Below are 57,671 nucleotides of genomic sequence, written 5' to 3' on the forward strand. Positions count from 1 at the left end.
GTACGTTTTATATTCATTCTCTTTCAACTCCGTTATATCAAATAAATAAATAGATTTCCCAATTGAAGTCTAAACTAATTTGAATGATTGAACAATACTATTATTACTATTACAATAATAGTTATAAACTATGATAGGATGTGGTCGTTGTGGAAATACGTCATCTTCATTATTTTATGGCGGTCTGTGAGGAGCTACATTTTACAAAAGCTGCTGAGAAACTTGGTATATCACAGCCAACATTAAGCCAGCAAATACGCATATTAGAAAATGAACTGGGTATGCCTTTGTTTGATCGGATAGGTAAAAAAATTGTTGTGACAGAGGCTGGTTCTCTTTTGTTTAGCTATGCTACAGAAATGCTTAATACATTACAAAATGTCAAAGATGCTATTAAAGATTTACAGGAGCTGCAAGGTGGGCAAATAAGTGTTGGAATTATGCCTTCAGATTTAGACTATCGGATTACACAGCTTGTTATTGATTTTCATGAAAAATTTCCAAAGGTAAAACTGAAGATACTAGCATCCATTGATATTATGCGGCAAGTTCTTGAAAATGAAGTGGACATTGGAATTGGAACGAATGTAGAGGCGGATGATCGTTTGGTCATGATTCCTTTATGTCGGGAGGAATATGTGTTAGTCGTTTCAAAAGAGCACGCATTGGCGAAGCAAACTGCAATCACAATTGCCGAATTAAAGGAGCTTCCGATGGTTATGTATCCAGAAGGTTTTCTTGGGAGAGAAGTGGTAGAAGATGCTGTAAAAACACATGGTTTTCAGCTGCATACTATTCTTGAAACAAGTTCTGTTACTTCCATTATGAATCTTGTTCGAGAAAATATTGGCGTGACAGTGCAACCTTATCCCTTGATACAACAAATGAATGATCCTAATCTATGTAGTATACGTATCTTGAATGGTGCCCCAAGCCGTAGCCTATCAATTATTTATCGAATAGATCGCTATGTCAGTCAAGCAACGACAGCTTTTATTGAACAACTCAAAGAATATTTTACGGGCTAAAGCACAAACGACTGTTAAAAAAAATTGTAGAAAAAAGTTCCTTTTTTTGAAGAGTTCACATATACTATTATAAACCGACAGTCAGTCTATATATGTAGGACAGGTGAAAGAAGTTTTTCATTTCTTCATCTTGTACCTACATTTTTTTACAGTCGTAAATGACCGACTGTCGGTCTAAAATGGTGAGAGGTGATTTTAATTGAACAGATCCGTTAAAGTAATAGGCTTTTCCCAAGATTTTTTAATGATGGTTGTTGGTCAGATTATTTCTATTTTAGGCTCAGCCCTCCTAAGATTTGCCCTATCACTTTTTGTCTTGGATTTAACGGGAAGGGCAGATCTTTTCGCTGTGCTCTTTGCTATTTCAAGCCTTCCTATTTTATTTACACCATTTGGTGGTGCTATAGCAGACCGTTTTAACCGACGCAATTTAATGGTTGTATATGATTTTATTAGTAGTTTTATTGTTCTAATTTTCTATTGTATGTTACTGACAGATAATTATTCTGTGTTAGGGATCGGCCTTGTCCTTGTGTTACTTTCCTTTATTAGTGCGATGTACGCACCTGCTGTCATGGCTAGTATTCCATTATTGGTTGAAGAACAGAAGCTTGAACAAGCCAATGGAATCATTAACGGGGTTCAAGCATTAGCTGGTGTGACTGCACCAGTACTAGGGGGCATCTTATATGGGGTGCTTGGTCTGAAAATTCTTGTCATCATGAGTGGATTATTTTTTTTCTTAACAGCTATTTTAGAAATGTTTATAACGATACCATTTGAGCAGCGTGATTATCATGGACAATTAGTACGTACATTGATCAGTGATATGAAAGGAGGGTTTAGCTATGTCATAAGGCAAAGATTTATTTTAAAATGCATATTACTAGCCGCTTTATTGAATTTATTTTTTACACCTCTATTCATTGTGGGTGTGCCAATAATCCTTCGTGTCACAATGGAAACTGGTCATACATTGTATGGAATTGGAATGGGCAGCATAGATTTGGCAACCATTTTAGGCGCATTAGCAATGGGCTATTTTGCCACAAAGCTTCGCATACACAGCCTATACATTTGGATGTTTGTGACAGCTTTATTCGTAATCCCTATGGCTATTGCTGTCTTGCCTCCGTCGCTACAAATGGGTCTTTATCCTTCATACATTCTATTTATAGGGTGTGCTGTTGTGATCGCGATGATCATGACGGTGATTTCCATCTACGTCATGACACTTGTCCAAAAGGAAACGCCAAATGAAAAAATGGGGAAGGTTATGGCCATTATGATGGCAGTATCACAATGTATGGCTCCTCTTGGGCAAATAGGATATGGCTTCCTATTTGAGGACTTTCGTAGCCATATTTATATACCAATCCTCATGATATGTGTGGTTGTCCTATTGTTAGCGTTCCTGACCAATAGATTATGGCGATTAGAGGCTAAACGATGAAAAAAACCACCATTAGTTTTATCAAGACCTAAATTGTAAAAGTCGTAAAATATAAATGGTGATACATATTAGTCATATATAATATGTATCACCATTTTCTTCTTGCTCAACAATCGCGCCTGATTATGGAACATCATAAGCACCTGTTTTGTAATACTAACGCAGTTTAATTTAAGTACAAACATTCACAATCTTTAAGATGTTATCATGTGTGATTGACTAATAGATACCAATACTATTTTCACTGTAAAAATTTCCGATAGTTAGATAAAAATCCATCTATTGTAACTGTTTATATAAATTCAGAATTGTTAAACTATTATTAAATACCAAGGATACACTTGAAACTTAATTCTTTCAGGAGGGATACAAATGGAGCAAAAGTTACATTTAATTCCGTATCAAGTGAATGAAGTGGTCGAAGTGGTCGAAATGGTGCCAAAAGGTATTGAACTTATTGCAGCACCAAAAATTTGGGAGCATTCTAAAGGGAAGGGAATCACTGTTGCGATATTGGACACAGGCTGCGACGTGACCCATCCTGATTTGGGTGGGCGTATTATCGGCGGACGGAATTTCACTCGTGATGATGATGGACAACCTGATGTATACACCGATTATAATGGCCATGGAACCCATGTGGCTGGCACAATTGCTGCAATCAGTAACGGCACAGGAGTAGTTGGTGTTGCACCTGAAGCAAGTTTATTGATTTTAAAAGTGCTTGATAAAAGTGGATCAGGGCAATACGACTGGATCATAAATGGTATTAACTATGCAGTTGAACAAAGGGTGGATATCATCTCCATGAGCCTCGGAGGTTCTGTCGATGTACCTGAGTTACACCAAGCTATTCAAAATGCAATCACTAATCAAATTCTAGTAGTTTGTGCTGCTGGTAATGAGGGAGATGGACAGAGTTCTTCAAATGAATTGGCCTATCCTGCCTGCTACAATGAAGTCATCAGCGTCGGATCCATTAACCTGCAACGCAGTTCTTCTGAATTTTCAAATTCGAATAATGAAATCGACATAGTAGCCCCTGGTGAAGAAATCCTTTCAACGTATTTAAACGGAACTTATGCAAAACTAAGCGGAACTTCGATGGCAACACCGCATATATCCGGTGCACTTGCACTCATAAAAGAGAGTGCCAACAGAAACTTTGAGCGAAATCTGACCGAGGCTGAGCTGTATGCACAATTAATAAAGAGAACGATTCCTTTAGGAAACTCGCCAAAACTCGAAGGCAACGGATTGCTGTACTTAACAACAGAGGAATACTTATCGGATGTGTTCAACCAAAAATTATCTGCACAGGCGTTGAAAATATAATGGAAAAACTAGATTTGTTATACAGTGAATGGGAAACGGCCAAGTCAGACTTTTTAAACTATAAGGAAAATCGACCCTATTATGATGAAAAGAAAGATAAGGAAGTCAGAAATCAATACTATCAGAGCATTTCATTCACGGATGCTAATCTTTTAGACAGCCTTCATACATTGCTTGAAAAAACACATACAGATCAGTTAAACTACAGCCCGCACCGTTATGTGTACCCTTGGGTTGATTTGCAGGAAAACGGTTCATTAAAAAGCCTTTATTCTGGAAATAGAATGGATCCACTTTCTGTCATAGATGAGGACGTTCGGCTCCATGAAATGCAGGCAAAAGGGTTAATCAGCATCTTTTCGGATGATTTATTAAACTGTGAACATGTAGTGCCTCAATCATGGTTCGATAAAAAAGAACCGATGAGAGGAGACTTGCATCATCTATTCGCCTGCGAAACGACCTGCAATAGCAGTCGCAGCAACTACCCTTACTACGATTTCCACGATTACGTCCCTGAAGGATTAATTTTAGGAATCAAAGATGGCTGCGGCAAAGCTGAAGGAAGTAAATTCGAACCAGAATACGGGAAAGGAATCGTTGCTAGAGCAACACTCTATTTCCTAATTCGGTATCCAAACACTATAAAAAAAGAACTAGAGAATGTCTCTTTATTGTTAAAATGGCATCAATCTTTCCCAGTATCTATCTATGAAAAGCATCGCAACTTAGCCATCCATGAACTTCAAGGCAATCGGAACCCATTTATTGATTTTCCAGAGATTGCAGAAAATTTCGTAACAAATTAAAAAACACTAATTCCCTTATAAAAGTACAAGGGAATTAGTGTTCGCTTTTTTATATTAAACGCAACTAATGGTATAATTGCTACATGTTAAATCCACTCTTCGTTCACAAGCATATTTTTTTGCCCTGACTTATAAATTGATAACAAGCCCCAAACCGTTGTTTGGGGACTTTTCTTTGTTTACCGTCTTTTTTATAAACATCTTGAGCCAAAATACCTCGAAAACCCTAATAAGAAGAATCCCTTTTGAAAAAAGATTGATGAAAACGGATGCTTCCTCTGTGAAGTATTGTTTAATTTTTATAAAAAAGTTTGAGCATTTTCTGTGATCTAATCTTCAACAATACCAATTCCTTTTCCTCTCTTAAAATGCAGGTATCGATTTAGTAGCCTTCTAAAATTTTGACAAAGATGATTTATGAAATTGATTCAGTTAATTTTAAACATAATAAAAAAGCACTCTCTCAAGAATGCTTTATAAGTCGGGGTATATTGTTGTATTGTTAAACTTTATATCTATCTCAAAATATTGCTGATACCTGTTGAAATAAACTTTCTTTAATCAGCTTGATTTTTACGATGAAGCTCAGTAAGATCTTTTATATAATATAATGAATAGTCATCTCTAATATCCACTTCAAAAAAGTAATAATTTTTAGTTTCTATATCTTTAACTTCTATTTCAAACAACCCCATTCCTCTCAGGTAATTGATTTCTTCAGATTTTAAATTTTCTCTACCAATGCCATAGTTAATTTCAATATAGTTTTCCACATAGTTGTATACGATAGCGTTTCGAGATTTAGAATTAAAATAACTGTAATTAACAAAAATAACTACTATACAAAATAATAGATTAAAGATAATTATTTTTTTTTCATTTTCCTCTCCTTCCGCCATATTAAGTATCAAGATTATATTTATTAATAATTACAATTTGTCAAACTATAAGTATTAGGGCTTTTTCCTGTTTTGTCTAAATACTTTAAATATTTCATAGCTGGCATTACTGGAAATCCCTTTTGATTAAGCAATATGTACCTCTTATTGTTGTTCTCAAAGATAACCTCTTGGACCTTAATAGCACTTAACCTCCAAAGTTATTAAATATTACTTGGTCTAAAGCCTTCACTAACTGTAGGCTACATACATTGCCGCCAAAAAAGGTTCATTATATACATATTAAACTATATTTTCAATATCTAAATAACAAATCTAATATGGATAAAAAAGAGAATATACGCTCTTATATTGAACATAATATCCTCTTATTAGTTTAGTCTATTTAATTACTTGGTGGTTTTCGTTGGAAGGAACCTGTTAATTAAAATCTTCTTGTTCTACGACGCTGTAGCCTATTGCTATTAGACTGAGTTGAAAATGATGGCATGAGCAATGGAGGTCGCTGCTGTGCATTTTTTCCTACATGAACAGTAATAGATTCCTCTTCAATTATAGGATCTTCACTCTTTTCCTCATGTAAGCGAGCTTCTGTAGAATTTAATAATGGTGCGGGAGAATCGTTATGATGGGTAGTACTTGTCGTGGTGTTAGTAGCATTTGTCGTACTAGTTGTATTTGCTGTAGCAGTCTTTTCTTGATGTTGGGTAGCGTGTTCAACTGCTGCATGTGGTTGTTGGACTGCGTGGACATCCTTCATGACAAGAATAGGACGCATCATATCGTGGTCCTCATGCTCAAGGAAGTGACAATGCCACATATAATGACCAATATGATCTTTCCAGTGCATAATAATTTTAGTGACCTTACCAGCATCTGCTTTCACGGTATCCTTCCAACCTTGCTCATAGTCTCGTGGTTCTTCAGGAGGCCCTGTGAATTCTACGATGCCTTCATTTTGATAGCGTTCAAGGTCAAAAGGTCTTCGTTCCAAAATTTTAAATTGGATAAGGTGTAAGTGAATAGGATGTATGAAAGGTGTAGCATTAATAAAGTTCCATATTTCCACACTATCCAAAGATGGTTTTTCTGTTGCTGGATCATGGTACATACGATCATTTAATAATAACATTGGTCGGCCATATTCATCGGTTGTAGCTGTCAGTGGCAATTGTCTTTCAATATGTGCATGGTGTGGATGAAGATCCATGGAAACAGCAAGTCTTTCTGGAATTTCACTTGTATCCTCACATTTTAAAGGAAGTGTAACTCTAAATAGCATAATGACATTTGTGTGTTCATCACTGAAATCGGTATCAGCATTCATTAAGGTGATTTCCTGTCCCTCGCAGCTTGAAAAATCGATAATGATATCTGTACGCTCAGCGGGTAGAAGCTCAACATATTGAATGGTCTTGGGTGCGTTTAAAAATCCGCCGTCTGTACCAATTTGAACCATTGGCTGATCATTTGAAAGTCCGATGACATAGCCCCTACGATTGGAGCCATTGAGAAAGCGAAATCTATATTTACGGGGCTCCACTTCTAAATAGGGCCATAGTTTTCCGTTGACAACGATTGTATTGCCAACAAAGCCAGGTGTGATGGAGGGATGGACAGGAACAGGGAATGGTGGTTCATCTGGATAAAACAAGGAGCCATCCTCATTAAATGATTTATCTTGAATTAAAATCGGATATTCATAGTCTCCGCAAGGTAAATTAGAACGTTCCTCAAGTGCATCTCTTAATAAATAAAAGCCTGCTAAGCCTGCATATACATTTAGACGTGTTAAAGCCATTGCATGGTCATGGTACCACATAGTAGTACCTGGCTGGTGATTAGTATATTCATGTATTTCTTTAGTAAATTTTGGTCCAGTATGGCGGTAGTCTCTTGTGTACCACGCCTCTGGATGACCATCACTTTCCCAATCCACATTGGCTCCATGTAGGTGAGTGACGGTTCTTACCTCTTGTGAATCGTTGGCAGCGTGGAGCGTAAAGTCTATTGGCAGAAAGTGCTGTAAGGGTAGCTGGTTTTTATATTTCACATAGATGGTTTTATCTTTTGTAGCTTCAATGGTCGGCCCCGGATAAAGCCCATTGTAACCCCAAATTAAAGATTTTGGAAAATGCTTATGGAAACGGTGCTCGCCTTCCATCATGACCAATTCATAATAATCATTTTTTTGTTGCCCTCGACAATATTTAGGTTTAGCTACGACAGGTTTTGGAAGTTCATCTACAAATTTTGGAATAGTTGCTGGATCAGAGGGGTTTATTTGCATACTCACAACATCACGTCCCTTTTCAATACTTTAAATTTGCTCATTATCTCATCATATGGGTGAAAACAATAGGTAACGAGGACAATAATGGAGAAAAATGTGTAAAAACATAAAAATTTTAGCTGCGGTGCATTTTCTTATTATTTAGGTGGAAGGTGAACCGATATAAGATTATATATTGTTATGCCTAGAGATTTTTGAAACGCAGGTAATAGTTGGTATGTTGCTGAAAAACATACCAAGCAAATAAATATGCCTTATAATTGAGAAAGTAGAAGTGAAATTGGATGATATAGGGGTTTGGAGAAGTGGTGAGACGGTGGAATTAACATTAGAAGAATTAAATAAAACGATCATGGAAATGCGCGCAAAGGGGTACTTAACAGAGGCATTAAAACTAGCAGATCAAGGTCTTTTAATAGCTTTAGAGAACAATAATTATACGTATATATTGGATTTATACTTTCAAAAAATATTAGTTCATCATTCATTAGGCGATACCTTAAGTATGGTTAGCCTTATACATGATTATGAGGCCATTTGTCAAAAATATGGTTCTAGTAAAGATTTAATGCATTACCATTTAGTGATGTCATTAATCTATGACTTGGTTGACATACGTGAAAAAACAGTGGAGATGACGAAAAAAGCCATTGTCTACGCACAGGAGTTACAGGACCCGATTATGCTTGTTCGTTGTCATAATAATTTATGCTATTTAGAGGTAGAGAAGGGCTGTACGACAGAGGCACTTCAAGCAGGGCTATTGGCGAGGGAGTATAATAGGTCGTTAACGGAATCAATGCCTGATTTAGCAAAATTGCACGATATACGGATTAATAATAATTTAGCAGATGTTTATATTTTAGAAGGGGATTTTAAAACGGGGAAGGCATTGCTTGACGATTCATTAACGTCTGACATTATTGATCACCATAAGCGTGAAAAAGTAGCGGCTTTGTTTGGCTATGGTTTTTTATATGAAAAGCAACAAAAGCTTGATGAAGCAGTATCCTATTACAAACAGGCTATAGAACTTGCCAAATCCTATGGAGATAAGCCGAATACAAAAAAAGTAATGCGATTATTATTAAACGTATTGTATCAATTGGATTGGCGAGATGAAATCTTTGAATTACAGCGTGAATACATTGATCTCACAGAGAAAATGAGTGTTGCTAATTTACTACAACAAGTAATGAATTTGGAATTTAAGCGGCAGAAGGAAAAGCTGGAGAAAAAAGCCCACTATGATCCTTTAACAGGCGTATTAAATCGTCATTTTTTAGATTTTGAGCTACAGGAGTGGTTAAATACAGCCAAACTTACGCAATGCTATGTGTGCATTACTGTGCTAGATATTGATTATTTTAAACTATTCAATGACATGCATGGTCATTTGTTTGGCGATATGATTTTACAGCTATTAGCAAATGGTTTAGAGGAGTTTTTACAGGACGAAGATGTGAAAATAATTCGTTACGGTGGAGATGAATTTATCATTTGTATGAGACATCAACAAAAGGATTATATTAAATCACTTGTCAAAAATACACATGCTTTTTTACTTACATTGAAGCTGGAGCAAGAACAAGAAAGCTACCCTGTAAAGGTAAGTATGGGTGCTTGTATCAACGATCAGAAAAATTATCATTACAAGGAGCTTTTTGAACAGGCAGATAGCTGTTTATACCAGGCGAAAGCTAATGGCCGTGCCAGCTGTGTTTTTTACGAGCTATCATAGGCATACTCATTCCTATTCATTGTTGAATAGGAATTTTTATGTTGTTGTAGTAGTTGCTTTTGCACCAAAAGTGAAACAGAAGAGAAAAAAGATGCTCTCTAATAAAGGAGATGTTCGGAACTTTGCAAATGGCACAAATTTTTAAAGAGGAGCTCTTTAAACAAGCCTGAAAAAATGTAGAATGAAATTTACTGCGCCAATCATTTAAAAACGTTGTTCTAGCAACGTACAATATATGAAATTAAGAAACACGACAGCACAAATTTGTTGTATAATGTTGTGGTATGCGGAAAGAAAGCAGGTTGACAAAATGGAAAGCAAAATGATTAGTTACGCAATTATAGACACACGCAAACATCGGCTATGTGTTATGCGAAATATGCTTGATGTGAAACATAGGGTGAATAGATGAAAAACTGGTTGATTTTCATTTCTGTTTTTATTGTTTCGTTGTCACTTGTCATTAGCATTTTAGTACTCTGGAAAGCCGAGGCTCCATTCCGTTCAATTGAAGAGCAGGCTGAACAGCTGGCACTTGATGCCAAAGCCCTCGCAATTGTATCGGAGTCCTACACATATAATGGCAAACATTCGTATGTTACTGTGTTCGGGGTAGACGAATACGGTGATAAAAAAGCTGTCTTTGTTCCGACGAATCTGGACGAGGATTCCATTCAGGAAGTGTTATTAGAAGATGGTATTACGGAAAAGCAAGCATTATCGGTTTTTAAAAATGAAGGAAATGTCCAAAAAGTCCTCCATATGAAATTAGGCTATGAGGAGCCTGGCGCTGTTTGGGAAATTACATATCTAAACGACCATGATCAGCTCAACTATGTCTATATTTTGTTTAAGGATGGCGACTGGTGGAAGCGCATTACGAATTTATAAGAGGAGTAGATCCCGGATGAAAAATTTATTAGCAACACGTGTAAAAACTTTAACACCATCTTCAACATTAGCTATTACTGCAAAAGCAAAAGCATTGAAAGAGCAAGGTATTGATGTTATTGGTCTTGGGGCTGGTGAACCAGACTTTAATACACCTCAAAACATTTTAAATGCAGCCATTGATTCAATGGAAAAAGGGTATACAAAATATACACCTGCTGGCGGACTACCAGTTCTGAAAAAAGCGATTATTGATAAGCTTCAACGCGACAATAACCTTGCCTATCAACCAAACGAAGTAATTGTTGGTGTAGGGGCAAAGCATATTTTATATACGCTATTCCAAGTGATTTTAAACGAGGGCGATGAGGTTATTATTCCAATACCTTATTGGGTGTCTTATCCAGAACAAGTGAAATTAGCTGGCGGTGTACCTGTATATGTTGAAGGTACACGTGAACAAAGCTATAAAATTACAGCGGATCAACTAAGAGCGGCTGTGACTGATAAAACGAAAGCAGTTATTATCAATTCACCTAGCAATCCATCAGGCATGATTTATTCTCGTGAAGAGCTAGCAGAACTTGCTGCTGTTGCAGAAGAAAAAGATATTTTAATCGTGTCAGATGAAATTTATGAGAAGCTTGTATACAATGGTATTGAGCATTTTTCAATTGCACAACTTTCTGATGCAGTGAAAGCACGTACAATCGTTGTAAACGGTGTGGCAAAATCTCACTCTATGACAGGCTGGCGTATTGGGTATGCTGCAGGTGACGCAGACATTATTAAAGCAATGACTGACCTTGCATCACACTCAACATCTAATGCGACAACAACTGCACAATATGCAACTGTGGAGGCGTATAATGGACCACAGGACGCAGTAGAAGAAATGCGACAAGCATTTGAATCTCGTCTTGAGAAAATTTATCCACAGTTAAGTGCAATTCCTGGCTTCCATGTATTAAAACCACAGGGTGCATTCTACTTATTACCAGATGTAGCAGAAGCTATGGCTCATACTGGCTATGATTCAGTAGATGCATTTGCTGCGGATATTTTAACAGAAGCAAACGTAGCAGTGATTCCAGGCTCTGGCTTCGGCGCGCCAACTACAATGCGATTATCTTATGCTACATCTTTAGACTTATTAGAAGAGGCAGTCCGCCGTATTGATTCATTTGTTAAATCAAAATGGCAAGACTAATCCTTCTAGTCGACTTTGGAGGATTTCTATGAAAAAAATTATGATTAAAGATATGCCTCAGCATATCGGTGAAACAGTCAAAATTGGCGCTTGGTTAGCTAACAAACGTTCAAGCGGAAAAATCGCTTTCTTACAACTACGTGATGGCTCTGGCTTCGTGCAGGGCGTTGTAGTGAAAGAAGAAGTAGGCGAAGAAATTTTTGCAACGGCAAAAGGGATAACGCAAGAAACTTCTATGTATGTTATTGGTGAGGTTAAAGCAGACGAACGTTCAAGCTTTGGCTGTGAACTTGCTGTAACAGGAATTGAAGTACTACATGCAGCAACAGATTTCCCAATTACACCAAAAGAACATGGCCCAGAATTTTTAATGGATAACCGTCATTTATGGCTACGTTCTCGTAAACAGCATGCCATAATGAAAATTCGTAACGAAATTATTCGTGCAACATACGAATTTTTCAACAACAATGGTTTTACAAAAATGGATCCACCAATTTTAACAGGATCTTCGCCTGAAGGTACTTCAGAGCTATTCCATACTAAATATTTTGATGAAGATGCGTATCTATCTCAATCTGGTCAACTTTACATGGAAGCGGCTGCAATGGCATTAGGGAAAGTATTCTCATTCGGTCCAACATTCCGTGCTGAAAAATCTAAAACACGTCGTCATTTAATCGAGTTCTGGATGATCGAGCCGGAGATGGCATTCGTGGAATTTGAAGAGAATTTAGAAGTACAAGAGCAATATGTAGCGCATATCGTACAGTCTGTTCTGGCAAACTGCAAATTAGATTTAGAGCGATTAGGCCGTGATACATCGAAGCTTGAAAACATCCAAGCGCCATTCCCTCGTATTTCTTATGATGATGCTATTAAGCTTCTACACGAACAAGGCTTTGACGATATTGAGTGGGGCGATGATTTTGGTGCGCCACACGAAACAGCAATTGCCAATTCGTTTGACAAACCAGTATTTATTACGTGTTACCCTGTAGGTATTAAACCATTCTATATGCAACCACACCCAGACCGTGATGATGTTGTATTATGTGCTGATTTAATTGCACCAGAGGGTTACGGTGAAATTATTGGTGGTTCTGAGCGTATCCATGACTATGATTTATTAAAATCTCGCCTAGAGGAACATAACCTATCATTAGATGCCTATGCATGGTATTTAGAACTTCGTAAACAAGGTTCTGTTCCGCATTCAGGCTTCGGACTTGGATTAGAGCGAACTGTAGCATGGATTTCTGGCACAGAGCATATTCGTGAAACAATTCCATTCCCACGTTTACTGAACCGCTTATATCCATAAGCTAATCAATTTAAAAGTCGCGTAGTGAACTATCTACGCGGCTTTTCTACTTACTTAAAGAAGGAGTCTGGAGAAACATGAACGTAAATAATCATCGACTCCGTACATGGACTGAGCAGAGAATGATTCCAATTCCTCAGCTTTTTTTTCAGTTTTATAAGGAGTTAAATATGGAGGATGAGGAGGCGCTCCTTGTCATGCACTTACTAGCCTTTCATATGGAAGGGAATGATTTCCCAACACCTAATGATCTAAAGAATCGTCTCACGATGCCTGACAATGATATTACGAAGCATTTACAACGATTAATGCAAAAAGGCTTCCTCGAAATTACGAGAGATGTGGATACGAGTGGTCGTTTATATGAAAAATATTCTGTATATCCACTTTGGGAGCGAATTGTGCAGATAATCGATATGAAAGAGCAGCAAACGTCTGCAGCGACACTTCGTCAGGAAGAAGGAGAGATTTTTCGTCTATTTGAAGAGGAAATGGGACGCCTTTTATCTCCTTTAGAGCTTGAAAAAATAGGATGTTGGCTTGATGAGGACAAGCATAGTCCAGCACTCATTAAAGAGGCCCTAAAGGAGGCTGTTTTTGCTGGGAAGCTGAGTATTCGTTATATTGATCGCATTTTATTAGAGTGGAAAAAGAAAAATATAACGACACCTCAAGCTGCTCAAAAGCAAAGTGAGCAGTTCCGTGAGAAGCAGACATTTAACAGAGCACCAGCTCGAACAGTACAACAAGAATCAACACAATCGACCAATAAAGTACCATTTTACAATTGGTTAGAAGAAAGAGAATAGGGGGCATCCGGTTTGTTAACGAAAAAACAGTGGGAGCATTGTCTAGATGAAATGGATCGAATGTTTCCCGATGCACATTGTGAGCTTGTACATGACAATGCCTTTGAGCTGACTATTGCGACATTATTATCTGCCCAATGTACAGATGTACTAGTCAATAAGGTGACAAAAACATTATTTCAAAAATATAAAACGCCAGAAGATTACTTAGCTGTATCGTTAGAGGAATTGCAGCAGGATATTCGCTCTATTGGTCTCTATCGCAATAAAGCGAAGAATATTCAGGCTTTATGCCAACGTTTGTTGGATGAGTATGGTGGTGAAATACCTGCAACACGAGAAGCACTGGTAACATTGCCTGGTGTAGGACGAAAAACCGCCAATGTGGTGCTTTCAGTGGCCTTTGATATTCCAGCACTTGCAGTGGATACCCATGTCGAGCGTGTGTCCAAACGTCTTGGCCTATGTCGATGGAAAGATTCAGTACTAGAAGTAGAAGAAACGATTATGAAAAAAACGCCAATGGATAAATGGTCCAAAACACATCACCAGTTAATTTTCTTTGGGCGTTACCATTGTAAGGCTCAAAATCCAGGATGCCATACCTGTCCTTTACTCAGTGATTGTCGGGAAGGGCAAAAACGTTTGAAGAAGGGCTTGGTGAAGGAAGCATGAATAGTGAGGCCATCGCAAAAGATAAAGTAGATGCATGGTTTACCAAGTGGACAACTCTGCAATCGACGATCCATACAGCTCATGATACAAGAAGCGGCATGGCTAAGCAGTTAATGGAGGAAGCAATTGAGTTGTTTGAACAACTTGTACATGCTGCAGGGGATGAAGTGTTACCGATTAATGGCGTAGAACGACTAGCCTTTATCAAAGCGAAGCCTGGTCAATATGCATGTTATCGTCAGCTAGATGAGTTATTTAAGGAGACAAAAAAGCGGACAGCACGCTTGCGAATTCAAGCTAGTAAAAGCTAGGGTTATTGATAAGTGCAGGAAGTGGATAAAAGACATGAAGTGAAGGATAGAGCGAAAAAAGTGAAGGATAGCGCGTTAAATCTGACAGATAGCCTCTATATCCGCTCATATAAAAAACCGAGAAGCAGCATCATGTGCTTCTCGGTTTTTTCGTTTATTCTGTGCTTTGATCTTCTTCAGTTGGGTTGGTAGGTTCGGTTGGAGTCGTCGGCTGTAGATTGCCATCATTATTATTGCCAGGGTCTCCTCCGTTGCCATTATTACCTTGCCCATTACCATTATTATTATGGTTATTGCCATTACCATTATTGCCATTTTCACCATTGCCATTGTTATTACCATTGTCTTCTTGCCCAGGATCTATTGGTAAATCAATTTCTGGCTCATCTGGTTCTTTCGTTTCTAAATCTTCTTCAGACGTGCTTGTGATTTGGAAAGTAGTTGTACCAGGTTCACTACGTGTGCCGTCCATAATGGCTACGACAGAGATTGTGTAATTTCCATCCTCTAGCGTATTGCCAACGGTTAACCCTTTGCTCTCAGTTGTGCCTAGAGCAAACGTTTGACCGTCATCACGTGTAGCAGTGACTTCAAATGAAGTTGGTAATGGTTCGTCCGTTTCTGGATCTACGATAGCATCATGTTCCCAAGAAATATTAATGGACTGTGCTTCTAAATCTAAGCTTGCCGAAACATTATAAGGTGTTGATAATTCTGGTGCTTCATAGACAGTCGACACCTCTTTTGGTTCAGTTCCACGTACAAATAGCTCTGTTTGACGCAATTCACTAGGAGTGTAATCACTTGCTAATTTTAGTGGTTTAGAGCCTACTTCAATCGTTGCTTCTACAACCGAATTAGGTTTTTTAAAGCTTGCTGTTTCAACATTAGCTGAAATTTCTTGCATTATCGACTTAAATAAATTTTGTGGTAATCGACGTTCTTCCCATGTTGTAATTGGATCAAAATGTTTTTCATACCCACTCCATATCGCAATGGAATAGTTTGTTGTATAACCAGCAAACCATGAATCAGGCACACTTGTATTCGGTAAGTTATATTTATTGAAATCTTCTGCAGAGTAGTTTGTTGTACCTGTTTTACCTGCAATATCTAAGCCAGGTACATTGGCAGCAGTACCAGATGCATCTGGTTTATTGCCCACTACATCACGCAGCATATCCGTTACCATATAAGCAGTATAATCGCTCATAGCAACTTTAGATTCAGGTGTGTAGTTTTTAGATGTTTTGCCATCACGATAGACAATTTTTGAAATCGCATGTGGATCCGTGTAGACCCCGTTATTACCGAAAGCTGCATAAGAAGCTGCCATTTGGATAGGGGAGATTGTAATAGCTCCTCCACCAATTGCATCCGATTCATAAAGATCATCTGTTTTAATGCCTAAATTTCCTACAAATTCCTTGGCCTTTTCAGTGCCAACCTCTTGTAATGCTTTGACAGCAGGAACGTTTCGTGAAGCATATAAAGCTTTACGAGCAGTCATGGCACCCATATATCGGCCATCCCAGTTTGTGATAGTTTGTTTTGTACCTGTGTAATTCATTGGCTCATCGACAAGTGTTTGACCTGTAGACCAATTTAAATATTCGATAGCTGGACCATAGTCAACTAATGGTTTCATTGTAGAACCTGGTTGATTTTTTTTCAGGTCGTCTGCGTAGTTCCAGCCACGTTCAGCACCGTAATGGCGACCACCACCAACGGCTTGAATCGCACCCGTTTTTGTATCGATAACCGCAACACCAGACTGAATTTCTTCAGTAGGGAAATTACTGTCATCGTTCATGACATTTTCTACAACCTTTTGGGCATCTGGATCAAGTGTTGTGTAAACTTTAATCCCTTCTGCCATCGCCGTTCCATCGCCGTTTTCTTCCAATTCATTAATCACGACATCTAGGAAGGCATCATATTTGGAACCAGCAAATGATTGACGTGTTGCATCATCAGCAAGACCTGCTTGAACTTCCACTTTCTTTGCTTCTTCCATTTCAGCTTTAGTTATTTTTCCATGTTGATACATTAATCCTAAAACTGTGTTACGACGTTTTTTTGCAAGCTCAGGATTTTTTAATGGATTATAAGCATTAGGTCGTTGTACTAACCCTGCTAATAAGGCTTCTTCATCTAATGTTAAATCTTTTAATTCTTTCCCATAGAAATATTGTGCTGCTGTTCCGAAGCCATAAATACGACCTGACATGAGCATTTTATTGAAGTACATTTCAAAAATTTCTTCTTTTGAATATTTACGCTCTAACTGAAAGGCTAGCCATGCTTCCTGTGCTTTACGCTTTAATTTTTTCTCATTTTGTAAAAAAGAGTTTTTCACAACTTGCTGTGTTAGGGTAGATGCACCTTGAGCACCGAAGCCATCACGGAAGTTGGCAAGAATAGCACCACCTAAACGATAAAAATCCATCCCGTGATGCTCGAAAAAGCGTACATCTTCCGTTGCTAGAATAGCGTTAACCATATCTTCTGGTATATCTTCATATTTTATATATTTACGGTTTTCTGCACCGATTGTTGCGAATAGTTCACCGTTTTTATCGTAGAACTCTGAAGAAACAGGGTCCTTTAATAATTCCTCATCAAGCTCTGGTGCTGTGCTAGCATAGTAGGCAAATAACCCAGCTCCTCCTATGAAGCCTGCCACACCGATAGCTAAGATCGCTAAGAAAATACGTTTAAACCATGTCTTAGCGGATGAAGTTGGTTTATTCTTTTTCTTTTTATTTTTTTCAGCGAGAGCTTTTTGATGCTCTCCACGTGTTCGACGACGTTCAGTCATTCTTATTTCTCCTCACTTTCAAACCCGCAGCATTTCGCATCGATCAATCGTTGGATGATGGGCAAATAATCGATACGTGGATAATAAGTCGTGGGAATTTCATATGCCTCTTCTTCAATCATTGAAAAGGGTATCGATTTCCGACTGCCATTCTCCATTGCTTGCCAGGCCTTTTGTAAAACTTCATATGGCACAATAAAATAACGTTCAAAAGCAGAAAAGCGAACGATTATAAAAGCCACACCATTTTGTTCCGTCACTTGCTGCATATGGGTCATTTGATGCTCATGAATATTTTTTAAGGGGAAACTCGTTTTGGAAGCAGTTTCCTTTGCATCAAAATCAATATAATGCCCATTCCAAACACCATTGTAGTCGGTTGTGGAAGGTGTTCGAAAGTATGCTTCTCGAATAACAGCAGCACTTCTCGAAGGATACTCTACTTTGACGATTTGCACAGGAACAGGTTTCTTATGAATGATAGCAAGTCGCCTTTTTATATAATAGTCGTTTGCTTCATTAATTTCATCTTCTAGCGTCTTTCCACGATTACTAAAAGACAAATCTTTGTTTCTACTTTTTTTTTCTGTTTTCTGTACAGAAGCATTGGGGGTATACAATTTCCCGTTTGGATAACGAATTGTCATTAAGCTCACCCTTTACCATACTGCATTTCTAATCATTAGTTTACCATGTTTTTATAGCTATTCTCTACTTCCATTTATTATGTTGCCGCTACTAGAATAGTAGATAACGAAAGATAATGAAGAACAAATTGCGTCGAAAATTCGCCAGCTCCTTTATTACTCGAATCGTCAAAATAACTGATAAAATGAAACACGAAATCGGGTTGAAATCTTTTCACATTCAGACCCTTCATTCATGACGCTTTTTTAGGTTGAAGGTTCACTATTAAAAATTTATCGAAAATCTTCTTCTTTCAGCTAACTTACGCTTATTTTGTCACCCTTGAAGGTAATTCTATACATTCGAGGAATACTAAAGTTAAAGCAAAGGAGGCGTTATTTTGAACAAGTTAAAACAATTAGTTGCGCAGTTAGATCTGGTCAATCAATTACTTTTCACAAGAGTGTCCCTGGAAAACAATGCACAGAGTTTGCACTTTTTTATGCAGCTTAAAGCGGTTAGCCAGAAAGTAAGCTTAGCAGAAAAGAACTGGCAAGTAAAGAATGCTTGTTCGCCTACTAGTAGTGAAAAATGATAGACTTTGGTACACTTATCTCATAAGCAATTGAACTATCGCTATAGCATTAAAATTGATACAATTTTTACCACAAAAGTACGGTGAATGGTGTCAATGCAGTGATATTTCCGTAGTTGATTTGATGGACAAGACATACTCACCATATATATGCAATGACTACGAAATATATTTGCTTACGTGATTGATGAGAGATGAGGTGCAAAATTGTTAGTGATTCAGCAAACGGCCCAATTAATAGATGAATGTGAACATTGTGTATCAAGGTTCTGGCAAATGCGTGAAGAAGACCGGACGCCAGATTTTTTTCAAGAGGTGAAACCACACGCTGATAAAATTCACCAGCTGTTGAAGGAATGGCAGCAAGAAGCAAATAAATGGATTGAACAAAATCGACCGAAATATATGCATACTCAACAAATTGCTTCAGCGGTAGAATCGATGGAGCAATTTGTTGTGCAGTCTTTTTATAAAGAAACAAGTAAAAAACGTTTTTTAGATGCGATTCATTCTACCTCCTATACATTAAAAATCTTTGAACGATTGGTAAGGGAGGGAGAAACGGATGCTAACGAAGAAACGAACGATTAGTGAGCTTTTACAAGAGTGGAGATATGATGAAGAATTAAAAGAGCGTATTCTTCATTGGCAAACATTGGAGGGTCGACCTGCCAAATATGCACCTTTCCCGGAAAATTTACACCCTTCATTAGTGAAGGCATTGCAGGCAAGAGGCATTGAGCAACTTTACACCCATCAAAGAGAGGCTTTTGATTTGGCGCAGTGTGGTACATCGTTTACTGCGGTTACACCAACTGCATCTGGTAAATCGTATTGCTATCATCTACCAGTGTTGCAAAAAATATTGGAAGATCCAAACGCGCGTGCCATTTATTTATTTCCGACAAAGGCATTAGCGCAAGATCAAAAAAATGACCTAAATGACCTTATCGAGCTAAGTGGTGAGGAGATATTGAGTTATACGTATGATGGAGATACGGCTCCAGGCATTCGTCAAAAGGTTCGCAAGGCAGGGCACATTGTTATGACAAACCCTGATATGCTTCATTCAGGTATATTGCCACACCATACGAAATGGGTATCCCTCTTTGAAAATTTACAATATATCGTAATTGATGAGCTGCATACCTACAAAGGGGTATTTGGTTCACATGTGGCACATGTTATTCGTAGATTAAAGCGTATTTGTGAATTTTATGGCAGTAACCCTGTGTTCATTTGTACGTCTGCTACTATAAAAAATCCTAAGGAGCTTGCAGAGCTGCTGACGAATGAACCACATACGCTCATTGCTGATTCGGGTGCACCAGTTGGCAAAAAAACCTTCCTTTTTTACAACCCACCTATTATTCATAAAACGTTTGGGGTGCGTAGGAGTGCCGTTTTAGAGGTCAGTGATTTAGCTAAAAGACTTTATGTTGCTGGCATTCAATCGATCATTTTTGCTAAAAGTCGGGTGCGTGTTGAGATGATTGTGACCTATTTAAAGGAACTTACACGAAACAAGCTGCTTGATGAATCTGTGCGTGGTTATCGAGGGGGATACTTGCCATCTGAGCGCCGCGTCATTGAAAAAGGCCTGCGTGATGGCACAATCCAAACGGTAGTTAGCACTAATGCATTAGAATTAGGCGTGGATATCGGCCAATTACAAGCGTGTATTATGACCGGTTACCCGGGAAATATTGCGAGTGCTTGGCAACAAGCAGGACGTGCAGGAAGACGTCAGGATGAGGCATTGATTATTTATGTTGCCCAATCTTCCGCATTAGACCAGTATGTGGTGAATCATCCGTTGTTTTTACTAGGGAGTACGCCAGAGGAAGCGCGTATCTATCCAGAAAATATGTTGATTTTAATGGATCATTTAAAATGTGCGGCCTTCGAGCTACCTTTTTCAACAGGCGATATGTATGGAGAATATGACATCCAGGATTTATTGGATTATTTAGCGGAAGAAGGGGTTGTCTTTAAGACGAGTGATAAGTGGCATTGGATGAGTGACCGTTTCCCCGCGCACGATATAAGCTTGCGCTCAGCGTCCCAGGAAAATGTGGTCATAATTGATCTGTCCATTCCTGCCCAAACAAAGGTGATTGGTGAAATGGATCGTCATAGTGCGATGACCCTGTTACACGAAGAAGCTATATACCTGCATCAAGGTATTCAATTTCAAGTAGAGAAACTTGATTGGGAAGAAAAGAAAGCCTATGTCCGTGAAGTAGATGTAGATTATTATACAGATGCTAATTTAGCAGTTGAGATGAAGGTGCTAGAGGAGGATCGTAGTCGTCATTATGGAGGTGGTACGATTGGTTTTGGCGATGTTGGCTTAGTGGCACAGGCAACGATTTTCAAGAAAATCCGCTTCGGCACACATGACAATATCGGGTCTGGACCTATTCATCTACCGCCAGATGAAATGCATACAAGCTCGTCTTGGTTATCGTTCAACAAAGTAGATCAATGGTCCGAAGCAGAATTAACGGACGCGATGACTGGAGCAGCTTATGCGATGAATGCCTTTATTCCAATATTTATTCAGTGCGACAGTAGCGATGTAGCTGTCGTACCACAAGTAAAAGCTTCACATAATGAATTGCCAACATTTTTCATTTATGATAAGTATCCTGGTGGTATTGGTTTAAGTGAAAAGGTTTATGACTTATGGGAAGATCTTATAATCAAAACATTAGAGCATGTTTCAAGTTGTCCTTGTGAGTCTGGCTGTCCATCATGCATTGGTGCACAAGACAGTTTGCAAGAAGGGAAGAAGAGGGTAGTAGTACTACTTCGGCTATTAACTCAAAAGTAAAATATAGAAGGCTTAAGGGATGACAGTTCCCTAAGCCTTCTTCCATTTTTGTGCCGCCATGCTACGGGTTTTACTGGAGGAAAGAGTAAGAGAGGATGAGCAGAGCATATGAAAAAGAATCAGTTACATTATTTCTTTTACCCCATCATTTATTTTCTACTTAGAACAGGTTTTCAATATATTTCAAATGACGAAGTGAAATGGAAGGAAAGCTTATCCATTATGATTATTAGTATGATCGTGCTGCTCTTTGCCCTATTACTTTTTAATTGGTCTAAAACTTCCTATGATTGGAAAAAGGATAAGGATGTTTAGAATCACGAGCTAACTCCTACATATGTGTTTAGAGCAAAGAATATTTTGAATGAGCTAATGAATCGTGTTACTCTTGCTAGAGATGTCTTAACTATAAGCAGAAAATGAGTGAAATACATGTCTTACGAAAATAAAATACTCCAAATGAAAAAAATGCTTGGTAAAAAACCAGCGGCTCAACAAAAGGTGGAAGAACCCGCTTTTCAAAAGCCTGCAAAGCCAAGCTATACAGAGCAATGGCAAAAAGCAGGACTAACGGTTGTTGAAAATGACTTTGGCATTGTGTTTAAGCGTCAAGTACACTATCCATTTTCTTATCAGCATGGCCATTATCAGCTACGGTCATTTTTTGATGCCTTGAAAAAATGGCAAGGTGCCGATTTTCATCACCCTTATGCGCTTGATATAAATGAACCTGTATTATTTTTTGATACAGAAACAACCGGCTTAAAGGGTGTGGGAACGCATATTTTTCTGCTCGGTTTTTTAGAAATGGCAGAGGAAGGTTTTGAGTTGACCCAATATATTCTTGCTGACCCTGCACACGAGGCAGCTTTTTTGTTTGAATCTAAGCTATGGCAAAAAACAGCGACCGTTATTACCTATAATGGAAAAAGCTTTGATTGGCCACAGCTTGAAACACGTTGGACGCTTCACCAGAAAACGTTACCGAAATTACGATCACAACGACAAATAGATTTGTTGCATAGTTCGAAGCGTTTATGGAAAAATGATATGGAGCGCTTAAAATTAAAATCTGTGGAGGAAGAGAAACTTGGTTTTTCTCGAAAAGGAGATATTCCAGGTCATCTCGCACCTATTATTTATTTAGATGCTGTGAAAAGCGGCATACCAGATGCCCTTATGAAGGTTTTGCTTCATAACGAGTGGGATTTACTGTCCCTTATCACACTTTATAGTCATTCTACACATTTATTGTTTGAGGAAGACCATGAAGAATCCGCAAAAACCTTCACTAATATTGGGAAATGGTATGGTGATTTAAAAGAAAGCACCCAAAGTGTTAGGGTATTAGAAAAGGTGACAACTCAATTTGATGCACTAGAAGCAGGCCATGCTCAATATTATTTAGCCTTACAGCATAAAAAGAGTAAACGCTATAGTGAAGCCATTGACTCATTTGTGGCCTCTCTCCATTTTGTAGAAGCAAGAACAAAGTTACATGTCCTTGAGCAGCTAGCCATACTTTATGAGCATCAAATAAAAGATTATGAGCAGGCCCTTTACTATACGCATGAGGGCATACGTCTAATTCGAAATAATGAGCAATGGAGAGCAGAACAAAAACAAAAATGGGAAATTTCATGGGAAAAGCGATTGCACAGACTAGGAAATAAGAAATAATTTCCTGGGTAAGCGCAAGAATCGACAACTTTATCCTTACAATTGGTATTTTCAGACGATATAATGTGATGAAGTGTGCTATAATGTATTCGTGTATGTAGTGTGAGGAAGGGCGATGTGAATGGACATTAAATTAACGTCAAAAATGATCCTTGAAAAGGAATTTAAAAAGAATTTTAAAGGCTATAATGTAGAAGATGTAGATTCTTTTCTTGATGAAATTATTCAAGACTATGAAACGTTTGAAAAAGTGGTGGCCCAACTACGTGAAGAAAATAGACAATTAAAAGAGGAAATTGATAGTACACCAAAGAGACAACCAGTTGCTTCAGCAACAGCTGGTACAACTAACTTTGATATTTTAAAACGTCTATCTAATTTAGAAAAACATGTATTTGGTAGCAAGCTATACGAATAAATTTAGTCATTTATATTGTATTTAACATAAAACTCTAGTATAATCTTTCGTATCATCATGAAATTCTGGTAATCGCTGCGGCGCTAGACGTCGTAGAGGAAAGTCCATGCTCACACGGTTCTGAGATGGCCGTAGTGTTCGTGCTTACTGAAAAAATAAGGTAAGGCAGCTGTTCAGGCTGACGGCGGAAGGAAAACCTACGTCTTTGGATATGGTTGACACTTCCTGAAAGTGCCACAGTGACGAAGCTTGCTTGGAAACTTGCAAGGTGGAACGAGGTAAACCCCACGAGTGAGAAACCCAAATTATGGTAGGGGCACTCTCTAGAAGGAATTGAACGGATAGAGGGACAGAGTTTGCTCTGTAGATAGATGATTACCACCTGATCGTACGAGGCGCAAGCTGTTTGAGTACTCGGGAACAAAACATGGCTTATGGAATTTTTTGATGCTTATCTATGAATAACAAGCGCTCTCCAACTCGGTGGAGAGCTTTTATTTTGAGTTCATGAGGAAAAAGTAACCTTGTTAATCAAGTCTTGGTATGCGCGATACGTTTGAGAATAGCTAAATCAGTGCTCTCTCTATCGCTACCGCTTCTAAGTCACAATATCTAAACGGTTATCGTAACAATATAATGTATGTAGATCTTGAGTAGATAAATAAGTCGAGCCTCAGGTATCAATCCTAAAGGTGATAAGAATACGTACATCTTCTTTCCATTTCAGCCGGTGTCCTAAAATTTTGGAGTGGCGCTTTTCAAGGAAGCTTGAAAATCTAGATGCATTTTTATCTACGCGAAAGCGAAGCGTCAGCGAAAATTTACGCTGAGGCGTAATGGATTACATACCGATTGACGAAATGCCCTTCTTAGGGAGTATAGAGAGATAGGATGGAGCGGAAACATGAACGGAGTGAATAATTGGGAAAGTATGGATAAGTTGAATTTGATTTCAAAATATCCTACGACCTTAGTACTTAAAATCTTCGAAAATGTATCTGAAGGTATCATGATTACGGATGAATACAAAAAAATAGTAATGGTGAATCCCGCCTTTGAATTTGTGACAGGCTATACACGAGATGAAGTGGTTGGAAAAACGCCCGCCGTTTTGCAATCGGGTGTACATGAATTGCCTTTCTATTTAGAGATGTGGGAACAGATACGACAAGAAGGCATTTGGCAAGGTGAGATATGGAATCGACGTAAAACAGGAGATGTATATCCTGAATGGTTAACGATTGTAAGTGTAACCAACGATGAGGGGAAGGTTACAAATTACTGTGGTATTTTCACAGATTTGTCTGAAAGAAAAATAGTAGAACATGAATTAGAAAAGCGTTTACTTACGGATTCATTAACAGATGTATCCAATCGTTTTGCCTATATTGAAAGAATGGATAATCTCTTAGAATCGACTTCTGCTATTTCTCATTCAGTGCAGCACGCGGTTTATTTTTTAGATTTGGATCGCTTCAAACAAATTAATGATACATTAGGCCATGCTGTAGGAGATTCAATTTTAATAGAAGTAGCAAATCGTTTAAAAAAATTACTGAAAAACAAAGATATTATTGCAAGATATGGTGGGGATGAATTTGTCATCACCTTAACCAATGTGAAAAATGTCAAAGAAGCAGCAAAATTTGCTGAGCAAATCATTAGTAGTATAGAACAACCGATGATGTTAAATGGGCAGGAAGTATTTATTTCTACAAGTGTTGGGATTAGTGTTTATCCAGTAGACGGAAAAAACACAGAAGAACTGATTAATTGTGCAGATCGAGCCATGACTTATTCAAAAAAACATGAATTGAATGGCTATTCCTTTTATTTTGATGAACTACAAACTGATGCAAAACGAGTTTTATTGCTTGATTCAGAGTTAAGAAGAGCCATAGAAAATCGCGAATTTGAGCTGTATTTTCAACCAAAAATTTCGGTGGAAAATGAGGGGATTCAAGGTTTAGAGGCACTGGTACGTTGGAATAGCGAAAGGCTTGGCTTTGTATCACCAGCGGAGTTTATACCTTATGCTGAGGATACGGGATTAATCATTCCGTTAAGTGAGGTTATTTTAGAAAAAGCATGTGAATCAGTTATTCAAATGCAACAACAAGGTTGGAAAACACCTGTAGCCATTAATATATCGAGCATTCACTTTAAACAGCAGAATTTTTTAGATTCAATACAAACAATATTAGAACGCTATAATATGCCAGCAAACAATTTTGAAATAGAAGTAACGGAACGAACAGTTATGAATAATGCAAACGAAACTGTCAGTAAGTTAGTGCGCTTGAAACAATTAGGCTTTAAAATCTCGATCGACGATTTTGGGACGGGCTATTCGTCTTTAAGCTATTTAGTTCGTTTTCCATTAGATTGTTTAAAAATTGATCGTAGCTTTATTCAACATATTGGATCACTTGATGAGAAACAGGCAGTTGTAGATGCGATTATTCAAATGTCACATCGATTAAAAATGAAAGTTGTTGCTGAAGGTGTTGAACAGGCACAACAAGTGGATATACTACGTAAAATGAACTGTGATATTATTCAAGGCTATTATTACAGCAAACCATTACCATTAAATGAGCTCATTGAGTTTATGGAGTATTGGGAAATTGAGCATCAAGGAAGGAAATAATCTATGGCAAACTATCAATTAGTAGCTACTTCAGCAATGGGCTTAGAGGCAATAGTTGCCCAAGAAGTGAAAGCACTCGGCTATGAAACAACTGTTGACAATGGCAAAGTATATTTTGAGGGCGACGAAACAGCTATTGCACGTACCAATTTATGGCTGCGTGTAGCGGATCGAGTAAAAATTGTTGTTGGACAATTCCCAGCAAAATCGTTTGAACAATTATTTGAAAGTGTAAAAGCATTACCATGGGAGAAGTATTTACCGGTGGATGCTGCTTTTCCGGTTTCAGGGAAGTCGGTTAAATCGAAATTATTTAGTGTGCCAGATTGCCAAGCGATTACAAAAAAAGCGATTGTCGAACGCATGAAACAGCATTATAAACGACTTGGCTTTTTAGATGAATCAGGGGCGACCTACAAAATTGAGGTTTCAATTTTAAAAGATGTGGCGACACTAACGATTGATACGTCTGGCGCAGGCTTGCATAAGCGTGGCTATCGTCAGGCGCAAGGTGAGGCACCGTTAAAAGAAACATTAGCTGCAGCACTTGTACAAATTTCGAAGTGGAATCCAAATCGTCCGTTTGTTGACCCATTCTGTGGCTCGGGTACCATTGCATTAGAAGCGGCAATGTTTGGACAAAATATAGCACCGGGATATAACCGTGAATTTATTTCAGAGGATTGGCCGTGGATGAAAGCTGCCATCTGGGATACGGTTCGTGATGAAGCAGAAAGCTTAGCGAATTATGATCAGCCACTAGAAATTATTGGTTCAGATATTGATCATCGCATGGTCAGCATTGCGCAAGAAAACGCGATGGAAGCAGGTTTTGGTGAGTTAATCGCGTTTAAGCAAATGCAAGCACGTGATTTTACAACACAATTAACGGATGGTGTCATGATTGGTAACCCACCATACGGAGAACGTATCGGTGATGTGGAAGTCGTAGAGCAAGTAATCCGTGATTTAGGAAAAGTGATGAAGAATTATCCAACTTGGTCTGTATATATGCTTTCCTCCATGAAAAATTTTGAAGAATTATATGGACGCCAAGCGACGAAGAAGCGTAAGTTATTTAATGGCTTTATAGAAACAAATTATTATCAATTCTGGGGTCAAAAGTCTAAAAGAGATTAACGAATAGTAACGGAAGATAAGTTGTTTTCTTATCTTCCGTTTCGTCGCGTATAATAGCACCAGAGAGTTAGAGGGGGAACATTAATTGCGTAAATCTTTACCATTTGCATTATCAAAGGACCGTTCATTTTTTGATTCATTAGGTGATTGGATGGGTGATGTCCTTTATGATGAATTACCTGAAAAAGGCTTTGAATGCCGTGATGAGCAAATTTTTATGGCTTATCAAATAGAACAAGCACTAAAAGAAAAAAATGTTCTCTTTGCAGAGGCAGGAGTGGGAACTGGCAAAACCATTGCTTATTTACTACCAGCCATTTCCTATGCGCGTTACACTGGGAAACCAGCGCTCATTGCTTGCGCAGATGAAACATTAATCGACCAGCTCGTAAAAGAGGGGGGCGATATTTATAAGCTTCAAAAAACATTAGGACTTGAAATTGATGTTCGCTTAGCAAAATCGCGAGATCAGTATTTATGCTTAAAACGTTTTGAAGAAACGGAAAAGGTAGTAACGGATGAATGGATTGATGATATTGCCTTTTCTATTCCAGATGGTGTGTATGCACAAGGCTCAATGATCGCTGTCCATCCGTATGGTGAGCGTAGTGATTATCCGACTGTTAGTGACGAAGATTGGCAAAAGGTCAATTATAATGCCATTATGCAATGTTCGGTTTGTGAGCTTCGTAATCGCTGTGGGCAAACATTACATCGCTCACATTATCGTAAATCAACAGATCTTGTTATCTGTTCACAGGATTTTTTAATGGAGCATTTGGCCACTAAGGAATCGCGTGAGCGTGAAGGCCAGCTAGCATTATTGCCAGAGGTATCGATGATTGTGTTGGATGAAGGACATCTATTGGAATATGCTGCTCAAAAAGCAATGACATACAAAGTACAGGCAACAACCATTGTTAAACTACTTGAGCGATTGATGGTAGATGGCGTACGTGAGCGTACACTGTACGCAATGGAAAAATTACAGGATGATCATGAGCTATTCTTTGATCAGCTTCGTGATGATATCGTTGCTTCAAATGAGGATCGTAAACGTATAAACAAATCAAAAACACTGCTTGCTTACGGGAAGCAGTTAATAAAAGATGTAGAAACGTTGATGGAAGAATTCGTCTTTGAATCAGAAATGTATATGATTCCCGAATATGAATTAAATATGGCAGAAGAATACTTAGAACAATATGAGGCTTCTTTGCGTATTTTCATAGCACAGGGCGATGCAGTAGATTGGTTAGAGGAGACAGATGGCGAAGAAACGCTTGTTATTATGCCTCGTTTAATTACAGAGGTTTTAGCTGAAAAATTATTCTCTAAAAAGCTTCCAATCGTCTTTTCTTCTGCAACCTTATCTGTTAATAAAGACTTTTCATATATTGCCTATAGTTTAGGAATTCGAGATTATCAATCATTTTCAGTACCTTCTCCATTCGACTATGAAGAAGTGATGAAAATCTATTTACATGAGCTTAGTCAAGGTGATAAAACAGCGCGAGTTCAGCAATTGCTACGTGATGGCGAGCAAACATTAATATTATTTAAATCCAAGCAAGCGATGCTAAACTTTAAAGCAGAATTACCACTAATGGAACGAATGTATGTGGCTTTCGAAGGAGATCGAGAGCTTTCAGCAATCGTCCGAGACTTCCAGCAGGGATCGGTTAAAACATTATGCTCATATCATTTATGGGAAGGCTTAGATTTACCAGAGGAAGCATTAACACGTGTTATTATTTATGATTTACCGTTTCCTCCACAAGATCCACTATTTGATGCGAAGCGCACATTTGCTGAAAACCCATTTGAAGAGGTGGAGCTACCTTTCATGCAATTACGCTTGCAGCAAGGGATGGGACGCTTAATTCGGACATCAAATGATCATGGAGACATCCACATTTTGCTGAATGAGGAAGAACAAAAACAGCGTGCAGCCTTTGAAAACATATTAGCTGTTGTCCCAGAAATAAAATAATGAAAAACGAGTTTGCCATAGAGGTAAGCTCGTTTTTTAATATATTGAAATAATATTTTTCTCGATGTTAAATAATTCAATTTTAAAAAACTGTTGAATATTTCTCTTTTAAGCTATATAGTTCTTTGTAATGCAACAATATCTGGTGAAAGAAAATATTTTTTTTATTGAAAATAATTTCACAAAAGGTTTATAATAATGACAAGAATTTTTAAGAATAATCAAATTGATTGTTGATTATTTCAGATAGGGGGCTTGAACCTGTCGAACATTCAATCATTATGTAGAAAATATACAAACCTTTCGGCAACGGATATTGACAAGTTAACAGAAATAGAGGCTACACTAAAGTATTATGCTGAGTTGACTGATTGTTATATGTTCATAGATTGCATGTTGGAAAATTTACCACATGCGATTGTTGTGGCAGAGGCTTTCCCGAACAAGGAAATTGGGTTATATGAGAAATCAGTTATCGGAAAATTCGTATTTGAAAGTTTTGAACCAGCCGTATTCGCTGCGTTTAAACATAAAGAAAAATCATCCATCTCAAGAGCAATTACGCAGGAAGGTGTTACGGTAGAGCAACATGTCATTCCTATTTTTAATGAGCAACAGCAAGTAATAGCAGTGTTGATTCAGGAAAAAATGGTGAAGATGCAAACGACACCGAAAGATGATTTTCAAAATATGCCTTTCGCATTAATTGAGCATATTGTAGAACCAAACTCTCAGCCAATACCAGTTGTGTCAGATTTACTTGTAGAATCGATCATTCTGACAAATCACGAGAACAAAGTGATTTACAGTAATCCTGCTGGCTACCATTTTATTTCTGAGCTATCAGGGTTAGAAAATTTTGACAATGTTGCATTAGATAAAATATTACCGTTTTTACAGGAAGTCTATGATAAAGGCGATGATGTCTTTTTCTTAGAAATTACGATTGATCGTAAATCCTTTATTGTGAAGAAAATTCCGATTCGTAGTCATAACGAGAAAGTGACGCTACTCATTATTCATGATCTAACAGAGCTTAAACTGAAAGAAAATGAGCTAATGATGAAAACATTTGCGATACGGGAAATTCACCATCGTGTGAAAAATAATCTTCAGACAGTAACGAGCCTTCTACGTTTGCAAATGCGGAATGATTTGTCGGCTGCGAATGCAAGTGCTTTTCAGGAGGCATTAAATCGAATATATAGTATTTCATCGGTTTATGAGCTTATTTTAGAAAACGAGGATAACGCTGAGGAAAGAGTAGACGTTATCGCATTAGCTAAAAAAATAGGTCATAAAATGATTGGCACGTCCAATACAGCGACTATTCAATTAGCCTTTCATCATGATAATTTGCAACTATTTTGCCATTCAAAAAAAGCAGTATCCCTTGCACTCATTATTTGCGAGCTACTGCAAAATGCATTAAAGTATGCTTTTATCGGACGTGATGAGGGAACCATCGATATTCTATTCATGCAGGAAGATTCAACGATTTCACTTCATATTTCTGACAACGGCGTTGGAATGCAAGAGGTGAAGGCATCTTTTGGTATGGAGATTATCACAAGGCTCGTCGAATATGATTTAGCTGGCTCATTTTCAATTATCCCTAGTGAAGAAGGTACACATACTCAAGTTCAGTTCCCTGTAAGTGAGGAGGTATTTATCGTAAATGACTAGGAAAGTTATGATTGTCGAAGATGAATCACTGATTGCGATTGATTTGAAGTTTATGTTAGAAGATAATGGCTATGAAGTAGTGGCGCAGGCGAACAATGGGGAAACAGCCATTGAATTAGCCTTTTTACATAAACCACAGTTAATCTTAATGGACATCAAAATGCCTAAACTAGATGGTTTAAAGGCAAGTAAAATTATTGAACAACAGCTTGGTATACCAGTTCTTTTCATCTCGGCTTACAGTGAAAAAGAATTGTTGCTATACATGAAGCAGGATAATATATTAGGGTATGTAATGAAACCGTTTTCTGAAAAAAATGTGTTGCCTGTGTTAGAGGTTGCCTTTCATCAAATTGATAAGTTCAACCGTCTCAATGGGGAGATTTTACATAAGCAAACACAATTAGATAAGCGGAAAGTCATTGAACGAGCAAAGGGCTTGCTAATGCAGGCCGAAAATATAAGCGAGGACGAGGCTTACCGTAGGATTCGCAATGAAAGTATGCAAACCCAACAGGAAATGGTGCATATCGCCCAGCAAATTATTAATACTTTACAAGTCAATAGTTGAAGCAAAGGCGCTTTAAAGAGATTTCTTCTTTAAAGCGCCTTTTTTTCTATAAATTTATTAAAAAAGGGGTGATGAGTAAGATGGCAATGATAGGAACGATTATCGTTTATATTATTATGATTTGTGCTGTTTTAGGGGCAATCGGGGCAATCCGAGATGCTGAGTATGGAATTGGAAAAGAATTTATGAATGGTATCCATACCGTTGGACATATTTTTGTCCCAGCAGCAGGGATCATGGCAGCTATTCCTTACTTAACATGGTTTATTAGTCATTTTATTAGTCCGATTTTTGAGTTAATTGGTGCAGATCCTGCGATAGCAGCGACGACAATATTAGCTTCGGACATGGGTGGTTACCAATTAGCCAATGCATTAAAAGAGTCTTATGAAGGATGGGTCATGGCTCTAGTTGTTGGATTTATGTCTGGTGCTACTATCGTATTCTCTATTCCAATGGGGCTTGCAATGTTAGATAAGCGTGATCATAAGTATATGGCGCTAGGTATTATGGCCGGCGTACTAACGATTCCGATTGGTGCATTTATTTCTTCAATCATGATTGTGCTATTCAATACAGAAGTCCGTGAAGTCATTAGTACAACAGAGGCACCTACATATGTGTTTGCCATTTCTGTTTTACAAATATTAATTAACTTACTACCTTTATTTATTTTCGTTATTTTAATCGCACTTGGCTTAAAGCTTATTCCGAACGGTATGATTAAAGGATTTATGCTATTCGGACGTGTGATGGATGCCGGGATTAAATTAGTATTAGTGTTCTCGATTGTTGAGATTTTTACAGGTATTTTTACAAAGATTTTTGGTGCGTGGGGCTTCGATCCAATCATGGCAGATGAGATCGATCAATTCCGAGCATTAGAGACAGCCGGTTATATCGGTATTATGCTAGCGGGTGCCTTCCCAATGGTGTATTTAATTCGAAAATATGCTTCCAAGCCACTTGAAGCGGCTGGTAAAAAATTAGGCTTATCCTCTGTAGGAAGTGCGGGGATTTTAGCAACGATTGCTAATATTTTGGCGATGTTTACACTGATTCGCCATATGCCACCAAAAGATAAAGTTATTAACATTGCATTTGGTGTGTGTTCTGCATTCCTATTAGGCGATCACTTATCATTTACAGCTAATTTCCAGCCTACTATCATCTTGCCTGTTATCGCTGGTAAGTTTTTAGCGGGTGTCATTGCCATTATTTTAGCTTATAAGCTTTCCGTACCAACTGCATTAAGGTTGGAAATTGAGGATCGCAAGGCTGGCATTATCAAAGAAGGCGAATATGTAACAGAGCAAAAATCTTAATTGATTAAAAAAGTGAGGTGATGACGTGTGAGTGAAGAAAAGAAACGATTTATTCAGGAGTTTGTGCCGGGTAAACAGCTAACATTGAGTCACCTTATTGCCAATCCTGATCCAGATATGTTTCAAAAGCTAGGAATCCAAGAAGCAGGTGCGCTGGGCATCATGACTTGTACTCCGAGTGAAACAGTGATTATTGCAGGGGATTTAGCGACAAAGGCTGCCAATGTCAAACTCGGATTTTTAGATCGTTTTACAGGTAGTCTCGTTATTGTGGGAAGTGTTTCTGAAGTGGAAATGGCGATGTTAGAAATTAATCGTTTTTTATCCGAGGTATTAGGGTACACCCCATCAAAAATAACGAAATCATAGGATGTGTCATATGAAAAATCGAGTAATGATAATAGGCGGTGTGCAAGCAGGAAAGTCAACATTGATGAATACTTTGTTAGGCAAGGAAAGTACGGCTAACAAAACACAGGCACTCGTTTATGATGACTGGATTGTTGATACACCAGGTGAATATGTTGAAAATCCCATGTATTACAGAAATATTATGGCAACGTCGCTGGAAGTAACTCATGTGATTTATTTGCAGGATGCTACATCAGCAAGAAGTGTGTTCCCTCCGCAATTTAGCTTAGGGATTCCAAAAATACAAATTGGTGTTATTACAAAGATTGATGCTCCTAATGCAGATGTAGAAAGGGCTACAGCTTTATTAAAAAATGTTATGACGCATGGGCCCATCGTGAAAACCTCTTCATGGCAAAAGCTCGGAATCGAGTTTATTGAACCATTGATTCAGCTGAAGACACATGAAGACATTCAACAATTTGTTAAGGATCGCGATAGTCCGTATCTCATGTATTGCTCACAGTAGCGAGAGGGAGGTGTAGGGTGAAAACTGAAAAAATATTTAGTGCAGGCATTGATATTGGGACAAGTACCACAAAAATGGTCGTCAGTAGTTTTTTGTTAAAAAATGTGGCTGGTGTGACACATGTGCCAAGGATTGAAATTATTGAGAAAACGGTATTGCATCAAAGTCCAATTATTAAAACACCTTTTATCAATAAAGACATCATTGATATGAAAAAGATTGAGGAATTTATTTTTCAGCAGTATCAATTGGCACAAATTGCGCCAACAGACATTTCAACGGGCGCCATTATTATAACAGGCGAATCCGCCACGAAAGAAAATGCAAGAGAGGTTGTCCATACCATTGCAGATGGCGCTGGTCATTTTTTAGTTGCTACCGCTGGTCCTGATTTAGAGGGCATCATCGCCGCCAAGGGGGCAGGTACTTTACAGCAATCAAAGAATTCATCCAAAGTAATAGCCAATATTGATATTGGTGGTGGGACAGCGAATATTGCTGTCATGCAGTTTGGGGAAGTCATTGGTACATGTACCTTACATGTTGGTGGTAGATTGATTGAATTTAAGGAAGGCAAGATTCAATCAATTTCTCCGCCACTCATGCGACTGATGGAAAACTGGTCTAATCCGTTAGCTGTCGGTGATGCGGCAGAGGATGTTCGCGTCTCACAATGTATTGAAGAGATGGTTGGAACACTTGCCATGATTCTTCATGGACAATGTACCAATAAAGAGCATCCATTATTACTAGGACATTTACCCAACTGGCATAAACCTGTTGATGCCATTGTCTTTTCAGGTGGTGTAGCCTCCTGTATTTATGAAAATGACTGTACGCAGCGTCAGTATGATGATATTGGCGAAAAACTAGCAAAAACGCTACTTAAGCATGAGCAGCTTCAATCATTTTTATGGCTGCGACCAGAGGAAACAGCACGAGCAACAGTCACGGGGGCAGGTACACAGACCACTGAAATAAGTGGCGCAACTATTCAAGTAGATGCCGACGTGTTACCACTAAAAAATGTGCCTGTCTTCAACTGCCATATGAACGATGCCACAACAGACTTTAACACTGTAGTAAAGACAGCTGTTGAGCGAGCGGATGATCTATTTTCCATACAGGATAATCGTTCACCATTTGCCCTCTATTTTAGTGAATTGCCGTATTTAAGCTTTCAGGATGTACATGCATTGTGTGAGGCTGTTTTGCAGCATTTGGCGACAAGATGCTCCAAGGACATACCAATTATCATAGTCATTCAATCAGATTATGCAAAGATTATTGGACAAACCATACAAGCAATTAATTCTACAGTACCAATTATTTGCATCGATCAAATTAAAGTGGAGACGGGTGATTATATCGACATAGGAGAGGTTCTGCCATCTGGCGTTGTTCCTGTTGTTGTAAAAACTCTTGCCTTTCACTCAAAGTAAGGAGGATGAATGTGAATTTATCGGTGATATTTGGTGGAGAAAAATATAATTTTAAATCATTAAAAGATGTCATGGCGAAGGCCAATGAAGAAAAATCCGGCGATCAGCTAGCAGGGATTGCAGCTGAAACGGTTCAACAACGAATCGCAGCAAAGGCTGTATTAAGTGAGCTTTTAGTGAAAGATATTCGAGAAAATCCATTAGTGCCACAAGAAAATGATGAGGTTTCACGCATTATTGAGGGTGACATTAATGAGCAAATATATGGAGAAATCAAAAACTGGAGCATCGAGCAGCTACGCGAATACATTTTATCAAATGATACGGGTGACCGTGAGCTAAAGCGTTTAAGCAAAGGGATGAATTCCGAGATTATTGCCGCTGTTACAAAACTAATGTCCAATTTAGATCTTGTACATGCAGCCAATAAAGTTGAAATACTTTCAACGTGTAATATTACGATTGGTCAAAAAGGGACGCTGTCATCTCGTCTACAGCCAAATCATCCGACAGATAATATTGATGGCATCATCGCCTCTCTAAAAGAAGGACTGTCCTATGGTATTGGGGATGCTGTTATCGGCATTAATCCTGTAGATGATTCAGTTGAAAGTGTCAAAAAAGTGCTTACGGCTACAAAGGAATTCATCAATGATTGGTCCATTCCTACACAAAACTGTGTATTAGCTCATATTACAACACAGATGAAGGCAATTAAACAAGGTGCCCCAGCAGATATGATTTTCCAAAGTATCGCAGGGACAGAAATTGCTAACCGTTCGTTCGGTATTTCTGCTGATTTAATACGAGAAGCAGAGGAGCTCATTAAAAAACAAGGAACAGGTACTGGTCCAAATTTATTCTACTTTGAAACAGGTCAAGGCTCAGAGCTATCGGCAGAGGCACATATGGGCATTGACCAAGTAACACTGGAATCGCGAAATTATGGCTTTGCTAGACATTTTAATCCTTATATTGTCAACACAGTAGTTGGCTTTATCGGTCCAGAGTATTTATACAACAATAAACAGGTTATTCGTGCTGGTCTAGAAGATCATTTCATGGGCAAAATGCATGGAATCCCTATGGGTGTAGATATTTGTTATACGAACCATATTAAAGCGGATCAAAATGATATTGAAGATTTAAGTGTACTACTGACAGCGGCAGGCGTTAACTTTATTATCGCTGCGCCAATGGGTGATGATGTAATGCTTAACTATCAATCGATGAGCTTCCATGATGTAGCTACATTACTCCAAACATTTGGTAAAAAACCAGCTCCAGCATTTTTAGCATGGTTAGAAAAAATGGGCATTTATGAAAATGGTCGACTTTCAGCAAGAGCTGGCGATTTATCCATTTTTGAAAGGTAGGTGAATCGAGTGAATGATCAATTAGTCTCTATGATTACACAGCTTGTCATGGAAAAGATGGAGAAAAATACAGGAAACCAAGCACCTGAAGTTGTAGCTCCTCCAGCAGAACAATCACTTATTAAAATATTTGATACAGTCGACAATCGTCCGACAGAAATAACAGAGTCTCAAACGACATCACAGGGACCGTTAATAAAGCTGTATCAGCACGGAGCGCCTCAGTGGGAACCGATAGCTCCTGCTACTTTAGAACAACCTTTTAATACGGCTGTGCCGATTAAGCCATTTCAGTTTGAAGCAGAATCATTAACAGAAAGTGTGCAGGCTGCAAAAAAACATACACCTGCTCGAATTGGCGTTGGTAGAGCAGGGACAAGACCAAAAACGAAAACATGGTTAAAGTTCCGACTTGATCATGCTGCTGCGGTAGATGCCGTATATGGTGAAGTTTCCGAAGAGCTTTTACAAAAACTAGATGTTTTTCAAGTAACAACGAAAGTAACTGATAAGGAAGAATACATTACAAGACCTGATTTAGGTCGTCGTTTATCAGAGGAATCAAAGGCACTGATTCAACAAAAATGTAAGCAACAGCCTAAAGTGCAGATTATTATTTCGAATGGCCTAAGTGCCAGTGCCATTGAAGAAAATGTGCAGGATGTGTACTTGGCACTTCAACAAAGTCTTAGCAATTTAAATATTGACATCGGTACTACATTTTATATTGATAAAGGCCGTGTCGCTTTGATGGATGAAATTGGAGAGCTGTTACAGGCAGAGGTAATTGTTTACTTAATTGGTGAGCGTCCTGGTCTTGTCTCCGCAGAATCGATGAGTGCGTATTTATGCTACAAGCCAAGAATCGGTACAGTCGAAGCGGAGCGTATGGTGATATCCAATATCCACAAAGGTGGTATTCCACCATTAGAAGCGGGTGCTTATTTAGGAACAGTCGTACAAAAAATCTTGCATTACCAGGCAAGTGGCGTTGAGCTTGTCGCAAAAGAAGGTTAGGGGGCTGAAACATGAATCCTCAAAAAATTATGGCGCAAATTTTGGCGATGCAAACCATTCCAAGAGTCAACAGTGAATTAGCAGAGCAGCTAGATTTAAAGCCATATCACAATAGCATTGGGCTTGTCACATTGACCATTGATGATGTTGGATATGTTGCTATTGATGAAGCAACGAAAAAGGCAGATGTTGACGTTATCTATGCGAAAAGCTTCTATGCGGGAGCAGCTCATGCATCGGGCCCATTATCAGGTGAAATGATTGGCATCATTGCAGGAAGCTCGCCTGATGAAATTCGTAGCGGACTTGATGCCATTCAACAAAAAATTGAGTTTGATACGTACTTCGAGGCGATTAATAACAATGAAAACCATGCTTTGTTTGCCCATACAGTGGCAAGCTGTGGAACGTATCTCGCCGAGCTGGCAAATGTAAACGTCGGCACACCACTTGCCTATTTAATCGCACCGCCACTAGAGGCAGTAGTTGGATTAGATGCAGCATTAAAGGCGGCAGATGTAGAGTTAAAGGTTTTCTTTGGCCCTCCTTCTGAAACCAATTTTGGTGGCGGCCTATTAAGTGGTAGTCAATCATCTTGCGAGGCTGCGGCAAATGCTTTCAGAGAAGCTATTGAAAATATAGCTAGAAATCCAGTGATCTAGAAAGGAGGCGGCTTTATGGCCACATTAGACAAAGATTTATTAGCAATTCAAGAAATGAGAGATGCCGTTAAACAGGCTAATACAGCACAGGCTGCCTACATGCAATTTTCACAGCAGCAAGTAGACAACATAGTGAAGGCTGTTGCGGATGCTGCCTTTAAGGAAGCAGACCGTTTAGCAAAAATGGCTGTGCAAGAAACAGGGATGGGTATCCCTAATCATAAAAAAATGAAAAATGAAGTGGCTTCACGAGATGTCTATGAAGATATTAAAGACTTAAAAACGGTTGGTATTGTAGGCTATGATCGGATGAAGAAAGTGGCAGAGATTGCGAGTCCTTTTGGGGTCATCGCAGGTATAGTGCCAACGACGAATCCAACATCTACAGCCATTTTTAAAACACTTATTTCTTTAAAAACAAGAAATGCATTAGTGCTAAGTCCACACCCATATGCGGTGAAATGTACAAAAGAGGCGTTGGATGTTTGTCGAGTAGCGGCGGAACAAGCTGGTGCACCTGAAGGGCTACTGCAATGCTTAACGATGTCTTCTATGGAAGCTACGCAACAGCTCATGAAGCATCCTGATATTCATTTAATTTTAGCAACAGGCGGCGGTGCTTTAGTGAAGGCAGCCTATAGCTCTGGAAAGCCAGCTTATGGTGTAGGGCCGGGGAATGTCCCAGCTTATATCGAAAAATCAGCTAATATCCAAAAGTCTGTCCGTCAACTGGTTCACAGTAAGTCGTTCGATAATGGCACCATCTGTGCAACAGAACAAGCCATCATTGTAGATAAGGCGATTGCTGAACAGGTACAGACGGAATTAAAGAAAAACGGTGCCTATCTATTAAATGCTGAAGAAAAAGCAAAAATGGAGAAATTAATTTCACCTGTTCCTGGAAAGGTAAATCCACAAATTGTCGGGAAATCAGCTACTTGCTTAGCAGATTCTGTTGGCATCACAGTTCCAGAAGATACAAAAGTTCTTGTTGGGTTAGAAACGATGATTGGTAAAAATATACCGTTTTCGCTTGAAAAACTTTCACCAATCTTTGCCCTCTATATAGTAGAAAACAGTACAGAAGCAAAGCAAGTCATGATTGACCTATTAAATATTGGTGGTCGTGGACATACATGCTCGATTCACACTGAAAATGCAGCATTAGCTGAGCAATTCTCTGTTGAATTACCTGTCTCACGTATTGTAGTCAATACATTATCATCTATCGGTGCAGTAGGTGGAACAACAGGATTAGCACCATCCTTTACATTAGGCTGTGGTACATTTGGCGGTAATATTACGTCGGATAACATTACAGCAAGACACCTATTAAATATTAAACGTATGGCTTATGGCATTAAAGATGTCGAAGTACCAAAACCAGAATTTGAAGTACAATCCGTTGTTGAGTCGGTTGTCTCACAGGAGCCTGCTCTTGACACGACGATGGTTCAACAAATTGTCGATCAAGTATTAAAACAAATCACATTACAAAATAAATAAATTATTTGGAGGAATGACAAATGAGTACAGCATTAGGAATGGTAGAAACAAAAGGTTTAGTAGGAGCAATTGAAGCAGCAGACGCAATGGTAAAGGCAGCAAGCGTTAATTTAGTAGGAAAAGTACATGTAGGTGGCGGTATCGTAACAGTGCTTGTACGTGGCGATGTAGGTGCAGTAAAAGCAGCAACAGATGCTGGTGCTGCAGCAGCTCAACGTGTAGGAGAACTTCTATCAGTACATGTAATCCCACGTCCACATCACGAATTAGAAATGATTTTACCAAAAGCAGAAGCATAATTTTAGCTTTATTTAGGACAAGACGCCCATCTCAATTGTTGGTGAATTAAACTGTGGATACAACACCACCACAATTACGCTAGGGCATAAAGGATTAGGATGAGAGTTAATCCTACCAGAGGACAGCTCTCATCTTGTCTAATAGGTAAACAATTAATGAGATAAAGAGGTGGCTAACGTGACAACAGCTACAAAAACATTTCCAGTGGCCATTTCGGCTCGTCATATTCATCTTAGTGAAGAGGATTTGCAAGCACTTTTTGGTCCAAATGCAACGCTGACAAAGGATTTTGACTTATCACAGCCTGGGCAATTTGCTGCCAAGGAGCGTGTCTCTATCGAGGGTCCAAAAGGCATTATCCATAATGTTCGTGTACTTGGACCAGTGAGACCAGCAACACAGGTGGAAGTCAGCCGAACAGATGCCATGAAGCTTGGTGTGACACCTCCGTTAAGACAGTCGGGTGATATTGACCATTCTGCAGGCATTAAAATCCTTCACCAAAATAAAGAATTGTATATCGAGCAGGGTGTTATCATTGCACAGGCACATATTCATATGACAGAAGAAGATGCCAAAGCATTGGAAGTGCATAATAACGAATTGGTTTCTGTGGAAGTTGAAAGTGATCGACCTGTTACTTTCCGTGGCGTAGTCGTCCGTGTTTCCAATGACTTTAGTCTGGAAATGCATATCGATACGGATGAAGCCAATGCAGGTTTTATTGAACAGCAAGCACAGGGTAAATTAGTAAAAATCTCATCGTAAGGAGGAGGCAAGATGCAAGAAAATCTGGTTCAAAAAATTGTGGAAGAAGTTCTGCAGCAAGTCTTAAAAAATCAATCTTCCCCTCCACATGACGGTAAAATTCCTATTGGTGTATCTGCCCGCCATGTCCATCTTGCACAAGCAGAGGTGGAGCAGCTTTTCGGTGAGAATTATCAGCTTACACCGAAGTTTGAGCTTTCACAGCCAGGGCAATTTGCTGCTGAGGAAACCGTAGTAATTGCTGGTCCAAAAGGATCAATTGAGAGAGTACGTATTCTTGGCCCTGCTCGATCGTTGTCTCAAGTGGAAGTAAGCTGGACAGATGCTATGAAATTAGGGTTGAAACCTCCATTAAGAATTTCCGGTGATATTCAAGGTTCTAGTCCTGTTACATTAATCGGTCCAAAGGGGAGTGTCGTGTTAAATGAAGGACTTATTATTGCACAGGCACATATTCATATGTCCCCTGCGGATAGTGCGAGATTTAATGTAGTAGATGGACAGTCTGTTCAAATCAAGGTAGAAGGAATTCGCCCGATTATTTTATCGAATGTGGTCATCCGTGTATCAGAGCGTTATCGATTAGAAATGCATATCGATACAGATGAAGCCAATGCAGGATTAATTCAGCAGGGAACACTTGCTGAAATTGTACATCACCAAGGAAGTGAACCATCTTCTATACCAGTGAAAGTGCAGTCGCCAGTCGTAGAGAAAGTAGAGAAACCATCCGTCTATCATTATGATAAAAAGCTACTTTCACAAATAGAAGTGCTAGAAATAGAAGCACAAGAAATTGTAGTACCAAAGAAAACGATTGTGACAGCATTGGCTTATGATAAGCTACGAGAGCTAAATAAAACATTAACGGTCCGAGCTGAGTAGTAAGACAATTTGTGTCGCATAAAGAGGGTGAAGTTCATGCAAATGGGTAGAGTAATAGGCAGTGTATGGGCAACACGTAAGGAGGAAGGGCTGAATGGATTAAAGCTATTAATCATTCAACCCATTGACTCCAATCAACAGCCGATTCGCACAGAAATTGTTGCAGCTGATCGTATAGGTGCGGGGATTGGTGATGATGTACTCATTACAAGCGGTGGGTCATCACGCTATATTATGAAAGAAAATCCATTACCAATCGATGCAGTTGTTATAGGTATTATTGATTCTACTGAAGTGATGAGAGGTGAAGACAATGAGTAGCGCAATTGGAATGATTGAAACAAAAGGCTTAGTTGGTTCGTATGAAGCAGCGGATGCCATGATTAAGGCGTCAGACGTCACAATCGTTAAACAGGAATTCGTTGATGGTGGAATTGTGACGGTCGTCGTGAAGGGTGACGTAGGTTCAGTACAAGCAGCGGTAGAAGCTGGAAAGGCTGCTGCCATGCGTGTTGGTGAACTATTAGGCGCTCATGTCATTCCGAGACCTGATGAAGATGTATTCCAAATGATTAAAGGCCCAGAGGCACCAAAGAAAAAGCCTGCCTCTACACCAGCATCAGCACGTGCTAAAAAAACAACCGAAGCAACACCGACGACAGATAATCGAGGTGAAGAATAATGGCCTTTCGTAAAAATAAAATCGCTGTTATTGGAGCTGGTCACACTGGTTCTACATTGAGTTTATTTTTAGCACAAAAAGAATTAGGTGATGTGGTGCTTGTCGATATTCCAGAGGCTGAGAAACCGACAAAAGGGAAGGCATTGGATTTACTACAGACAGGCCCAATTGAAAAGTTTAATGTCTCCATTAAAGGGACGAGTGATTACGAAGATATAGCTGGTGCCGATATTGTCGTTATTACAGCTGGTATCCCTCGTAAGCCAGGCATGAGTCGTGATGATTTAGTTACTACAAATGCCAAAATTATTCAACAGGTTTCAAGACAAATTAAACACTATGCTCCAAATAGTATCGTCCTTGTGTTGAGTAATCCAGTTGATGCTATGACCTATGTGTGTCATAAGGAAACAGGCTTTGCTAAAAATCGGATTATCGGTCAGTCTGGTGTGTTAGATACAGCTCGCTTCAATACTTTTGTAGCCCAGGAGCTACAAATTGCACCAGAAGATGTCTCTGGCTTCGTGCTAGGGGGACATGGTGATGAAATGGTGCCATTAATCCGTTATTCCTATGCTGGAGGTATTCCATTAGAAAAGCTAATTCCCCAGGAACGACTTCAGCAAATCGTCGAGCGTACACGTAAAGGTGGCGGTGAAATTGTCGGTTTACTAGGAAACGGAAGTGCCTATTATGCCCCAGCTGCGGCATGTGCACAGATGGTTGAAATCATTATCAAAGATCAACGAAAAATCATCCCTTCTATAGCCCTATTAGAAGGTGAATATGGATACCACAATCTGTTTTTAGGGGTACCAACTATTTTAGGTGGCAATGGGATTGAATCTGTGATTGAATTGCACCTAACCAATGAAGAACAAGCAGCCCTCCAGCATTCAGCAGAGGCTGTTAAACAAGTGATTGCCATTTGCCAAAACATTGAATAGTGAAAACACAATCTATTTTTTAAATTGAAAGATAGGATCCCCAACTTTCTTTCGATCGAAACTTCATAATAGCTCTTAAAAATGTTTGATTGGAAACCGAACATAACTGAAAGCTAGTTAATATTCCCCTTATTATATATAACACTCTCATTTATGGGAGATCTGACTGTAGCAAGCTTAAATGTTTGCTACAGTTTTTTGTTATGTTCACAACCTATATCATAAAAACGATTAACACTTCTACTATAATCAAATAAGGAGGGATGTGGATGAACAACATCGTACAGGAGATGATTGAATGGATTGAAAGTCATCTATTAGAGGGATTCTCATTAGAGCATTTAGGGAAGGATATGGGGTACTCCCCTTATTACTGTTCCTTTAAATTCCACCAGATAACTGGAATAACAATCAAAAAATATAGATCACTTCGAAAAATGTATCTTGCTTCAATGGCCTTAAAAGATCCACAAAAGAAAATCATCGACATTGCTTTTTATCATGGTTTTTCATCTCAGGAATCCTTTTCTAGAGCTTTTAAAAATACATTTGGTATAAGTCCAAACGATTACAGAAGGTCCCCACAACCTTTACAAACATTCGTGAAGCTGAATTTACTGGGGGAGAGAGGATGGTTTACGATGGATATTTCACAAAAATTAAAAATTGAGGCGTTACAAGAGAAAATCAATGCCCAATATGATCAAAAGTTATTGAATGTATTGAATGGACAAATGATGTATGAAGAGTTTGCTAAACAGCAATTAATGGGGAACTCTGATTACGTACCTTTTAATGAAGCGATGTGTACAAATCCAACGACTAGTGTGATTTTCAGTGAAGAATTTAATAAAATTCGTGCTACGGGGCATCAGGTGTCATTAGAGGATTATGAGCTGATAACAGTGAATCCGTTGAAACCATTGTTGACAAATGACTATCAATGTATTGTTTTATGGTTTGGAGACGATATGTTTTGTCAGCTGAATCTACTGACAGTTCTTGCTTTCTTAGAACAACAAGGGTATCAAGGCAAGGTCTATTATCATATGGTCAAGGAAATGACCTATGATGTGGAAGAAACGGAGATAGTACTAGGCGATTATATGGAGATCTATGAACAGGTGTTGATACAGCATCGTCTTCCAAAGGCTACAGTTTTACCAGTCATGTACCAGGGCGTTCAATTATATTTCAACTATTTAAAGGAGGAGAACGAGATTACCACGTACATAAAAAAACATCTCGATATGCCTCAAAATGATCTGATAAAGCAACTATTCTACTTATTTCCTCACTATGGATTAGGGGATCGTCAATATAGTAAACTTATCGAGAAAAGTAAAGAATGAATAGTCAGATTCATTTTACCAAAAGGTCCACAATATACAAAATTTTCGAAAATATGATAAACTTATAACGGGAAAAGGAGGATAAAAGCATGACAGTTCAACAATTTATAGACTATGTGAAGAAGATGCAACATTATGAGGAAGCACTCAATGTGATTTATTGGGATATGCGGACAGGTGCACCCAAAAAAGGGCTAGCGCAACGTTCAGAGGTTATTGGCACATTGTCAGCCTCTTTATTTGATATGCAGACAAGTGAAGAATTAGGCGAGCTTTTATCTGCTTTAGAAACACAAAAAGCGGATCTTGACTATGTAACACTTCGTTTAGTGGAAGAAGTAAGAAAGAATTACGATCAAAACAAAAAAATCCCAGCAGATGAATATAAAGAATACGTGATTCTTCAATCGAAATCGGAAACGGCTTGGGAAGAAGCAAAGGCAACTAATAATTTCGCCCTTTTCTTACCATATTTAGAAGAAATCATTCAATGGCAGAAAAGATTCATTCACTATTGGGGCATAAAAAACGGATCTCCGTACAATACATTACTCGATTTATATGAACCAGATATGACGACAGATGTCTTAGATCAAGTGTTTGGCGACTTACGTCAATCAATTGTGACACTTGTCCAGAAAATTGCCGATTCATCGAATAAGCCAAATACAGATATGTTATTTAAGCATTTCCCAAGGGAAGCACAGCGTGAGCTATCATTAGAAATGCTAACGCAGCTTGGGTATGATTTTGAGGCAGGACGCTTGGATGAAAGTGTGCACCCTTTCATGATTGGCCTTAATCATGGTGATGCTCGTATTACAACGAAATATGATGAAAATGACTTCCGTTCAGCTATTTTTGGCACTATTCATGAGTGCGGTCACGCGATGTACGAGCAAAACATTGATGAAAAACTTGCAGGTCTGCCATTAGCTACTGGGACATCGATGGGTATTCATGAATCACAATCATTATTTTATGAAAACTTTGTCGGCAGAAATGAAAAATTCTGGGAGCATAACTACGAGCGCCTTCAACACTTCTCACCAGCCCAATTTGGCGATGTTGCATTAGACGAATTTTTACGTGCCATCAATATGGTAGAACCATCATTTATTCGCATTGAAGCAGATGAACTAACATATCCATTACATATCATGATTCGCTATGAAATTGAACGTGACTTATTCAATGGGGATTTACAGGCGAAAGATCTGCCGCAAGTGTGGAATGATAAATATGAGGAATATTTAGGCATTCGTCCTGAGACGGATGCACAGGGTGTGCTACAAGATATGCATTGGTCAGGCGGCATGTTTGGCTATTTCCCATCCTACGCATTAGGGATGATTTATGCGGCGCAGTGGAAGCATGCGATGGACAAGGATATTCCTAAGTTTGATGAATTACTAGAAAAAGGAGAGCTACTGCCAATTCGAGAGTGGCTAACTGATAAAGTTCATCAATATGGAGCATTGAAAAAGCCATTTGAATTGCTGAAAGAAGCGACAGGGGAAGGTTTAAATGCTAAGTACCTTGCAAACTATTTACAAGAAAAATATACAAAGCTATATCAGTTATAAAAAAACAAGCGATTTCTCTACAATGAGAAATCGCTTATTGCTTTAAAAAAGCCTTAGTCAGCTAGGGAATTGGAAATAATTCATAAGATTGGCATTTTGCAAGCGGATGGGACAAAATTACAATTTAAGATTTAAAGTAATTCACATGTTTCATTATTATACTTTATAAAATATGCAACATTATAACGAATAATTTTTAAGCTGAACTATTTTGTTCAACATTCGGGCCAGATTGTGGAATAAAATCATTTTGTGCAATGTTACCAAACAAGGATTTAGTAGCTTATTTCACATAAATGATAGACTGTTTAAAAAATTTCCATTAATATGTTATTTTTAATGAAATTAAATCTAATTTGAGGTGAATTTATATGTTATTAAAGCCAAATAAACTCCAGCAAGGAGATTATATCGCCACAATAAGTCCTTCTTGGGGAGGTGCTGGAGAACCAGAATTAAAATGGCGTTATGAACAAGGCGTAAAAAGACTTGAAGAGGTTTTTGGACTGAAAGTTATAGCAATGCCAAATAGCTTGAAAGGTGCAGATTATCTAGACAAAAATCCAAAAGCACGTGCAGAGGACTTAATGATGGCTTTTAAGGACCCCAAGATTAAAGCTATTATTGCAAATATTGGTGGAGATGATAGTGTTCGTTTACTCCATTACATTGATTTTGAGGTTATAACTAAAAATCCTAAAATTTTAATGGGTTACTCAGATGTAACGATTGTTCATTTATTTTGTTTGAAGGCGGGTATATCTTCATTTTATGGACCAGCAATTTTAACCGATTTTGCTGAAAACGTTGAAATGCACTCATATACCGTTCAATCTATTCAGAAAACGCTATTTTCTAATGAAGTAATAGGTGAAATTGTTCCTTCTGTAGAATGGACAAGTGAGCATTTAGAATGGATAGAATCAAATAAAAATCAAAAACGCACAATGCAGCCTAATAAAGGATACGAATTGCTGCAAGGTAAAGGTATAGTGCAGGGACGTTTAATAGGAGGGTGCATTGAAGTACTAGAGTTTGCTAAAGGTACCGTGCTATGGCCTGAAGAAAAATACTGGGAAAATTGCATCCTTTTCTTTGAAACATCTGAAGATCAACCAGAGCCTAACCTACTTAGATATTGGTTGAGAAACTACGGTGTACAAGGTATTTTACAAAAAGCAAACGGAATTATATTTGGTAAACCACAAGATGAAAAGTATTGCGAAGAATATAAAGAAGAGATTTTAAAAGTGATGAAAGAATTTAACTTGGAGGATACACCAATTCTATACAATATGAACTTTGGACATACCGAACCAAAATTCATTTTACCTCTTGGTGCATTAGCAGAAATTAATTGTAATACAAGCTCTTTTACTATTTTAGAAAACGCTGTACTGTAAGATGTTAGCGGCTTTTTGGGACAAATATGGATATTCAATAATCGGGCGCTTTTCTTGTATAAGGAAAGTGCTTTTTCAATTTAAGGGCAAGGTTAGAACAAAGAAAAAATATTGACTTGTTACTGTTAATGACAGTATACTGTCATTAACAGTGATGTTGTATCATTAAAAAAATGAGGGGTGTATCTTTTATGAAGCATACAGGGAGACATACAGGAGCATTTCTTTTGCTGTTTTTAACAGAGGGAGATAACTATGGAGGAAAACTTCTACAAAAATGTGAGGAGGAGCTTCCCATCAACCCAATTGATAGTGCGATATTATATCGCACGCTAAAAAAATTAGAGGAAGAAGGCGCTGTTGAATCTTATTTGAATATATCTGAGCAAGACAAACCGATAAGGATGTACAAAATTACTACTATTGGTAAAAGAAAATTAGAAGAATTTCATCTAGATATTGAAGAAAAATTGAAAAATTTAGCTTTTTTCCTAGATAAATTTGAGAAATGGAAGGTTCAAGATAATGGTTAGTGGCTTAGTTCTCTATTCGATAGCCTCTATATATTTGGGAATTTCCTTCATAAAAGACAAATATAAAACAAAAACAGCATTATTTAAATCATGGACAATGTTTCGAAATGTTTTGCCAGATTTATTAGCGATTATGCTATTTATTGGTCTAGCATTATCTTTATTGACACCATCCCTTATTTCTTCCATTATTGGGGGGAATTCAGGTTTCCTAGGTATCATCTATTCCACGATTATTGGCTCAATTGCTTTAGTTCCAAGCTTTATTGTCTTTCCTCTCGGACATACATTAGTTCAGAATGGAGCTGGCCTTCCGCAAGTTGCCGTATTAATGTCGACATTGATGTCTGTAGGACTTGTTACTTTAACTATGGAGCAAAAGATTTTTGGAAGAAGTTTTGCTTATGCTCGAAATATTTCTTCCATAATAATGTCTCTTCTATTTGCATTAATTATTTGGGTAGTGATGACATGATGAAGCTAAAAAGATATCGTTTCTTTTTCATTTTATTATTAGGATTATTTCTTCTTACATTTATGAATCAAGCAATTGCTATAAAAACCGTTCAGTTAACTGGTAAAAGTATTTTGGATATGTTATTTCTGCTACCTCCTATATTTATATTAGTTGGATTATTAGATCAATGGGTAACGAAAGAAACACTTATTAGTTATATGGGTGAAAAATCAGGTATATATGGAGTCCTCTTCACTCTATTATTAGCAACGGTAGCAGCTGGCCCTCTTTATATAGCCTTTCCAATAGCAATATTATTATTGAAAAAAGGAGCTAGTGTGCGCTATATAGTATTTTTCTTAGGGGCTTGGTCGACAGTGAAATTGCCGGTTCTGTTGTATGAATTCACATCATTTGGTCTTAAATTCACACTTATTCATATTTGTTTTGGTCTCGTGTTTTACTATTTAACAGGAATTCTTTTTGAAAAATTATACAGCCAAGAAAAATTACTAAAGGATAATGCAACCATGGAGATATAGATTTAAGTCATTAAAACTTTTAACCCCTCAATTTCTAATTTATAATGTTATGAATACGTTATTCAACAATCGGGCGCTTTTATGAATCATGTTGCGAGGTGATATTTGGATTGGGGATTAATATTTTGATGTATACAGTGGTCTTTTTAGGACAATTAATTAGCGTCAGTTTAATATTAGCTATTTTTACTTCTGTTTTTGTTAAGAGCAGGAAGCAAGGTCTTGTATTTTTAACAATCTATATATTACTAAATATATACTCTCTAATTATTGGATTTAAATTTTCGTTAGTAATGGGGAGTGGTATGTTGATTATATATATTTGCTTAGGTATATTAACTTACTTTGTTATTAAAAAGAAACTTTCAAACCTCTTTTTGGATTAATCAAATATAGAGGTCTATTTTGACAGCAGGAGACAAGATAACTGTCTTGATATTCAACAATCGGGCGCGTTTCTCTAAGAAATGCGCCTTTTTTCATCAGAAACAGCATTAGCAAGATCAACTTGTTTTTCCTTTAAGTTTCGAGGTATAGTTATATTATGGGAATTTAACCCAAATTTCCTAAGTTGAATGATGAGAAAATAATTAGTTCAGGGGAATATAATGTTCATTAGGAGAGCAAAAATAGAAGATTGCAATTTTTTAACCAACTTGGCTTATAAATCAAAAGCCTACTGGGGATATACAGAAGATTTTCTACAACAATGTAAAGATGATTTGACTGTAACTAAAGAATACATAGAAGAAAATCCCGTTTATTTAATGGAGAGTGATAACAAGATAGTAGCTTTCTATAGCTTTACAATTAGTGAACGGAAATTAGATGCATTGTTCATAGATCCTAATTATATCGGTAAAGGATTAGGGAGAATGATTTGGGACCATTTACTAAACAAAGCAGAAGAGTTAGGAATAAACGAATTTACTCTTGATAGCGAACCTAATGCCGAAGGTTTTTATTTAAAAATGGGAGCAGAGTGCATTGGCTCTACTCCTTCTTCGGTGTTCCCAGATCGTCATCTTCCTCTAATGAAAGTTAAAGTGTTTTAAAATGCATTAATTAGATTAATTATGGATTTTAAACAAGAAGTGTGTTAGATGACTATATTTATTTTTAATCATTATCACTAAATGTGAAACGGCTTGAGTCCTTTAGAATTATGGGTTCAACCCGTTTTTTATTTCGACTGTCAACTTGATGGGGTGCAATTGTGAAATGATGATTTTAGTCCTTCAAAATCACAGGTTGAAAGTTTTCATGAACTAACCGGGTGCTTTAGTTTAACAAGTAAAAAACAATGAACACTAACTTGATCTTCAACAATCGGGCGCGATTCTGTCTAAGGATTAGCGCTCAATCTCATTATAGGGCCATTTTAATTGAATAAGAGATGTTGAACAAAAAACCCGAATAGCTACACTTTTTTAGTGTCCACTATTTGGGCAAGTTCGGTTTTTTATTTACTGAATAGCTGAGATTAAAACTTCAATTATGTAGTCTGAATCATTTACATTGCATGTAAATACATATACGGGCTGATAATAACCTTTTGTATCATAAGTATATGTTAGACGAACATTCGTTATCGTTAATGTATCACCTTTTTGTAAAGGATTGTATGTGCTAAACTCTCCGTTTACCATTACATTATATGCTTGCTGTTGTGAAATTAATTGCTTTTTCGCAACCATTTCATTGTCACTGATGTCAAATAATATGTCGGGTACTTGCTGATTAAAAAGACTAATCATAACCAGACCTTTAGAGAAATCTTCACATGTGGATTGTAAATTCTCTGGTTCAGCTAAATCCCAACGAATTGTACGTTCATCTTGCTGCTGATAGATAGCGTTATTAGGTAATAATCCTTCACTTTTTAACCAATTTTCTAAAAGTTGCTTTTTCTGTTTAATATCAACTTTTAGGGGGTCATCATTTATATTATCGAATGATAAGGACCAAGAACCATTTGACATGAAATAAGTTAAATAATAGTTACTGCCTTCATCGTCTTGAAATGTAAATATACGATTATCCACTTCAATCCGTATGCCACCTTGTTGTTTCAAATTAAATTGTTTAGCAATGGATTGGGCGATTAATTTTCCTTTTTTTATATCATTCACATCTTTATTGTAATAAACACATGCGTTAGGTGATTTATTGGAAAGTTCAGTTTCCAGTTGCATCTGTATGTGTTCCATATTTTGTTTTTGTGCAGGTTTGAATGGCAGATTCCCAAATTCTTGAGCGTTATATACCACATTTGCTACGCCAAATAACGTAATAAAAACTACTGGAATAGAAATAGCTTTCACAATCGGTATAAATGTTAATTTTCGTTGTTCGGTCCATAAAATGAATACCATCACAATAAAGTACCCTGCTAAACTCCCAATGGTATTATGCAAAAGGTCGTCTAATTCAAAAATCCCTTTACCTGTAATCAATTGGGAAATTTCAATACAAGACGTGAAAGCAATTGATATGACGAGTACACGCCAAAATGATTTGTTTTTATGATGAATCAACGGTAATAGTACGCCTAACGGTACAAACATTAACATATTAAAGATGATTAATTGATATTCAGTCAGTGACCACTTGTTCCATGCATTTACATAACTAGTGAATAGACTGAAATTAATCTGATCTGTATATTTTGCCCCTCTACTGAGAGTAGTGATTCCAAATACTACAATGAACCAACAAATAAGTAAAGTGATGAGAACAAATTTAGAAAGACGTATTGGATATTTCCCCTGATAAAATTTTCTATATATAAAGTATCCAATTATCAAGATTGTGATGATAAAAATAGAATATTTTACATACGGTAAAAGACCCGATACTATACTAATCAAATCCATTGTAACGTAACCTCCTTAATAATTTGCCTTGTTCATTGTAGCAAGAAAATCTTAAGGTTCTTTAAGTATAAAACTTAAGATTTTATGAAGTATGTAAGTATGTTTAGTTATTAAGTATTTAATAATGACTGTTTTCAATAAGATGGTTGTTATTCGGCTAACGGGTGCTTATCTTCAATAAGGTACTCAACAATCGGGCGCTTTCCTGGAAACAAGGAAAGTGCCTTTTTGATTAATTAGAGTTCGGAACTATCAATATTTTTTTAGTTTGTTGAATATCCTTGTATGTCAATACAATCTATTATTGCGATTTTTTGGGGATATTGATATGAACGAATTTAATACAGATAGATTAAAAGAATATTTAATACGATCAGGAGACCACTTAAAGCCTTCTAGTTTTGGACAGAATTAGAGATAGAACATCTAAGGGAAGCTTGTCAAACAACGATGGAGAAAGCACTATTTGAGTTTATGTATTCAACCGGCTGCCGTATTGGTGAAGTTGTAATATTAAATCGAGAAGAGATCGATTTTCAATCGAATTCAGTAATTGTACAAGGGAAAGGTGATAAAGAAAGGGGAAGTGTACTTTAATACCCGCTGTTCTATTTGGTTAAAAAGGTATTTAGATGAACGAGAGGATAAAGAACCTTGTTTGTTTATTACGGACAGACGGCCGAAAAGGCGAATGAGCATTGATAATTTAAGATATATTATCAAGCGCATATCAAATCGTGCTAGTATAAAAAAGAGTATACATCCGCATCAATTACGACACAGCTATGCAACGCATATGATTAATAACGGTGCGCCAATTGATGTCATTCAAAGTTTACTAGGTCATGAAAAGAGTGAGACTACAAAGATACGCTCAGCTAAGCGGAAAGCTAAGACAGGATTTATACAGTAAATACTTTTAAAAAACTTTCATTCAATTAAGACACTCATGTAGAAATGGGTGTTTTTTTTATTATAGGGCCAGGAATAACAACTTTTTATGAAAGATTACCAAAAGAAGGTTTGGGAACAATTTAATTACAATTTATGTCTATATTGAAAAAGGGAGGTGTCATTATGTGGTTAATATTAGGTCTTATTGCTATAGTAGCTACTTGTATAAATCTTTTTATGTATGGGACAGGTAAAGATTATAAATTAGCAATGGCAATGGGGTTATCATTTACAGCATTGACACTCTGTGCAGAACATAGCCTTGTATCTAATTGGATAAAAGTTGAAGATTGGTCGGCTTTAAGGGAAATACCTAATATGAATAAGGCGTTTTGGTTTCTGACAATTGTTTCTATCTTACTAAATATAGCACCTATACTTTTAGAACTAAAAAATAAAAAATAATTACTTATTGAAGTTTTTACAGGCTTACAACGTTAAGTACAAACATCCCCAAGCCACGCTTTGGGAAGGTTATACTTTATCTAACTTGGCAGTTTAGTGGAATAAGGATCTGTTAAAATAACTTGTATTTTGATATGGTTGAAACAAAACAATATGCATTTGAACTTAAAGGCAAACAAGGATTTATAAGAATTGAGTTAAAGGAAATAATATCAAAATTGATGAGAGGTTTTGGTTATGTATTTTAAATTGTTCAAAAAAAATCTTGCTATTATAATTGCTTTTTTGCTGCTTTTGTTAATGGGCTGTGAAATCCCCAAAAAATATGTAGAAGAAAATGTTGAAAATCATTTGGAAAACTACGGAATAAATAACTACAACATACTAAGTGCTAAAAATGATGGTGAGCGTGGTGAAAGTAAGTATGGTTATGTAGAAATCTATAAACCTTATCATGTAAATCTCACATTAGCCTTTAATCGAGAAACAAATCAATTTATTCCTAACGAAAGTGACGATGTTTATTTACAACTATTTAAAGAAGCATATATTCAACAACATCCCGAACTTATCGAGGCATCCAATCAGATTATCAAAAATACCATTTAATGGATGAACCTTCAAAAAATTATTATCTTGATTTTAATATTGAAAATGGTCAAAAAAAAGGCTAATTGATGACCTTAGAAAGAAAGAAAAAATAGACACCAATTCATTATTACCATCACTAACAAACGATGAAAATGAATCGTTGTATCCTTTGAACAATGAGTCAGTTATTAATTTTCATTATAAGTTCAATGTTTACGAAAATAACAATACAATCCCGAAAGCCATTGATATTTTAAACGATTTTAAAGAAAGTAAAGTGTTGTATGAAGGGAAGTATTTTATAAATATACAGGTGGTATCTTACGAACAAAATTCAGTGACTTCTTTAGATGAAGATTATCCTGAAAACAATATTCTTTTTGTAGTCGGAAAGGATGGGGAAGTTAGAGATATAAGGACATTAAAACGTACCGGATGGCTAAAGTATACCGTAGTTCCATTCCCCTAGTATTGTAATGGCAACAGCCTCCCCGACCAGCACTATAAATAATTTTTGGACAGGATTTCTCTTCATTCAGGGAATACCACTTTTAATACTAATACTTGGAATCTTAAAATGGTTTATCATTGACAGAAGAAAAAATAAATAAGCATATAAATAGTATTAATTAATTAGTGTTAATAAAGACAAGTTTGTGAAGAAATCTCTACTTAAACTATATGTGTGCTTTTCTTGAAGATTATTGGGTTGCATAGGAGCAGCTCTTTTTTTCTTGAACTAACGAAGCCGGATAGTTAAATAACAATGTAGATATATACGGTGAATAACTATTAAATAAAAGTTTGGAGAGTGATTGTAAATGAGGATACTATTGGAGTTCATAAGAATGTTTTTTTTACTCATAATTTTTTATTTTATTTCAGGCAATATTATTGTTCGTACCTACCAAAAATTAGGGATGAAATATTCGAATACTTATGGAATAATGATGACAATCTCAATTTTAATTATATTTACTATTTTATATCGAAATAAACTGCAATTTAGTGGATGGTATAAAGGAAATGTAAATGACAAACTCACAAAAACATTAACAAAATGGCTGATTACATTTGCACTACTATTATTGTTATCACCTCCTATCCTAAGCTTCTTATTCCACTAACGGGGTTCTTTAGTTCAATAACGATATTCAACAACTTAAACTAAAGGAACAGGTAATTTCAATAAGGGTTTGCGGATCAAAACAATAGGAAGCGACAGTGGAAGGCTTAAATGCTAAATACCTAGCAGGCTATTTACAAGAAAAGTATACAAATTTATCTGCTTTAAGATATAAATAGGCGATTTCTCGTTGCAGAGAAATCGCCTTTTTCATAAAGAGATGTTTACCACAATTGATAGCCTTTAGAGCCAGCTGGTGAGTTTGAAATAATATCGATAATTGGTACTGTGTAAGCAAATAAAATTAAGGCTACTAAAATAACAAGCCATACTTTGAAATTTTCTAAAATGGCTGGTGTTGGACCGCTAAGTGCATGTACATCCCCTACAGGGAATTCTTCTTCACCTTTAGGCGCAAACCAAGCCAATTTCACCACAATGTATAGGATGACTAGAATGGCGATAAAGAGAATTGTTCCACCAACAGCTTGTGCGATTTGATATGGAATCCAATCATATGCCTGTGAAGCACCACCATATTCTGAGTAATCTGAGCGACGAGGCGCACCGATTAGTCCGGCAATATGCATAGCAGAAGACATAATGGTCATACCTGTAGCCCATAGGATACCAGCGAAATTACTAAGATTATTTAAAGATTTCGTTAACGTACGGCCAGTTAAATGTGGAATTAACCAGAAGGCCGCACCGAAGTAAGTTAAAACGACTGCTGTAGCAATGGTTAAATGGAAATGGCCCGTTACCCAAATGGTATTATGGATTAATTGGTTCATTTGATAGGAGGCATTGACGATCCCGCCAGCACCACCAGGAATAAACGCCACCATACCGATAAATGGCACGAAGAAACGAGCATCTTTCCACGGTAATTTTTTAAACCAGCCGAACAGTCCTTTACCACCTAATTCACGACCACGTAATTCGAACATCGCAAACATCGAGAAGGCGGTCATAAGAGAAGGAACAATGACAGCGAATGTTAAAACAACTTGAATGAATTTCCAAGTCCCATCAATACCAGGCTCTGTTAACTGATGGTGAATCCCAACAGGTACAGAGAAAATTAAGAACAGCATAAAGGAAAGTCTTGCTAGAGAATCCGAGAAAATTTTCCCGCCAATTACTTTTGGAATAACGACGTACCAAACCATATACGCTGGTAGTAGCCAGAAGTATACAAGTGCATGACCGAAATACCAGAAAAGGGTACGGGATAATGCAACATCGACACGTTCAACTAAACCTAATGACCATGGCAACAGCTGAATTAAGACAGAAGCTGCTACACCAAGCGTTGCGACAAACCACATTAAATTATTGACAACCACCATAAACGATAATAAAGGACTGCGTTGTCCACTACCTTTATTTTCTTTGCGCCACTGTGCATAACGTAAAATTTGACCCGCGCCGCCAACCCAAGAACCAACCACGACTAATGTCAGGCCTAAATAGAAAATCCAATGCGCTTTTAGTGGTGCATAGAATGTATAAAGAACCGTTGCTTTATTCAATAAAACCATTGTTGCAGCAGCAGCTGTACCGATTGTCATTAACCAGAAACCGATCCATCCAAGTCTGCGCTGTCCATTTGTGAAAGTACCAGAAGTACGACTAACACTAGCGATTTGGAAGCCATAAATAAAGAATGTAGTTAAAATAAGACCAAGTAATACGCCGTGTACTGTTAATACTTGATAATAGCCAATGCCAGCTGGTAATGTAAATTGTCCAGAACGTACAAATACTTGTAATAAACCTGCTAGACCACCTAATAATAAAGCGATGAATGCCACGTAAATATGTGCCATGGCTAGCTTTGCATCGCGTCGATCTACTTTTGTCATTGAATTAGTGTGACTCATTTGAATCCACCACCTTTAGCATAGAGTGCATCATCGTATGTCCTGTACCACAATACTCATTACATACGATTAAAAACTCGCCTACCTTATTTACTTCTGTTACATATTCCGAAATATAGCCAGGCTCAAGCATCATGTTGATATTTGTACCTGCCACCTCAAAACCGTGCATAACATCCTCACTTGTTGCAATGAATTTCACCTTAGCACCAAGTGGTACCTCAATTTGTGGAGGATTATAATTAAATGCTGAGGCTACGACTACTACCTCATAATCCCAATCCTTTCCCTCTACTTTATGGACACCTGGATTATCAAAAGGTGCTGTCTCTTTTACTTTCTCGTAATCTAGTGTTTTTTTCCCATTGTTCGGAT

The 57,671-nt window shown here is 37.6% G+C and carries 53 protein-coding genes, 1 other RNA gene and 2 pseudogenes (2 of these 56 only partly in view); 47 read left to right on the forward strand and 9 right to left on the reverse strand.

Annotated elements, in window-relative coordinates:
• A protein-coding gene (locus tag MKY49_RS07330) for an MFS transporter (protein ID WP_341385875.1) crosses the window boundary here: on the reverse strand, positions 1-17 show its 5' portion. 1,186 nt of this gene lie to the left of the window's left edge; only the first 17 of its 1,203 coding nucleotides appear in the window; the start codon lies at positions 15-17; its stop codon lies off the left edge, out of view.
• Between the two features lie 132 nt (positions 18-149).
• Between MKY49_RS07330 and MKY49_RS07335 the strand changes: the two genes are divergently transcribed.
• The 4 genes from MKY49_RS07335 (at position 150) to MKY49_RS07350 (ending at position 4,625) form a co-directional block, all read left to right on the forward strand.
• Positions 150-1,028 (forward strand): LysR family transcriptional regulator, encoded by an 879-nt coding sequence (locus MKY49_RS07335; protein ID WP_274796450.1) that lies wholly within the window; start codon positions 150-152, stop codon positions 1,026-1,028.
• A 244-nt stretch (positions 1,029-1,272) separates the two neighbouring features.
• A complete protein-coding gene (locus MKY49_RS07340; protein ID WP_341386915.1) occupies positions 1,273-2,481 on the forward strand; it encodes an MFS transporter in 1,209 nt (402 codons plus the stop codon).
• A 372-nt stretch (positions 2,482-2,853) separates the two neighbouring features.
• Positions 2,854-3,816: a S8 family peptidase gene (locus MKY49_RS07345; RefSeq protein ID WP_274796451.1), complete on the forward strand. Its 963-nt coding sequence runs from the start codon at positions 2,854-2,856 to the stop codon at positions 3,814-3,816.
• Complete coding sequence (locus MKY49_RS07350) at positions 3,816-4,625, forward strand: endonuclease I family protein (protein ID WP_274796452.1); 810 nt, start codon at positions 3,816-3,818, stop codon at positions 4,623-4,625. Before MKY49_RS07345 ends, MKY49_RS07350 begins: the two co-directional genes overlap by 1 nt.
• A gap of 557 nt (positions 4,626-5,182) precedes the next feature.
• Here the strand turns inward: MKY49_RS07350 and MKY49_RS07355 are convergent.
• From MKY49_RS07355 to MKY49_RS07365, 3 genes and pseudogenes are all read right to left on the reverse strand, one after another.
• The gene (locus MKY49_RS07355) at positions 5,183-5,524 is read right to left on the reverse strand and encodes a histidine kinase (protein WP_341385876.1); all 342 of its coding nucleotides are present in this window, start codon (positions 5,522-5,524) and stop codon (positions 5,183-5,185) included.
• Between the two features lie 50 nt (positions 5,525-5,574).
• Positions 5,575-5,706 (reverse strand): annotated as a pseudogene (locus MKY49_RS07360) (tyrosine-type recombinase/integrase); the annotation flags it as partial.
• 242 nt (positions 5,707-5,948) lie between these two features.
• Positions 5,949-7,814, reverse strand: coding sequence for a multicopper oxidase family protein (locus MKY49_RS07365; protein ID WP_341386916.1), 1,866 nt, complete (start codon positions 7,812-7,814; stop codon positions 5,949-5,951).
• A 319-nt stretch (positions 7,815-8,133) separates the two neighbouring features.
• On the opposite strand from MKY49_RS07365, the gene MKY49_RS07370 reads away from it, so the two are divergent.
• From MKY49_RS07370 to MKY49_RS07400, 7 genes are all read left to right on the forward strand, one after another.
• Entirely contained in the window at positions 8,134-9,558 is a 1,425-nt protein-coding gene (locus MKY49_RS07370) for a tetratricopeptide repeat-containing diguanylate cyclase (protein ID WP_341385877.1), read from the forward strand.
• A 408-nt stretch (positions 9,559-9,966) separates the two neighbouring features.
• A complete protein-coding gene (locus MKY49_RS07375; protein ID WP_016994292.1) occupies positions 9,967-10,449 on the forward strand; it encodes a cell wall elongation regulator TseB-like domain-containing protein in 483 nt (160 codons plus the stop codon).
• 16 nt (positions 10,450-10,465) lie between these two features.
• Entirely contained in the window at positions 10,466-11,659 is a 1,194-nt protein-coding gene (locus MKY49_RS07380; protein WP_274796455.1) for a pyridoxal phosphate-dependent aminotransferase, read from the forward strand.
• 28 nt (positions 11,660-11,687) lie between these two features.
• Entirely contained in the window at positions 11,688-12,983 is a 1,296-nt protein-coding gene (gene asnS, locus MKY49_RS07385) for an asparagine--tRNA ligase (protein ID WP_274796456.1), read from the forward strand.
• Positions 12,984-13,060: 77 nt separating this feature from the next.
• A complete protein-coding gene (locus tag MKY49_RS07390) occupies positions 13,061-13,792 on the forward strand; it encodes a DnaD domain-containing protein (RefSeq protein ID WP_312505528.1) in 732 nt (243 codons plus the stop codon).
• Between the two features lie 12 nt (positions 13,793-13,804).
• On the forward strand, positions 13,805-14,467 hold the full coding sequence (gene nth, locus MKY49_RS07395) for an endonuclease III (protein ID WP_274796458.1): 663 nt from the start codon (positions 13,805-13,807) through the stop codon (positions 14,465-14,467).
• Complete coding sequence (locus MKY49_RS07400; protein WP_274796459.1) at positions 14,464-14,778, forward strand: YpoC family protein; 315 nt, start codon at positions 14,464-14,466, stop codon at positions 14,776-14,778. Before nth ends, MKY49_RS07400 begins: the two co-directional genes overlap by 4 nt.
• A 154-nt stretch (positions 14,779-14,932) precedes the next feature.
• On the opposite strand, the gene MKY49_RS07405 is transcribed toward MKY49_RS07400, so the two are convergent.
• Entirely contained in the window at positions 14,933-17,599 is a 2,667-nt protein-coding gene (locus MKY49_RS07405) for a PBP1A family penicillin-binding protein (RefSeq protein ID WP_341385878.1), read from the reverse strand.
• A gap of 2 nt (positions 17,600-17,601) precedes the next feature.
• On the reverse strand, positions 17,602-18,246 hold the full coding sequence (gene recU, locus MKY49_RS07410; RefSeq protein WP_274796462.1) for a Holliday junction resolvase RecU: 645 nt from the start codon (positions 18,244-18,246) through the stop codon (positions 17,602-17,604).
• Positions 18,247-18,626: 380 nt separating this feature from the next.
• Between recU and MKY49_RS07415 the strand changes: the two genes are divergently transcribed.
• From MKY49_RS07415 to MKY49_RS07575, 33 genes are all read left to right on the forward strand, one after another.
• Positions 18,627-18,821, forward strand: a complete 195-nt coding sequence (locus MKY49_RS07415) for an endonuclease (protein ID WP_274796463.1) — start codon at positions 18,627-18,629, stop codon at positions 18,819-18,821.
• Positions 18,822-19,034: 213 nt separating this feature from the next.
• A complete protein-coding gene (locus tag MKY49_RS07420; protein WP_396631736.1) occupies positions 19,035-19,412 on the forward strand; it encodes a YppE family protein in 378 nt (125 codons plus the stop codon).
• Entirely contained in the window at positions 19,387-21,657 is a 2,271-nt protein-coding gene (locus MKY49_RS07425; protein ID WP_341385879.1) for a DEAD/DEAH box helicase, read from the forward strand. The genes MKY49_RS07420 and MKY49_RS07425 overlap by 26 nt, the downstream gene beginning before the upstream one ends.
• 108 nt (positions 21,658-21,765) lie before the next feature.
• Positions 21,766-21,972, forward strand: a complete 207-nt coding sequence (locus MKY49_RS07430) for a hypothetical protein (protein WP_341385880.1) — start codon at positions 21,766-21,768, stop codon at positions 21,970-21,972.
• Positions 21,973-22,089: 117 nt separating this feature from the next.
• Entirely contained in the window at positions 22,090-23,337 is a 1,248-nt protein-coding gene (locus tag MKY49_RS07435) for a ribonuclease H-like domain-containing protein (RefSeq protein ID WP_341385881.1), read from the forward strand.
• Positions 23,338-23,458: 121 nt separating this feature from the next.
• Positions 23,459-23,755 (forward strand): cell division regulator GpsB, encoded by a 297-nt coding sequence (gene gpsB / locus MKY49_RS07440; RefSeq protein WP_274796467.1) that lies wholly within the window; start codon positions 23,459-23,461, stop codon positions 23,753-23,755.
• Positions 23,756-23,815: 60 nt separating this feature from the next.
• An RNA gene (gene rnpB, locus MKY49_RS07445) (RNase P RNA component class B) lies at positions 23,816-24,195 on the forward strand.
• 464 nt (positions 24,196-24,659) lie between these two features.
• Positions 24,660-26,405: a putative bifunctional diguanylate cyclase/phosphodiesterase gene (locus MKY49_RS07450; protein ID WP_312505521.1), complete on the forward strand. Its 1,746-nt coding sequence runs from the start codon at positions 24,660-24,662 to the stop codon at positions 26,403-26,405.
• Between the two features lie 3 nt (positions 26,406-26,408).
• Positions 26,409-27,545: a THUMP domain-containing class I SAM-dependent RNA methyltransferase gene (locus MKY49_RS07455; RefSeq protein ID WP_274796469.1), complete on the forward strand. Its 1,137-nt coding sequence runs from the start codon at positions 26,409-26,411 to the stop codon at positions 27,543-27,545.
• 85 nt (positions 27,546-27,630) lie between these two features.
• A complete protein-coding gene (locus tag MKY49_RS07460) occupies positions 27,631-29,538 on the forward strand; it encodes an ATP-dependent DNA helicase (protein WP_274796470.1) in 1,908 nt (635 codons plus the stop codon).
• Between the two features lie 255 nt (positions 29,539-29,793).
• The gene (locus MKY49_RS07465) at positions 29,794-31,224 is read left to right on the forward strand and encodes a sensor histidine kinase (RefSeq protein ID WP_274796471.1); all 1,431 of its coding nucleotides are present in this window, start codon (positions 29,794-29,796) and stop codon (positions 31,222-31,224) included.
• Entirely contained in the window at positions 31,217-31,795 is a 579-nt protein-coding gene (locus MKY49_RS07470) for an ANTAR domain-containing response regulator (RefSeq protein WP_274796473.1), read from the forward strand. The genes MKY49_RS07465 and MKY49_RS07470 overlap by 8 nt, the downstream gene beginning before the upstream one ends.
• A gap of 80 nt (positions 31,796-31,875) precedes the next feature.
• Entirely contained in the window at positions 31,876-33,120 is a 1,245-nt protein-coding gene (gene eutH / locus MKY49_RS07475) for an ethanolamine utilization protein EutH (protein ID WP_274796474.1), read from the forward strand.
• A gap of 27 nt (positions 33,121-33,147) precedes the next feature.
• The gene (locus tag MKY49_RS07480; protein WP_274796475.1) at positions 33,148-33,489 is read left to right on the forward strand and encodes a BMC domain-containing protein; all 342 of its coding nucleotides are present in this window, start codon (positions 33,148-33,150) and stop codon (positions 33,487-33,489) included.
• Positions 33,490-33,499: 10 nt separating this feature from the next.
• Positions 33,500-34,000 carry a EutP/PduV family microcompartment system protein gene (locus MKY49_RS07485; RefSeq protein ID WP_274796476.1) on the forward strand — a complete coding sequence of 167 codons (501 nt, stop codon included), beginning with the start codon at positions 33,500-33,502 and terminating at the stop codon, positions 33,998-34,000.
• A gap of 17 nt (positions 34,001-34,017) precedes the next feature.
• A complete protein-coding gene (locus MKY49_RS07490; RefSeq protein ID WP_274796478.1) occupies positions 34,018-35,442 on the forward strand; it encodes an ethanolamine ammonia-lyase reactivating factor EutA in 1,425 nt (474 codons plus the stop codon).
• A 5-nt stretch (positions 35,443-35,447) separates the two neighbouring features.
• On the forward strand, positions 35,448-36,818 hold the full coding sequence (locus MKY49_RS07495; RefSeq protein WP_274796479.1) for an ethanolamine ammonia-lyase subunit EutB: 1,371 nt from the start codon (positions 35,448-35,450) through the stop codon (positions 36,816-36,818).
• A gap of 9 nt (positions 36,819-36,827) precedes the next feature.
• Positions 36,828-37,835 (forward strand): ethanolamine ammonia-lyase subunit EutC, encoded by a 1,008-nt coding sequence (eutC, locus tag MKY49_RS07500; RefSeq protein ID WP_341385882.1) that lies wholly within the window; start codon positions 36,828-36,830, stop codon positions 37,833-37,835.
• Positions 37,836-37,846: 11 nt separating this feature from the next.
• Positions 37,847-38,497 (forward strand): ethanolamine utilization microcompartment protein EutL, encoded by a 651-nt coding sequence (gene eutL / locus MKY49_RS07505; RefSeq protein WP_312505513.1) that lies wholly within the window; start codon positions 37,847-37,849, stop codon positions 38,495-38,497.
• Positions 38,498-38,512: 15 nt separating this feature from the next.
• A complete protein-coding gene (locus MKY49_RS07510; RefSeq protein ID WP_312505511.1) occupies positions 38,513-40,003 on the forward strand; it encodes an aldehyde dehydrogenase family protein in 1,491 nt (496 codons plus the stop codon).
• Positions 40,004-40,023: 20 nt separating this feature from the next.
• Positions 40,024-40,302, forward strand: a complete 279-nt coding sequence (locus MKY49_RS07515; protein WP_004269321.1) for a BMC domain-containing protein — start codon at positions 40,024-40,026, stop codon at positions 40,300-40,302.
• A 178-nt stretch (positions 40,303-40,480) separates the two neighbouring features.
• Positions 40,481-41,071, forward strand: coding sequence for a phosphate propanoyltransferase (locus tag MKY49_RS07520; RefSeq protein ID WP_341385883.1), 591 nt, complete (start codon positions 40,481-40,483; stop codon positions 41,069-41,071).
• A 12-nt stretch (positions 41,072-41,083) separates the two neighbouring features.
• Positions 41,084-41,956, forward strand: coding sequence for a phosphate propanoyltransferase (locus MKY49_RS07525; protein WP_274796485.1), 873 nt, complete (start codon positions 41,084-41,086; stop codon positions 41,954-41,956).
• A 36-nt stretch (positions 41,957-41,992) separates the two neighbouring features.
• Complete coding sequence (locus MKY49_RS07530) at positions 41,993-42,277, forward strand: EutN/CcmL family microcompartment protein (protein WP_008176433.1); 285 nt, start codon at positions 41,993-41,995, stop codon at positions 42,275-42,277.
• Positions 42,270-42,638 carry a BMC domain-containing protein gene (locus MKY49_RS07535; RefSeq protein ID WP_274796486.1) on the forward strand — a complete coding sequence of 123 codons (369 nt, stop codon included), beginning with the start codon at positions 42,270-42,272 and terminating at the stop codon, positions 42,636-42,638. The genes MKY49_RS07530 and MKY49_RS07535 overlap by 8 nt, the downstream gene beginning before the upstream one ends.
• The gene (mdh, locus tag MKY49_RS07540) at positions 42,638-43,585 is read left to right on the forward strand and encodes a malate dehydrogenase (protein ID WP_341385884.1); all 948 of its coding nucleotides are present in this window, start codon (positions 42,638-42,640) and stop codon (positions 43,583-43,585) included. The genes MKY49_RS07535 and mdh overlap by 1 nt, the downstream gene beginning before the upstream one ends.
• Positions 43,586-43,854: 269 nt before the next feature.
• Positions 43,855-44,937, forward strand: coding sequence for a helix-turn-helix domain-containing protein (locus tag MKY49_RS07545; protein WP_341385885.1), 1,083 nt, complete (start codon positions 43,855-43,857; stop codon positions 44,935-44,937).
• An 89-nt stretch (positions 44,938-45,026) separates the two neighbouring features.
• Positions 45,027-46,523 (forward strand): carboxypeptidase M32, encoded by a 1,497-nt coding sequence (locus tag MKY49_RS07550; RefSeq protein WP_341385886.1) that lies wholly within the window; start codon positions 45,027-45,029, stop codon positions 46,521-46,523.
• A 371-nt stretch (positions 46,524-46,894) separates the two neighbouring features.
• Positions 46,895-47,926 carry a S66 family peptidase gene (locus tag MKY49_RS07555; protein ID WP_274796490.1) on the forward strand — a complete coding sequence of 344 codons (1,032 nt, stop codon included), beginning with the start codon at positions 46,895-46,897 and terminating at the stop codon, positions 47,924-47,926.
• Between the two features lie 191 nt (positions 47,927-48,117).
• The gene (locus MKY49_RS07560; RefSeq protein WP_274796491.1) at positions 48,118-48,459 is read left to right on the forward strand and encodes a PadR family transcriptional regulator; all 342 of its coding nucleotides are present in this window, start codon (positions 48,118-48,120) and stop codon (positions 48,457-48,459) included.
• Positions 48,452-48,934, forward strand: a complete 483-nt coding sequence (locus MKY49_RS07565) for a hypothetical protein (RefSeq protein WP_341385887.1) — start codon at positions 48,452-48,454, stop codon at positions 48,932-48,934. Before MKY49_RS07560 ends, MKY49_RS07565 begins: the two co-directional genes overlap by 8 nt.
• A complete protein-coding gene (locus tag MKY49_RS07570) occupies positions 48,931-49,458 on the forward strand; it encodes a permease (RefSeq protein ID WP_274796493.1) in 528 nt (175 codons plus the stop codon). The genes MKY49_RS07565 and MKY49_RS07570 overlap by 4 nt, the downstream gene beginning before the upstream one ends.
• 608 nt (positions 49,459-50,066) lie before the next feature.
• Positions 50,067-50,513 (forward strand): GNAT family N-acetyltransferase, encoded by a 447-nt coding sequence (locus MKY49_RS07575; RefSeq protein ID WP_341385888.1) that lies wholly within the window; start codon positions 50,067-50,069, stop codon positions 50,511-50,513.
• 411 nt (positions 50,514-50,924) lie between these two features.
• Here the strand turns inward: MKY49_RS07575 and MKY49_RS07580 are convergent, their stop codons facing one another.
• Positions 50,925-52,334 (reverse strand): VanZ family protein, encoded by a 1,410-nt coding sequence (locus MKY49_RS07580; RefSeq protein ID WP_341385889.1) that lies wholly within the window; start codon positions 52,332-52,334, stop codon positions 50,925-50,927.
• Positions 52,335-52,569: 235 nt separating this feature from the next.
• Here MKY49_RS07580 and MKY49_RS07585 point away from each other — a divergent pair.
• The 3 genes and pseudogenes from MKY49_RS07585 to MKY49_RS07595 all read left to right on the forward strand — a co-directional run bounded on the left by MKY49_RS07585 (position 52,570) and on the right by MKY49_RS07595 (position 54,302).
• A pseudogene (locus MKY49_RS07585) lies at positions 52,570-53,257 on the forward strand (tyrosine-type recombinase/integrase).
• Between the two features lie 154 nt (positions 53,258-53,411).
• A complete protein-coding gene (locus tag MKY49_RS07590; RefSeq protein ID WP_312507635.1) occupies positions 53,412-53,693 on the forward strand; it encodes a hypothetical protein in 282 nt (93 codons plus the stop codon).
• Between the two features lie 237 nt (positions 53,694-53,930).
• Positions 53,931-54,302: a hypothetical protein gene (locus MKY49_RS07595; protein ID WP_341385890.1), complete on the forward strand. Its 372-nt coding sequence runs from the start codon at positions 53,931-53,933 to the stop codon at positions 54,300-54,302.
• Positions 54,303-55,634: 1,332 nt separating this feature from the next.
• On the opposite strand, the gene MKY49_RS07600 is transcribed toward MKY49_RS07595, so the two are convergent.
• The gene (locus MKY49_RS07600; RefSeq protein WP_274796502.1) at positions 55,635-57,296 is read right to left on the reverse strand and encodes a b(o/a)3-type cytochrome-c oxidase subunit 1; all 1,662 of its coding nucleotides are present in this window, start codon (positions 57,294-57,296) and stop codon (positions 55,635-55,637) included.
• A protein-coding gene (locus MKY49_RS07605) for a cytochrome b5 (protein WP_036118325.1) crosses the window boundary here: on the reverse strand, positions 57,283-57,671 show its 3' portion. The gene runs 103 nt beyond the window's last position; only the last 389 of its 492 coding nucleotides appear in the window; its start codon lies off the right edge, out of view — the gene reads right to left on this strand; the stop codon is at positions 57,283-57,285. Before MKY49_RS07605 ends, MKY49_RS07600 begins: the two co-directional genes overlap by 14 nt.

Origin of the sequence: Lysinibacillus sp. FSL M8-0134, assembly GCF_038069745.1 — a bacterium.
GTDB lineage: Bacteria > Bacillota > Bacilli > Bacillales_A > Planococcaceae > Lysinibacillus > Lysinibacillus irui.

Coding starts and splice junctions, on each gene's coding strand:
- MKY49_RS07340 (WP_341386915.1), top strand. CDS start 1,273: ATGATGGTTGTTGGTCAGATTATTTCTATTTTAGGCTCAGCCCTCCTA.
- MKY49_RS07345 (WP_274796451.1), top strand. CDS start 2,854: ATGGAGCAAAAGTTACATTTAATTCCGTATCAAGTGAATGAAGTGGTC.
- MKY49_RS07350 (WP_274796452.1), top strand. CDS start 3,816: ATGGAAAAACTAGATTTGTTATACAGTGAATGGGAAACGGCCAAGTCA.
- MKY49_RS07355 (WP_341385876.1), bottom strand. CDS start 5,524: ATGGCGGAAGGAGAGGAAAATGAAAAAAAAATAATTATCTTTAATCTA.
- MKY49_RS07365 (WP_341386916.1), bottom strand. CDS start 7,814: ATGCAAATAAACCCCTCTGATCCAGCAACTATTCCAAAATTTGTAGAT.
- MKY49_RS07375 (WP_016994292.1), top strand. CDS start 9,967: ATGAAAAACTGGTTGATTTTCATTTCTGTTTTTATTGTTTCGTTGTCA.
- MKY49_RS07380 (WP_274796455.1), top strand. CDS start 10,466: ATGAAAAATTTATTAGCAACACGTGTAAAAACTTTAACACCATCTTCA.
- asnS (WP_274796456.1), top strand. CDS start 11,688: ATGAAAAAAATTATGATTAAAGATATGCCTCAGCATATCGGTGAAACA.
- MKY49_RS07390 (WP_312505528.1), top strand. CDS start 13,061: ATGAACGTAAATAATCATCGACTCCGTACATGGACTGAGCAGAGAATG.
- MKY49_RS07400 (WP_274796459.1), top strand. CDS start 14,464: ATGAATAGTGAGGCCATCGCAAAAGATAAAGTAGATGCATGGTTTACC.
- MKY49_RS07405 (WP_341385878.1), bottom strand. CDS start 17,599: ATGACTGAACGTCGTCGAACACGTGGAGAGCATCAAAAAGCTCTCGCT.
- recU (WP_274796462.1), bottom strand. CDS start 18,246: ATGACAATTCGTTATCCAAACGGGAAATTGTATACCCCCAATGCTTCT.
- MKY49_RS07425 (WP_341385879.1), top strand. CDS start 19,387: ATGCTAACGAAGAAACGAACGATTAGTGAGCTTTTACAAGAGTGGAGA.
- MKY49_RS07430 (WP_341385880.1), top strand. CDS start 21,766: ATGAAAAAGAATCAGTTACATTATTTCTTTTACCCCATCATTTATTTT.
- MKY49_RS07435 (WP_341385881.1), top strand. CDS start 22,090: ATGTCTTACGAAAATAAAATACTCCAAATGAAAAAAATGCTTGGTAAA.
- gpsB (WP_274796467.1), top strand. CDS start 23,459: ATGGACATTAAATTAACGTCAAAAATGATCCTTGAAAAGGAATTTAAA.
- MKY49_RS07450 (WP_312505521.1), top strand. CDS start 24,660: ATGAACGGAGTGAATAATTGGGAAAGTATGGATAAGTTGAATTTGATT.
- MKY49_RS07455 (WP_274796469.1), top strand. CDS start 26,409: ATGGCAAACTATCAATTAGTAGCTACTTCAGCAATGGGCTTAGAGGCA.
- MKY49_RS07470 (WP_274796473.1), top strand. CDS start 31,217: ATGACTAGGAAAGTTATGATTGTCGAAGATGAATCACTGATTGCGATT.
- eutH (WP_274796474.1), top strand. CDS start 31,876: ATGGCAATGATAGGAACGATTATCGTTTATATTATTATGATTTGTGCT.
- MKY49_RS07485 (WP_274796476.1), top strand. CDS start 33,500: ATGAAAAATCGAGTAATGATAATAGGCGGTGTGCAAGCAGGAAAGTCA.
- MKY49_RS07495 (WP_274796479.1), top strand. CDS start 35,448: ATGAATGTGAATTTATCGGTGATATTTGGTGGAGAAAAATATAATTTT.
- eutL (WP_312505513.1), top strand. CDS start 37,847: ATGAATCCTCAAAAAATTATGGCGCAAATTTTGGCGATGCAAACCATT.
- MKY49_RS07510 (WP_312505511.1), top strand. CDS start 38,513: ATGGCCACATTAGACAAAGATTTATTAGCAATTCAAGAAATGAGAGAT.
- MKY49_RS07515 (WP_004269321.1), top strand. CDS start 40,024: ATGAGTACAGCATTAGGAATGGTAGAAACAAAAGGTTTAGTAGGAGCA.
- MKY49_RS07525 (WP_274796485.1), top strand. CDS start 41,084: ATGCAAGAAAATCTGGTTCAAAAAATTGTGGAAGAAGTTCTGCAGCAA.
- MKY49_RS07530 (WP_008176433.1), top strand. CDS start 41,993: ATGCAAATGGGTAGAGTAATAGGCAGTGTATGGGCAACACGTAAGGAG.
- MKY49_RS07535 (WP_274796486.1), top strand. CDS start 42,270: ATGAGTAGCGCAATTGGAATGATTGAAACAAAAGGCTTAGTTGGTTCG.
- mdh (WP_341385884.1), top strand. CDS start 42,638: ATGGCCTTTCGTAAAAATAAAATCGCTGTTATTGGAGCTGGTCACACT.
- MKY49_RS07545 (WP_341385885.1), top strand. CDS start 43,855: ATGAACAACATCGTACAGGAGATGATTGAATGGATTGAAAGTCATCTA.
- MKY49_RS07550 (WP_341385886.1), top strand. CDS start 45,027: ATGACAGTTCAACAATTTATAGACTATGTGAAGAAGATGCAACATTAT.
- MKY49_RS07555 (WP_274796490.1), top strand. CDS start 46,895: ATGTTATTAAAGCCAAATAAACTCCAGCAAGGAGATTATATCGCCACA.
- MKY49_RS07560 (WP_274796491.1), top strand. CDS start 48,118: ATGAAGCATACAGGGAGACATACAGGAGCATTTCTTTTGCTGTTTTTA.
- MKY49_RS07565 (WP_341385887.1), top strand. CDS start 48,452: ATGGTTAGTGGCTTAGTTCTCTATTCGATAGCCTCTATATATTTGGGA.
- MKY49_RS07570 (WP_274796493.1), top strand. CDS start 48,931: ATGATGAAGCTAAAAAGATATCGTTTCTTTTTCATTTTATTATTAGGA.
- MKY49_RS07575 (WP_341385888.1), top strand. CDS start 50,067: ATGTTCATTAGGAGAGCAAAAATAGAAGATTGCAATTTTTTAACCAAC.
- MKY49_RS07580 (WP_341385889.1), bottom strand. CDS start 52,334: ATGGATTTGATTAGTATAGTATCGGGTCTTTTACCGTATGTAAAATAT.
- MKY49_RS07590 (WP_312507635.1), top strand. CDS start 53,412: ATGTGGTTAATATTAGGTCTTATTGCTATAGTAGCTACTTGTATAAAT.
- MKY49_RS07595 (WP_341385890.1), top strand. CDS start 53,931: ATGTATTTTAAATTGTTCAAAAAAAATCTTGCTATTATAATTGCTTTT.
- MKY49_RS07600 (WP_274796502.1), bottom strand. CDS start 57,296: ATGAGTCACACTAATTCAATGACAAAAGTAGATCGACGCGATGCAAAG.